This is a genomic window from Paenibacillus sp. LS1, from assembly GCF_026013365.1.
Taxonomy (GTDB): Bacteria; Bacillota; Bacilli; order Paenibacillales; family Paenibacillaceae; genus Paenibacillus.
The window spans coordinates 1-57,152 of sequence record NZ_JAPDOE010000015.1 but is presented as its reverse complement, the minus strand read 5'-3'; the positions used below and the strand labels follow the sequence as shown (position 1 = coordinate 57,152).

Here is a 57,152-nt window from a genome sequence, read left to right as displayed (position 1 = left end):
ACCGGTCATTGTACAGATCGGCGGAAAAAATTATGAAATCGTCCAGAACCACAAAGAGGGCTGGAACCCAGAGGTCTTCCGTGATCGTTACAGTGAAGTGCTGGAGCGTTATGATTATATTATCGGGGACTGGGGTTATAGCCAGTTAAGGTTAAAAGGTTTTTACCGCGATAACCATCCAAAAGCGACGAAGGATTCCACGATTGCCAGTATTGTGGATTATATCAATGAATATTGTAACTTTGGCTGTGCGTACTTTGTGCTTCAGAAGAGCAAGGATCAGCCTCAAGCCAAAGCAAAAAGCGGTTCCTGAGAAGGACCGCTTTTTTTTGTGTTCGTATTTTAGTCAAGAAATGCCGTGCGAACCCGGTTCCAGAATGGATAAGGACGGAAACGCGCGAAACTGACCTTGTGGCTGGATACCTGACAACGGACGGAGATCAGATCCTCCACCATCACGTTTACATGATCAATCGTCATCAATAACCGCTGATCCTTGCGCGAGAAAATATCACAATGATGATGCTTGGGCAAAATAACCGGTGAACCAAGTGTCCGATAGACCCGGTTATTAATCGATGCAATCTCCGCAATCTGAATTGCCTCGATGGTTGGATGCACCATAGCACCGCCGAGGGCTTTGTTGTATGCCGTGCTGCCTGATGGCGTGGATACACAGATGCCATCCCCACGGAACATTTCAAATGTCACATCGTTAATATCGACCTGAGCCACGACGGTACCGTCTACACCTTTTAACGTAAATTCATTAAGGGCGATGTAAGAGGAATTCCCCGACTTTTTACGAATCTCAAGCTCCAAGAGTGGATATTGTACAATACGTGGTTTGAGACGCTCCGGATCTCCCTTGCCACTCATCAGCCGAACTAATTCCCGTAATTCTTCCTTCTTCCAATCGGCGTAAAAGCCGAGATGGCCTGTATGAACCCCAACAAAAGCAATATCCGGAATGCGGTCGATGAAATTGTGAAATGCCTGTAGCATCGTACCATCGCCCCCGATGGAGATGACAATCTCCGGCGATTCTGCATCCAGCTTGAACCCTTCTTCCTTCGCCAGCGCATGAAACTGCTGACTGAGATCAATCGATAACTGGTCTCCGCGGTCTTGAACATAGTATCTCAAGATGAAAGCTCCTTTGTGGTCATTATACTACCGATGATAATCAATTCCGCGGAAGAACACAACGTTTGGAAGCATATTCAGTGAAATATAGATGAATAGTGGCCTTATTTTTTTGCATGTCTTGGCAGGAGTAGAGAACTTAATATTGCTAAGATGATCAACAACACGATGAGGCTTGCAAAAACAATCATTCCCGACAGGAAGATCAGTCCCCAGTCCGGTGTATACGTCGATAATGATGGGATGAAACCGGGATCCATGAGAACGGGGGAAGAAGAACGCCCCATCATGGGTGTCCACAACAGCAGGACTAATACAGGTGCGATTAACGCATGAATGGCTCTGGCAAATAGAAAGGGACCATATCTCATGGGTGTGTTGCTAAGGACACTCATAATCTGCGCATGGACGGATAATCCGCCCCAGGAGAGAACAAAGGCTGCTGCCGCTACCTTATAGACGAGAGGGATGGATGCCCCGGCACTCCCAGCCTCTTTGTTCCCCAGCGTTACTTCAAATAGTCCACCGACCAAGCTAGGAGATAAGGATGGAGGCAATCCGGTATGCCGTAGCAATTGCTCGGTAATCCCGTACAGTCCGCCAAGCCAACCGGTCTGCACAAGTAACTCCATCATGACCGAGAAGAATACAACCAGCCCCCCTACGATAATAATAAGGCGAAGGGATGAGGAGACTGCCTGGCGCAACAGTTCACCAAATGCCCGTCCGTCAGCCTTTCTTGCTTCATGCATCGCATAGATGGCACGGACCAGTCTGTTTCGATGTATCTTCTCTGCTGGAGATGGAGAAGAGATGTCTGTCTGTGAGCCTTTCGCTGTACCCCCGTGGAAACGCATGAGCACACCCACCAGAAAAGCAGCAGCGTAATGGCTCGCAACCAATATTGGCGCAATAGCGACATTGTGGAAGAAGCCAACCGATACCGCGCCAATCATGAAGATTGGATCGGATGATGTGGTGAAGGCAACGAGCCGTTCTCCTTCTTCCCGGGTAACCAGCTTTTGTTCCCATAACTGGGCGGTCAGTTTAGCCCCTGTAGGATAACCGGATGCACAGCTTACGGCAAATACGAAACCACCGCTTCCGGGAACACGAAACAATGGACGCATTAATGGATTCAGCAAGGTGCCCAAAAAATGAACAATGCCGAAGCCGAGCAGCAGCTCGGACAGCACCAAAAAAGGAAAAAGGGAGGGAAACAATACGTCCCACCAGATGGACAGTCCGCGTACACCTGCGTGCCAGGTTTCCGCTGGGAACAAGACCATTAACACACAAAGGAGCAGGAGAGCGAGTGTGACCAGGACATGGGTGAGTCGTTGTGGAGCAGCCATGAATTCCTCTCCTTTATTTTTTGGGATGGTCGGTGTGCAGTAGGCAGTGGCGCTTTTGCCATCAATATATGAAAAAAAGCGGACAAACAGTACAAAATTATACGTAGAAAGCGCTTGCAAAAGTGGCTGTGTTTTTAAGTGATGTGTGCTAAAATGAGAAAAACGCCTGAACGTCACCTAATTGTCTCCAAGGTGGAATTCAATTCGGATGGAGTGATGATCATGAGTCTTGTCACCGGAATCCTGGTCTGTGCTTTTGTATATGTGATACGTGCCTCGCTGGTACGCTCTGAGGAAGAGGACTGGCGGAGTTATTAATGGAATATCTAGTGCGCCAACCTTTGCGGTTGGCGCTTTTTTTGTCCTATGTTTTGAATAAGGTCCTATATACAGACGGCAGGTTATATGTCCTGTTGATTTCATGTTATATAGGACTTTTTGGTTTTTTTTGATAGAATGGAGATAAAGGCTTTTGTGGCCTGGATATTGTTACTGTTTTCACAATGTTCACGGAACGTGTAATATATGGCAAAATTCGACATCAGAAAGGGGAATCAGACGAATGAATCCCAGTTTGAGTATTTATGACAATCTTGGTGGTGAGAAAGGTGTTCGTGCATTGGTCGAGGCTTTCTATCCGATCGTTCAGCAGAATGAGCAGCTGGCTCCGCTTTTCCCGGAAGATATTCAGCCGGTCATCGACAAGCAGTATATGTTTTTGTCTCAGTTTTTTGGAGGACCAGGGCTGTTTTCCGAGGCGTTTGGCCATCCGATGATGCGTGCCCGTCATATGCATTTTGAAGTGACGGTTGAACGGGCTGAGGCCTGGCTTGCATGTATGAATCAAGCGTTAACACAGATTGGTGTGGAAGAGCCCTTACATTCGTTTATCCTGCAGCGTTTATCTGGGCCTGCGCACCATTTTGTAAATACACCGTAGTTCCGAATATGATTATAAGCGTACGGGAGAGGGATGGGGAACCGAGTGGAATTAGAGCCGCTGTATAAGGTGAAGGTAACGTGTCACTATTGTGAAACTGAGTATGACACCTCACGGGTAAGACCGAGCTTAAAAAGACCCTACCGGACGGATTCTGATTTTTGTGCTTACTACAAGCTGGAGAATCCGGACTTTTATGTGGTTCGCATCTGTCCGCAGTGTGGGTTTGCTTCCACGGAAAACGCAACGGAGCATTTGAATGATGCTCAGCGTAAGGCTTTCAAGGAACAGATCGGTAACCGCTGGGTAAAACGTGATTATAGCGGAGCACGGACACTGGAACAGGCGCTGGCTACGTACAAACTTGCTTTGCTGTGCGCCCAGGTTATTCAGGAGAAAGACCGTGTCGTCGCTGGCCTGCTGCATCATATAGCTTGGTTGTATCGTTATATGGAGGACCATGCACAGGAACATCGTTTTCTTGAATTTAGCCTTGAAGCCTATGTGAAGGTGTTCGAACGTGAAGGAACAGGCGGCAATGAAGCCAAACTGTTGTATTTGCTCGGGGAATTGAATCGCAGGGTAGGCCGGTTCAATGAAGCAGTGCAATGGTTCGGCAAGGTCATACATGACAAGCGAATCACAGATGCGGCTATGATTCGTGCTTCAAGAGAACAGTGGGCGGTGCTGCGCGAACAGATGATTTCAGGCAAGATGGAACTCCCAGAAGAGATGCTGGAAGCAGACAAAGAGGCCGCAAAGCGCAGCCCCCTCTAGGTCAACCTTGGATTTAAGACACGCCCTAGTTACGTACAGGACGGCTGGATAACAGATAGTCACTGTCATTGTCGATCACGGTCATGCTGGCATTGCAGCAGGGAAAGACCAGTAGTTTCTTTTTGCCTTCGCGAATGAGCACAAGCTCTTTTGGTTTGAGGGGGAGCAGCACATTACTTGCATGACAGTACGGACATTGCTGTACATAGATATCCCCCATCACAATATCGTAAGGCCAGCTGTTTTCAAACGGAATCATTCTTTTTCGCCTTCTGTTGCAGAAGGTTTGGAAGCTTCTTGTTTGGCGAGTTCCGCAATCTTCTGCATCAGGATATGTTGGGGCATGTGCATCAGGTGCTCCAAAGGCACGCCCAAGGATTCTGCTAATTTGACGGCTGTATCAGCCGATACTTGTAAAGGTTTCATACGTTTACCTCCTGAGAGTTGCTATAAGTATTTCTCTAGTATAGAGATATGGCTGACAGAAAACCAGTTTTTAATTCGATTCTAACGATCCAATTTATAGAGAGAGGTGCCTTATTAAATGAAAACGCCATTACACCCCGTATGGGATCTGGAGTCCATTTTTAGTGGAGGTTCTTCCTCCGAATCATTCGCTGCATATCTGATTGAACTGGAAGAGGATGTACGCAAACTGCAACATCTGTTGAACGAAACACCCGCACCGACTTCATTAGAAGAGACGGCTACATTTGATCCCATTTTGGAACTGTTGCAGAGCTGCTATATCCGCGTATCGGAAGGTTCTGCGTTTGTATCCTGCCTCTCATCACAAAACCAGAAGGACAAGAAGGCAACGCAGCTTCAGGGAGCCATCAGTTCCCTTGCTGCGTTGCTGAACGGCAGTAAGTCGAAGTTCGATAATACACTTAGTCAGACATCGGATTTGGTGTGGGACGCGTGGATTGCTCGGGAAGATATTCAGCCGCTGGCATTTGCATTGAACGAGAGTCGCACGCTGGCTCGTGAGAAGCTGTCGCCGGAACTGGAAGGCCTTGCTTTGGATTTGGGTGTGGATGGTTACCATGGTTGGGGCAAATTCTATAATACGATTGTCAGCAAGGTGAACATTCCTTTTGAGCAAGATGGAGAAACGGTAATGCTGTCCGCAGGACAGGCTGCCAACAAGCTGAGTGATAGTGATCGGAATGTACGCGAGACGGTATTCGCAAACTGGGAGCAGGCTTGGACCGATGTCGAAGATTTCTGTGCAGACACGCTGAACCACCTCGCAGGATTCCGTCTGAAGTTGTATGAGAAACGTGGCTGGGATGATATCCTCAAAGAACCTCTGGCCATCAACCGGATGTCACGTCAGACACTGGATACGATGTGGAATGTGATTAACGGGGCTAAACCTGCGCTTATTCAATACCTGGAGCGCAAGGCAGAACTGCTAGGGGTAGACAAGCTCAGCTGGAGCGACGTAGATGCACCTGTAGGCCAATCGAGTGGCAAGATCACTTACGATGAGGCAGCAATGACTATTGTTGAACAGTTTGCCAAGTTCAGTCCTAAACTTTCTTCGTTTGCAGAGAAGGCTTTTGAGAAACGCTGGATCGAAGCAGAAGACCGTCCTGGCAAGCGCCCAGGAGGATTCTGTACGTCTTTGCCACTTAGCAAAGCAACCCGGATTTTCATGACCTTCTCCGGGACGCCATCCAATGTGTCGACTCTTGCGCATGAACTTGGTCATGGATATCATCAACACATTATGGAAGAGTTGCCTGCATTGAATCAGCGCTATGCGATGAATGTGGCCGAGACAGCTTCCACGTTTGCTGAACTGATTGTAGCAGATGCCCTGGTACAGGCAGCAACAGATGAGCAAGAGAAGCTGGCGTTGTTGGAAGACAAGATACAGCGAAGTGTGGCATTCTTTATGAATATCCATGCCCGGTTCCTGTTTGAGAATCGTTTCTATGAGCAACGCAAAAAAGGCCTGGTCAATGCGGATGTGTTATCCAAATTGATGGTGGAGGCACAGCAGGAAGCATTCTGTGGTGTACTTGCAACAGATCATCCGCATTTCTGGGCCTCCAAACTGCATTTCTACCTGACAGGTGTGCCATTCTATAACTTCCCATATACGTTTGGGTACATGTTCAGTGCGGGAATCTATGCGAGAGCACAGCAAGAAGGTACAGCATTTGCAGATAAATATGATGACTTGTTGCGGGATACAGGACGTATGACGGTCGAAGAACTGGCCCAGAAACATTTGGGTACGGACCTGACACAACCGGATTTCTGGCAAAATGCTGCGGATTTGGTCATTGCCGATATTGAGCAGTTTTTGCAGATGACAGCAACCGAAAAATAGGTTGAAGATATATGAAATGGCTGCAATCGAGTGTTTAACAGACACTGGATTGCAGCTTTTTTTGTTCAGAATCCTCATTTTCAATTCTCGAATATTTTGTCGTAATTCAGTGAAAAAGCTCAGTTTAAGGAAGTGGGATGGCAATTAATTGTGCAAATTATAGTTAGAAATACCCAACTTTGCCGTTGTTTGTTGAATGAGCACATATGATGTCATATAATGAGTCGTAAGTCCTTGATGTATAGGACTATAAGCATATAAGGAGAGTGTTAATATGAAAATTGAAGAGCTTTCATTAGCGCGACAGTTGGATCTGGTGTTCAAAGAGCTTGATCATGAGTTGTCAGGGTTAGATTCAGGGGTAGTTTTTGTGCAAATACGAAACAACGTAATTGGGAAATTCGGTATTCGACATAATCCGATAACTGGACGGAATGGACAGATGGATGTGGAGGAGGGGGGACTAAACGAAACCCAGAGAACTTCTTTCCGAGCAATGGCACTGGAGACGTTGAAATTTAAACGGACTTGGACGCATGGTGAAATATCGTACGACTTCACAGTAAGACAAGGTATGATTTTGGTAGATGCAACAATGGAGTCTAATTACAATATGGCGAGCCTGATGATTCGTTACCCTAGAACCAATACATACAAGGATTCAGGTATGGAGTCGACCTCCTAATTAGTTGCATAAGAGAAAGCGGCACTTCCGAAGAAGGCCGCTTGTACTTTGGATTCTGCTCAAATCAAGCAAAAATTACGAGCTTACGAACGACCCGATAATTGCTGCTCAGCGATTTGCACCAGACGTTTTGTGATGTATCCACCCAGAGAACCTGTCTCACGGGAAGTATAGTTACCGTAGTAACCATCTTGTGGAATAGTTACACCCAGCTCTTGTGCAGCTTCAATTTTCAATTGTTGCAATGCTGCAGTTGCTTGGGGAACGACCAGGTTGTTGGAGCGGCTACCGCTACCTTGGTTTTGACTTCCGTACATATGTGTCACCTCCTTATGGGTTGGTGATGTTAGTATGGTTAGAGAATACGGAAATATACATGATATGGCGTAAGGGAAATTATGGATGATCAATAGTAGACATGTCACATCAAAAAGCCGACCCAATGCGGGTCGGCAAGTTGTATAAGGATATTAAAATATAGGGTGATATGCGCAAAAGCAACATAGAGGATGATGAGTTTACTTAGTCTGTAGGAGGTATAACCTCAATACGTGTAAATAGCTCAACAGGCTGTTCCGGTTCCAAGCGAATTAACCCCGTCTGCTCATCCGATAAAGCCAAATTAGGTGCATCCGGGAGCCAAGTGTACGGTTCAATGCACAAGAACTGATCAGATTCACCTTTGGTGAAGAGAACCCAATGTTTAAAAAATGCTTCATCTGCTGAATATTTCAATGTATATCCATCTTGTCTGCGTAAGTAAGCCGTGGCTGGTTCACCTTCGGTAGCTTTCAACAAGGTATCCCAGTTACGTCCCTGCATGTTGATGCCTTCGTTCAGAGCAGACCATTCACCTAGAGATTCTATTTCACCTGTAGGGAGTTGTTCTTCATTCTGTCCGTATAATCCGGAAACAGGCACTTGCAATGTCCAGTCGGCAGGTTTGCCGTCTAGCAAAAACCATGTATGATATCCCATCCCGAAAGGAGCAGGCGTTGAGCTCAGATTAGTGACTCGCAGACGCTGGCTAAATACAGCGTTTTGCAGACTGAACGTCATCTCAAGCTTCAAGGGAATCGGGAATTGAGCCATCCAGTGCTCTTCATTTTCAGTCAGTAATTCAGTCGTAATTGCACAGCCATCTTCATCTTCCTCAATGTCACTGACACACCAGGATTGGGTACGATGGAGGCCGTGAATATGGTTGTCATTCGCCGTGTTCTGATCGAACTGGTAACGTACACCTTCATATTCGAATTGTCCCCGATGAATGCGTCCTGGTGGAATTAGGAGAGGAACGCCGAAATGGTAAGGCTTCTGCAGATAAAAGGCAAGATCATCTTCATCCGGACGACGGACGACATCTCTGTCCTGCACTAAATCGCGAATAGAAATAATATTATTTCCAAGACGCGGCAGCAGGGTAATTTCCAATTCACGGCTATGTAGGATATACGTGTCGTAACCATTCCATTGGCCTTTGGTCACTTGTTTCATATCGATGCTCCTTTTCCCACTTGAAATCTGTCTGCAAGCAGTCGTGATGATGCTACTGCTACAGGCGTGTCATTGTGTACATGCCAGCTATTTCCTGCTCGACTTCGTGTGAAGTTAACAATAGGATAAGCAATTCCATCATAACAGATTTTAGTGTGTCGGGTAAAAAAGTTCATCTCATTTTGACATTCGCGCCTGTGCGCATTAAGATGGAACTCTGAAAGCATTTATTAGAATTGAATGAAATGAAATCGATGACAGGGACAAGTAGGCCAAGAGAATCCTCTTCAGAAAGCCGGTGGTTGATGCGAACCGGTGTGAGCTCTTTACCGAATGGACCCTTGAGTGTGGGTTTGAACAGGCAAAGCCGAAAGACGGGCTTGCCCCACTAGAGTCTGCCGTATAATCCACGTTACGGAACAATGAAGGCATTTCTTCAGCTTGACTTGAATTCAGGGTCATGGGCAATGGAAGAAAAGCGAATAAGGGTGGCACCACGGTCTCACGTCCCTTGCGGATGTGGGGCCTTTTTGCGTTCGCAGAGAATGGCGGTTTTTTTTATTTAAAATCAGGGAGGCGTTATGTGCAATGAAAACAGTACTTTCAGGTATTCAACCGAGCGGCAAGCTCACATTGGGCAACTATATTGGTGCAATCAAAAATTTTGTGAAACTCCAGCATGACTATCAGTGTCATTTCATGGTGGTTGATCTTCATGCGATCACCGTAGCTCAGGAGCCAGCCGCATTGCGTGAACAGTCGGAAGCTGTAGCTGCGCTGTTTATTGCAGCAGGTATTGACCCATCGAAATCTAACGTATTTCTGCAGTCCCATGTACCGCAGCACGCGGAATTGGGCTGGTTGATGACGACGCTGACCTCCATGGGTGAGCTTGAACGCATGACTCAGTTTAAGGATAAATCATCTGGTAAAGATTCTGTTGGTGCTGGATTGTTCGTGTATCCATCATTAATGGCGGCTGATATTTTGCTATACAATGCTGATCTTGTACCCGTGGGCGAGGATCAGAAGCAGCATCTGGAACTGACACGTGATCTGGCAGGACGCTTTAACCACCGTTATGGGGAGTACTTCACCATTCCAGATCCGTATATCCCACAGGTGGGTGCTCGGGTAATGTCACTTGACGATGCCTCTTCAAAGATGAGTAAAAGTAATCCCAATGCTGGCAGCTATATTGCCTTGTTGGATCCGCCGGATGTCATTCGTAAAAAAATCAGCCGGGCTACAACGGATTCAGGGCGTGAAGTCGTATATGATCCGGCAAACAAACCGGAAGTCAGCAACCTGATGAGCATCTACGCTGAATGTGCGGGTATGACGCTTAAGGAAGTAGCTGAGCGTTATGAAGGCAAGATGTACGGTCCGTTCAAAAAGGAACTGGCTGAAGTGGTTGTGTCTGTTATTGAACCATTACAACAACGGTATAATGAGATTCGTGAGTCTGGTGAATTAGCCGATGTGCTGGATACGTCAGCACGCCGTGCAGAAGAGGTTGCTGCTCAAACGCTGGATGCAGTGAAAGAGCGTATGGGGTTTGTTCCTAGACGTAAACTGTAGTGTTGAACAAGATTTTCATATGTAACGTAATGAATAGTTAATATGGATAAAGAGGAGTCCTATTGAAGGACTCCTCTTTATTTGTAAGTCCATTATTGAATGATAAAAGACCTGTTCAAGAAGTAGGCTCTGAAGCTGCCGAGCGAACTGCCTGACGTTCTTTTTTGGCACGAATCACAAATCCCCAACCGATGTTGGCAATGGACAGGACAAACAGTAGTGCGGCTAACCAACCGGAGTAGGAGATCGTAATTGCTGTAACCGCTAACAAGATAATCGAAGAGAATGCGAACCATAAGGATAAGCCTTTGCTCATTGGGAAAAACCTCCATCTACAAATTTAGTAAAATTCCGTATAACCTGAAGCGTACGAGCCATAATAATCTTGCAAGCTTGCAATTACATTACAGACACAGATTGAAGGGAGATTATAAATATGGCTCAAGGATCTCGTTCTAACAACTTGGTGGTACCTCAGGCAAATTCAGCACTGCAACAATTGAAAATCGAGGCTGCACAGGAACTGGGTGTAACAATCCCACAAGACGGTTACTATGGTAACTACACTTCCCGTGAAACAGGATCTTTGGGTGGATATATCACCAAACGTCTGGTACAAATCGCTGAGCAGTCTCTGGCTGGGTCTGGCAAATAATTTATCTTAACCAAACAGCAACAAAAACAGGATAAACAGAAAGCCCGGGGCGGAAACGCTCCGGGCTTTCTCGCGTATCAGTTCCTATGTCTGATTGTGCCTTGCCATGTTCACTTCGTCAAGGGCGTGCAGATAAAAGTTTTTTATCCATCTTCTCATCGCTTAACCAGCCTACATACGTATCGATCGTTTCAAAATTCCGATCCATTACGACTACAGCGACAAATGGATATTGTTTCCGGTGTCGATAACGTACATCAGCCCAGCGGACCTTGTAACCGGCAGGTAATTCTTCAACCTCTGCCACCGCATAGGAGGTGAAGTAGAGGAAGGCACTGACTTCCGGCGATTTGCGTGAAGCAGCAACGGCCGCATGGGTAGAAGATGAAGCTTGCAGACTCCATGCCAGATTAGAACCATCCATTTTACCAATCTCATAACTGCCATCTTCAACTCTTTTAACGACATGCCAGCGATTCCAGGATATCGTCGGAATGACGATATATTTTGCTTGCTCTGGGCTGTTGTCGAGACGTCTAACCTTTCTGACCGCTTGTGCACGGGCAATCGTCCGCCATATATAATATAGTCCTGTCAAGCTATATAACGTCACGAAGAGTGGTGCAGGGGCGATCAGGTCAAAGGCCCATAACAGGATAGCCACGACATGCGTGGAGAATAGAAACGGATCAAAAATATGAATGATGTTCCAGGCGATCCAGCGTTCTGTAAAAGGCCGGGCGGCTTGGGTACCATAGGTGTTGAACAGATCAGTGAATACGTGAACACCTACGGCTACAGCGGTCCAAGTGGCAACGTGTCCAAAAGGCACACCAGGGAATATCAGTGCAATGACGCCAGTGATGAGCAGAACCCATAACAGGAGAAATGGCAGAGAGTGTGACAAGCCCCGATGATTCCGAATGTAAAGCGAATTGCTTTTGAGACGTAACGCAGTATCGATGTCAGGGGCCTGGGAACCGGCGATCGTGCCAACCATTACCGCAGCTGCAAGCATAGGGTTGGACGCGACGACAGGATCGACATAAGCCAGACCGGCTAAACCAATCCCCATGACAAAATGTGTAGAGGTATCCATAAACGTCTCCTTTGTGTGGTGTATCGTTGTAAGGCATATTGCTTCTCTATCTAGGTGATACCCATATATAGTGTATAATATCCGCCTGTCAGGATGCAAAACACCCCAAATTTCGAAGGGGTGACAATAAATGTATTATAACCAATAAATGTACGCAGTTTGTCAAACTATTTCGGCATTTCCTATGATAAACTCTATATCGGATACAGAGAGAAAAATCGTCAGAGCACGTACGATACAAATGGAATGATATACAACGCTAAAAATTTATGGGCATTGTTCCTTTAAACCGTTACAATAATATAGAATCTCATAAAAAGTAGGTTTCTTTGAATACATATGTCACAGTAGATGGATAAAGCGAAACGAACGTGATTTTGAATCACATATGTATGCGTATTCATAAGAGAAGATACAGAAGGGACGAGGAAGATGCTGAAAAAGTACAAATGGACATGGATGCTGCTGGGGCTCGCACTGATTATGGCTGTGTATCTGATGTGGGGCACCGTATTTGCCAGCAAAGAAAAATTACCCGAGATTCGTGAAATCCAATCCTTTTCCATGGAAAATGTAGATGGCAGTACGGTATCCCTGGAGGATACTCAAGGGAAAGTCCGTTTGTTCTACTTTTATTTCACCAGTTGTCCGGATGTCTGCCCTATTACGACGTTTACGTTATCCCAGGTGCAGGATCTGTTGAAAGAGGACGATACCTTCGGTAAAGATGTCTCGTTTGTATCCATTTCATTCGACCCGAAAGTCGATACAAGAGAGAAGATCAAGACATTCGCGGACCGCTTCCATGCGGATTATTCCGGATGGTACTTCTTGCGAGGGGATATGGACAAAACCAAACAGTTCGCCAGGGATTCATTCCAAATCCTCATCGAAGGGGAGAATAAGGATGATTTTGCCCATATGAACATGATCGGGCTGGTGGATGAGAATAACCAGCTACGCAAGGTATATAATGCGTTTAATACAGAAGACGTTGTGCCTGCTGTGATTGCGGAGGATATTCGGAATCTGATCAAGGAATAATCATCTGATGCTTATATTGTAAAGGCTGCCTCCAGGTTGAATATCAACCCAATGGCAGCCTTTTGGTATTTCCTTTTAAAAGGAGGGATGTTCGGGGTATTGGATGTATGTCTCTAACCCGGCTTTCTCCAGCTGGGCAATGATATACTCATCAGGTGTTCCTTCCACTCCCGCATATCCTCTTCGTGTATACATCTGTACTGCATCCGGGAAAGCATCCCGAAGCACACCTCTAATTTTTTTGCCAGAACTGTCATTATCCATAAATAAAAAGACTTCATCATAACCGACTTGCTTGCGCAGGGTTTCCAGCTTGAGGGAATTAAGTGTTCCAAACGTACATAGAATGTTGATTTCGGGTCCAACCAGACGTTTCAGTTTGCTTCGATCATTCTTACCTTCCACAATGACATGAATAGGCATGATATTCACCTCTTGTTCGAGAGCTTATGTCGACATTCCCCGGGAAATGTTGCAGCGAAAATCGACTGTTTATATAAAATGGACTCCTTTTCTTTACACTGTTCACCACGCGGACAGGAGCACCTCTGATTTCTAAATTCTTTTTCACATACATCAGGAAGTAATTCGATCAGTAGTGGCCGTTACGGTTACGGATCGTTCCTTCGATCGCTGTTGTCTCCAAATTTCTGATTGAATTTTTATAGGTTGAAATATGAAGACAAAGGCGAACGCTATCGCTTCTTCAAAATCGATTCCGTCCCCTTCACTACTTCCAATGATCGTCCATACCTAATGATGATATTTAAGAAAAAGATGAAATCTTAAAGAAGGCGCTTATGATTCCTGAGCCGCTCCGTTCGTGTGTAAAACGTTAGTCCATTTTATATAGTTTAGCTGTAAATGGGGGAATGATGCAAAGCTAATGAAAATACTAGCCTAATTGATGCCATAACGGTAGGGAAGAAGAGCTTGATACTTGCTTAATTTAATATACTTTTCGGATCGGACAGGGAAGCTTCGCTTCTGGATGTGTAGTATGGAAGCAGTAGCATACCAATCATTAACAGAACAAAGGCAATGAAATAGGGTGATAACCCGACACGGAGTTGCCCGGCAGTGATGGGGCCGATGAAAGAACCGATGGAGGTGGCGATGGATTGCAGTGAGAAAATTCGGCCCAACTTGCTTCCTCCGCTCAGACGTATAAATAGGGTTGCCATAGCTGGAAAGATGATGCCTTTGGACATCCCGAGTACAAATAATACGGTGGACAACGGGATTTGTGGAATTGCGGCCATTACAAAAAAACACAAGGACATTAACAGCACGCCCGCAACCAGACGCAGCTTGGGGGAATACCGGTTGAGAAATAACATGCTCAGTGTGAAGAGTGCCCCAATACTGATAATAGAGAACAGCAGTCCAGTAGACATGATGGACGATTGTCCTCCGCCCCGCAAGGGTAATTCGAAGAAGAGAATCCCTTGAGCACAGGCAATCACCAGAGGCAGGGCAAAGTATCGCCAGGACACCGGTAGAAATGCACTTTGTGCATTTGCCGGTGAGACATCAGGTTTAGCAGGTTCAGTTACTCTCTCGTGCTGCTTGACGATACCACGAGGCATGGTCATGAATGCAATGACACCTGTGAGAATAAGCAGATAACCCAAGCCTGAGAATGTAGCGGAGAAGCCCATGGAACCTACAATGATCGCACCGGCTGCTGGCGATACAACAGAGGCGAGGGTATGCACTACGCCGTGACCCGACATATACTTCCCCTGTTTCACCGGATCGCTGGATAGCTGTGCCAGCAAGGCGAGGCATGCAGGAGACAGGAAGGCCAGTACAAAACCGCTGATGGAACGCAGCGCCAGCAGTTGCCATGGTGTCTGGACATAGGCTTGCAGGAGCAGGATGACTCCTGCCCCGAGCAGACTGAACACAATGTAGCGGCGACTGCCATGTTTATCAATTTGCGTTCCGGCAATCAGATTGCCAGGAAGATGTGTTAAGGAATAGATGCCCATCATCCAGCCGATGAAGGTAGGGGCAGCTCCAAGCGAGATGGCAAAAGGGGTCAGAATGGGATACTGGGCGTGCAAATCAAATACCGCAAGGAACAAAAACAGGTATAGCCAGATGGCCGTTTTCACATAAGCCCCTCCTTGTTAAGCGATGCGTGTTCAAACTACAGATCTAGAACGTGTTCCCCGTTCGTCAGCAGAACCTCATGGTACTACTTGTACGCCAGGCGGGACGAACTTAGACCCTTTATTTTTACGGGAGAGGGCTTAGCTGACAGCAGCTTCGGAAATCATGTATAATATTCGGGAAGTGTAACGAATGAATTCTAATACGGAAGGTGTAATCATGAACATAGAAGTAATCAAAGAGTTTGTGATGCAGAACTGGCTAGTGATCGTGGTTGCGTTGATTATTTTGTTCTTCGTTCTGAATGTGGTCAAAACCGTATTGAAATGGGCGATTGCCATCATCATTATTGCGGCTCTACTGATATACAGCGGCATCTCCATTGATCAGATCAAACAGACAGTGACAGACGTACAATCCAGTACGATGGACACATTGAAGAAAGAAGCGACCAGCATGATGCTTAAGGAAGCTTCCAAAGCGACATACGTTAAAGGACAGGATGGAGCATTCACCATCACAAGTCCCAATGTGGAGATTAAGGGTCGAACTCAATCGGATAAAGTGGATGTGACCTTCCGCGGAATTTCTCTTGGCGAATGGAAACTCGACAATGAAACGATACGTACGTTTGTCGAACAGGCACAGGAAAACAAAACAGCACCAGCATCGTAGTAAAGGGGGAATCAGTTCGTGCTGCAGAATTGGCTGGACAGCCTGAAGGAGTTTAATGGCATCACAATTATGCTGCTGCTGATTGTAGCTGCTTCATTGTTGCAGGGTTGGTCCAGAGGGGCTTCGCGTTCAGCAGGCAGACTCTTCGGGTTCCTGATGGATGGCATTATGGCGGTGATTGGTATTCTGTTGTCGATCGGTTTAACGATGTGGCTTGCGCCATATGTGCAGCAGTGGTTGTCTGCGTATGCTTCAGCCATGCCTAACCGTGAGTTAAATCGGTGGGAACAGATGTATTATACGTTGGTTACGGCGATTGCAGATTTTCCGCTGATGCGGTTCGCCGTATTATTTGTACTTAGCTACGGCCTCATCCGACTGATTCTTGGATTGCTGAGTTCATTCATTTTTAGCAGCAGGCAGGGTCTAGGCGAGGAAAGTGCTCCTAAAGGTATGTTTAGCAGGTTGACAGGTGCCTTGATTGGCACAATTATAGGCTCCGTCCGCGGAATGATTGTCATTGCGGTGCTATTCATGATTGTAAGTCTCTACCCTGGGAGTATGTTCAGCCGATATGTGGAGGCATCTCCCATCTATATGCAAGGGGCCAAGTCGGTTATCGAACCGTTGTCAGGCACGTTCATCAAGGACAAGCTTCCTGTATTTACGCAGGCTGTGCAGAAGGAACTGGGCGGCATTCTGCAACGCAAATATGAAGTCATTGACCATAATATTCCGACGGATATTGAATCTGCAGCGAGTGAGATTGTGAAAGGCCAATCGACAGATGAGGAAAAAGCAAGAGCGCTATACGACTGGGTAGGTTCACGGATTCACTATGACTATGGTAAAGTGGATGACTATGAGCAAAAGGGCATATGGCATGAACAGAATCCACAGAATACTTTTGATACACGAAAAGGCGTATGTATTGATTATGCCCGTCTATATGCTGTGATGGCCCGCTCACAAGGACTCGAAGTCAAAGTCGTTACAGGACTGGGGTATAACGGCCAGGGCGGATACGGTCCGCATGCGTGGAATGAAGTGTATTTGAGTGATTCCGAGAGCTGGGTTCCGCTTGATCCGACGTGGGCCATCAGTGGAGATTGGTTTAATCCTCCTAATTTTGCCGACACCCACTTAAAGGATCAATCAGCTTAACATTACAACGGACAAGGGTCCGTAATATGACGACGTTGCCAGGTTATCATGCCGGGAAGAACCAGTTTGAGCGGTATGCATCAAGTCATGAAAGAGGTAGGATGGATGAAAAAGCATTCCAATGAGAAGGACGAACTTACGGACAAACGGCGCTTTAGCTACCGAATGAACGTATTTTTCTTCGCTTCCTTTGTTATTTTTAGCGTTATTATTGTACGATTGGCGTTTTTGCAATTTGTCGAAGGGCCTGAACTCAGTCAGGAAGAAGCGAGTAACATTACCAAGGATGTACCGCTTCCTCCCGTGAGGGGAACGATCTATGACTCCACAGGTGAAGTAAAGTTGGCTTATTCCAAGCCCATTCAGTCTCTCTACCTGACACTTTATAAAAACTATGGGGATGTGGGCGGTCAGCCGAGTCCGAATATTGGGGAAGTGCAAGACATTGCAACCCGGTTGCATGATGTATTCGAACAGTACAAGCTGAAGGATTCAGAGCCACTTACGGTGGAGCAAATTCTCGAAGAGATGGACCTGAATTCACGCAAGGCGAACGGTTTTATGCCGCGTCTGATCAAGAGTGATCTGTCCGAGGAAGAGGTAGCTTACTTCCTACAGCATAAGGATGAGTTCAAAGGCATTCAGATCGTCGAGGAAAGTGTACGATTCTACGATCCGGATACGGTAGCGGTTCAGACCATCGGTTATCTGAAGAAGTTCAGAAGTTCGAAGGCCCTGGACAAATACAAAGAGGTGGACGAGGCCAATAAAACGCAAACCGATCCGGGCCTAGTATACACGGAAAATGAATTTGTAGGCTTTGATGGACTGGAGCTGCAATATCAGGATGCTCTCCGCGGCAAAAGTGGATATACATCCGTTGATGTTGATTTGCGTAACTTGCCTGAAGGTGTGGCTGGTACTACCCCACCGGAGAAAGGGTACGACCTGATTTCCAGCATTAACAAGAACGTTCAGGTGAAAACGGAACAGGCCATTCTGGATCAGTTGAGTTGGCTTCATCGGAATCCGGTTTCTGGTAAATTGCATCCGAATGCCAAGACCGGATTTGCAGTTGCGATGGAAGTGGACACGGGGAAAATCGTATCTGCCGCCAGTATGCCGGACTATGATACCAACCTCTGGAGAACAGGCAGTATCACGAATGATCAATACGATGATATTAAATATGTGTACCAAAATGGTACGATTCGTTCTTTCCCTCCGGATGACTCTAGAAAGCGAGCCGAATCGATCGTGCTACTCGGTTCCACGATCAAACCGCTTAGTGTGTTGATCGGTTTAAAAGAAGGTTTCTTCACAACAAATACCGTTTATTCGGATAGAGGTTCAACGACCTTTGGTGGAGACAACCGCAGAGTTCAGAACTCATCAGGCCATGTGTACGGTGCGATGCGTCCGCATGATGCGATTCGTCATTCCTCGAACGTATTCATGATTGATGAGATCGGGAAGAAGTTGTACTCGAAATACGGTGCGACCGGAATTGACAAATGGGATGAATACATGAAGCAGTTCGGCCTTGGAGTATCCACAGGGGTGGATCTGCCGAATGAATTCTTGGGCATACGGGATTACATGAACACCACGGAAAGCTCGCTGACGCGTCTTGTGTATGGTTCCTTTGGACAGCAGGGGAAATACACAACTATGCAGTTAGCACAGTACACGACGATGTTGGCAAACAAAGGAAAGCGAATGGAGCCACAACTGGTCAGAGAGTTCCGGGATTCGGAAGGCAACGTGGTCGAGAAAGTAAAACCGAAGGTACTCAGCACGGTGGAGTTTAACGATGCCTACTGGAATGAAGTACAACGAGGCATGGCAACCGAGGTATCCGCATTTAGCGGATTCCCTTATGACTTTGCCAGAAAAACAGGAACATCGACACAGGTTGTAGGTGGCAAACTGGTGGATAATGGGGTGTTTATCGCCTATGCACCACGTAATAATCCGAAGCTGGCTGTTGCTGTGGTTATCCCAGAAGGGGGCTTTGGTTCGAGTAGTGCGGCTCCGGTTGCACGTGCGATCTTCGATGCCTATGACGAGGAATTCGGTCTCGACGGTGTACCGAAAAAAGATAAAAATAAAGAATTAGAGTCGGAATCAGGCACACAGTGATGTGCGGCATTGATTACAGAGGGGACCCTTGGTGGGGTCCTCTTTTTTGTATTTACGCAGAGCTTGGATCGAGGGAGTGAACTAACTAATTAATTGCATTAATGTGTAACCAAATGAACTGTATCACGTTTATATAAGGGAAGGGTAAACGCTTTCGACAGAGCGGGATAACATTGATATGTCAGTGTTTACATTTAAATCGGTAGATTGGTTCGTGTAACGGTTCTGTTTACGAAAATGTAACCAAAAATTGAAAGACGTGACAGCTAGCCTTTGGTAGACTTGTATGAGAAAGGATTAAATAGGGGAATGAGTACATCCACATTATGGATAAGATATTTTATTTTTATAGAGGAACGGGAGAGGCTTAAACCATGTTTAACCGATTGAGGAAGAAACCCATAACTGAGGAAGATACACCCGTCAACAAGCCGTCGACCGCAAGGCTGAATTTGTTTTTTTTCGCGGCATTTGTCATATTCAGTATCCTCATTTTCAGATTGGCCTTTGTGCAATTTGTGGAGGGTCCTGAACTAACGTATATGGAAACGAGTCGTAATACCAAAGACATTCCACTCGCACCTGTTCGCGGTCCCATCTATGATGCGACAGGGGAAGTCGCGCTCGCCTATTCCGAACCTGTGCAGTCCCTCTATGTGCTGTTATATGAAGATTATCGGAATGATGAACGTAGACAGGAAGCAGAGGAACTGGCTCATGATCTGGCGGCTGTGTTTAAACAGTTTAATCCAGGGGACAAAGAGCAGCCCGATGCGGAAGAGATCATTAAACGCTTGGATCTGGATTACCAGAAAACGTTTGGATATGTGCCGAGACTGGTGAAGTCGGATCTATCGACCAAAGAAATTGCCTTTTTTATGGAGAAAAAAGCGGATTATCCGGGCGTTATGGTGCTGGAAGAAAACATAAGAAAATATGACCCGGATGGTGTAGCAGTTCAGATTGTTGGTTATACAAGAGAGTTCAAACGGGCACCAGATTCTATTGCCAAATATAAGGCCATCCGCGAGGGGGCAAGTACCCAGCGTGATCCTGGTCTTGTATACCACGAGGAAGAGAAGGTTGGTTTTGATGGATTGGAGCTGCAATATCAGGAAGAACTCCGTGGACGAAGCGGCTATCAGTCCATTGATATTGACGCACGTAATCTGCCGGATGGAACGATGTTACAAACTCCGCCAGAGAAAGGCTACAGTCTGGTTTCCACCATTAACAAGGAAATTCAGATGGCCGCACAAGAGGCGATAACGGACGAACTGCGCAGACTCCCTAAGGCAATTACCGGATATGCAGTAGCCATGGAAGTGGATACGGGAAATGTGGTAGCTATGGCGAGTATGCCGGATTATGATCCAAACGATTGGGATTATGACAAAATCAAATATGTATTCCGGAACGGAACCACCGAGTCGTTCCCACCGAATGATGCCAAGCCTAGTCGGGCCGAATCCGTTGTACTCCTTGGATCGGTCATCAAACCGCTAAGTGTGCTTATTGGATTGAAAGAGGGGTTATTTACAGCCGGACAGACCTATCATGATCAGGGATATGCGGTTTTGGGGAAAGACGGACGACAAGTGAAAAACTCGCATTCTGCTTATAATGGTTCTATTACGGCGAGAAGAGCGATTGAGAAATCCTCGAATGCCTTCATGATCGACATGGTGGGTAAACGTTTGTTAAGCAAGTATGGCTCAGAGAAAGGCATCGATGTCTGGCACAAATACATGCAGGATTTCGGTTTGGGTGTCTCTACGGGAGTAGATTTACCTAACGAGTTCTTGGGTCGGCTGGAATACAAAGAAGATCATGAATCAGCTCTAACGCGTTTGGCATTTGCCTCATTTGGACAGCAAGCCAAGTACACGACCATGCAACTCGCACAATACACCACGATGCTTGCCAATAAGGGCAAACGGATGGAACCACACTTAGTGAAAGAAATCCGTGACGCGGATGGCAATGTGGTGAAGGAAATCAAACCTAAAGTGCTCAATGAAGTTGACTTTGCCGATGCGCACTGGAATGAAGTTCATAAAGGGATGGTTACCAAAGTAAGCTCATTTGACGGGTTCCCATATGATTATGCACGGAAAACAGGAACATCAGAGCAGGGGACCGGACCGAACAAAAAAGAGAATGGTGTATTTATTGCCTTTGCACCACGAGATAATCCGAAGCTTGCTGTCGCTGTTGTTGTACCGGAAGGTGGGTTCGGGTCAGTCAGTGCTTCACCAATTGCACGGAAAATTTTCGATGCATACGATGAAGTGTACGGTCTCGATGGAACGCCGAAAGGCAAGAAAGATCAGAAGCAAGACCAAGAGTAAGTAATACAGAATATTGAATTGCACTGATATGCAGTGAATGAATAAGATTTGATTTGCAGAGGCAGGGGAGTTTCCCTTGCCTCTTTTGGATGATGCTTGCTTGAAGGCATGAATGGTTAGTTCGATATAGAACATATATCTATCTTGATGTGTCATCCTTCTGATTACGGGTTATTTTGTTGCATACAGATGATCTGTGGTAAAATGTCGTTAGCTGTGACGTCCGGAGCGTCCGTTTTGTGGATGCCGGGCGATCTTGTTGTGAAAGAATGTTTGATATTAGATAAAGAGAACCTTTAAGTTGAGCTGGAGAACCATTGTGGAACGGAGAGGGCAGAAAGGACCTAGAGAAGGGAAATTTGTTTATGAATTTCCTTCTTGATGTTAGGTGTTATGAGCTCTAAATACAAAGGTGATGTAGTGAAGGGGGCGGAATCGATCTGAAGAAGCGATAGCGTTCGCCTTTGTCTCCGAATTTCTAACCTTTAAGAAGAGAGAATCTAGAAAATTCGGAGACAACAGCGATCGGAAGACGATCCGTACACGTAACAGTTACCTCGTATAATCTCAGTACACTAAAGAAAAAGGTAATTCTAAAACAAAGATACTACGACTCGAAAGGTTTTCTGCCCACGTAGTACCTGAATGGATATCCATGAGTTCAATTTGGAGAGAGACAACCTAGGAGGAAACTACTGTATGAGTGAACTGAAATACAAATTGCTGGCACTAGATATGGATGGAACATTGCTTAACGATAATCATGAAATTACACAGGAGACTGCCAAGTGGATACAGATTGCCATTCGTCGGGGGGTGCATGTGTGCCTTTCCACGGGAAGAGCCGTATTCCACGCGATGCCTTATGCGGTCCAACTCGGACTGGAGACACCGATGGTTACCGTTAACGGTAGTGAGGTCTGGAAAGCACCGCATGATCTGCATATGCGTCATCTGATGGACCCGGCATTAATTCGCAAAATGCAGGAAATTGGTGAGAAATATAACAGCTGGTACTGGGCATACTCCGTGGAAGAGCTGTTCAACCGTGATCGCTGGACAGACAATATTGAAGGTCTGGAATGGTTAAAATTCGGCTTCAATACCGAAGTGGATGAAGTTCGTCACCAGATCATGATGGAACTGCAACAAATGGGCGGTCTGCAAATGACGAATTCTTCACCTGTTAATATTGAGATCAACCCTGCTGGCGTATCCAAAGCAAGTGGTGTAGCCGAAGTCTGCAAGCTGCTGGGTATCGAGATGTCCGAAGTTGTTGCTGTCGGAGACAGTCTGAATGATCTGGCTGTCATTGAGGCCGTGGGTCTTGGTGTAGCGATGGGCAATGCGCAAGAGCAGGTGAAGGAAGCGGCTGATCTGATCGTAGCGAGTAACAATGACGACGGTATCGTCGAAGTGATCCGTGAACATATTTTGAAGGGGGAGTAACCTTTGCTCGCAACCATTGCCTGGATTTTAATTGTGCTGCTGTTTGCAGTGGGGATGGCTGGAACGGTATATCCCATACTGCCTGGTGCTGTAGCGATTTTCTTCGCGTTTCTGGTCTACGGCTGGTTCTTCAGCTTTGATCCGTTCGGCGTGTGGTTCTGGATCATCCAGATTTTGATTGTTGTCGTGTTGTTCGTGGCTGATTATGTTGTCAGCGCTTGGGGCGTGAAGAAGTTCGGTGGCTCCAAGTTATCGACAACGCTGAGTACCATTGGTGTTATCATTGGGCCATTTGTCATTCCGGCATTCGGACTGGTGCTAGGACCATTTATCGGTGCTTTTATCGGAGAACTGATCGGAGGGTCTTCACCTTCCAAAGCGTCCAAAGTTGGTTTTGGTTCCGTGGTGGGACTATTTACGAGCACTGTGATGAAAATTATTTTGCAAATCGTCATGATTGTTCTCTTTATTATCTGGGTGGTAAGATTCGCCTAAACGTTCGGGATTAGCTTCAACGGGATGTACGTCCGGTGTGGAGGAAAGAAGGGGAATTGGTTTGTCTAAGAAAGAAACATTCATTAGGGGTACGCTCATTCTGGCGGCAGCTGCGCTGATCGCAAGAGTACTCGGATTGGTTCAACGGGTGCCGCTGGAGCATATCCTCGGCGATATCGGTAACGCATCGTTTACGATCTCCAATACGGTATATTTAATGCTGTTAACTGTAGCAACGGCGGGCATACCGAGTACTCTGAGTAAAATGGTATCGGAACGCTATGCGCTCGGACGCGCAGGTGAAGCTCAACAGATCTACCGTGCAGCCCTGATCTTTGCGGCTGTGGCCGGGGTAGTCATGTCTGCTTTGTTATGGTTCGCGGCACCTTATTATGCTACGTATGTGTCCAAAGTACCGGAGTCAGTCAGCGCCATTCGCGCCTTGGCCCCAGCCTTGCTGCTCTTCCCGGCTATTGCGATGATGCGTGGATATTTCCAAGGACGCGGCAACATGACAGCAGGCGGTATTTCACAGATTGTGGAACAGTTTGCTCGTGTAGGTACAGCCATTATCGTGGCTTATGTCATGCTGCAATGGAATTATGATGACCAAACGATTGCTGCAGGTGCCTCATTTGGTGGGGTATTAGGAAGTGTTGGTGCCTTCGGTGTCATGCTATACTTCACCTTGAAACTGCGTCGTAGCGACCGTGCGGCGCAATTGAATTACGAGCGTGCAGAGCAATTGCCGATGCGAGGCATCTACAGTGATATCTTTAAGCTCTCTATTCCAATTGTGCTTTCTTCACTTGCGGTCCCAGCCATTAACTTTATCGATTCATCCCTTGTGGTTCCACTGCTTAGTGGCCAGATCGGACTCGAAGAGGCCACAGGCGTCCTTGCGATCCTCGGTGCCAAGGCCCAAAGTATTGCGGGGATTCCTCCAATTCTGGCTATCGCTTTGAGTCAGTCGTTGGTGCCTGTCATTTCGGCAGCATTTGCCCGCAAAGATGAAGCCCATCTGAAGAATCAGGTTACACTTGCGTTGCGCATTTCGATTCTGACAGGTATGCCGATTGTCATTGCACTTTGTGCGGCAGCGTATTCGGTTAACGGGTTGTTGTTTACCAATCTGGATGGAACGCCGATCATTGCTTTGCTGACATTCGGTACCATTTTCCAGATTACGATGATGACCACCAACTCCATTTTGCTTGGGGTGGGTAAACCGCGGATTACGATGGTGAGTGTGGCAGCAGGTGTTGTGATCAAGTTGGTCGCAAGTTTGATTCTGGCGCCTATCTTCGGTATTTACGGCATCATTATTGCAACAGCTCTCTGCTTCTTGGTGATCACGTACCTGAATCTGCGGGTCCTTCGCAAAATCGTTGATTTCTCTATCATGGGAGATCGCTGGAAAGGGTTTATCATTACAGTGCTCCTTGCAGCAGGTGTAGGATTTGCAGCGAACTGGATTGGCAATATGATCTTTGGACTGTTCCTGCCAGCACGCGTATCCTTCTTGCTTACCTGCCTTGTGGTTGGTGTGCTTGTCGTGGTGGTGTATCTGGTTCTCATGGTTGTGCTGCGTGTACTGCGCAAGGACGAGCTGGGCAGTTACCCCCGTATTCTGCAAAAAATTCTCCGTCCACTCATGCGTCTCCAACGTGGAGGCGTGCAAAGAGGATAACCTGGAAGGATATAATCATTTAAGCATCAATATTGTGCAAAATATGATACAAGCTCTGTCTGCTGTAAAAGGAGACAGGGCTTTTTGTATAATTTAAGACCAGCTGAGCGACTGAGTTAAACATTAGGCAAATTATTAGGTAAGTAAGCCTCTGCTAGCGGTGCATCGGGTTATCTACATCATGCGGCTCTGCCTGCTCCATATGATCTTCAGCATTAGTGTGTGATGGCCTTGGCATCATGAGCCAGTGCTGTTTTTAGCATGCCATACCGGTGTTCGTGACTCATCTCAAACAGCCATGGGCGGCGCGGTACCGTCAGATAACCAAGACAATCTCGTGTCTGAAGCCAGTCCTGTCTGGTGATCGGTTCATAAGGCGTGTCTGCCCATACGTCGAGTAGTTCTGGACTATATAGTCGTTGCCCTTCGGGTAGCCATTCTTCATTTAGTAGCTCCTGAGCATAAAGTGTATGATCACCCGCCTCGTCTTCATGATGGGTAAACAGGCCAGGCCAATATTCGGCACGTGAGCCACGATGGGGAACCGAACGTGCGAATTCCAACACTTGTGTGTGTACTTGCTCTACACCAAACAACAGGGCATACAGGCCCTTGCCAAACAGAATTCGCTCATCCAGCTTGCCAAAATGTTCAATGACCCGTCCTGCGAGCCCAGCTTCTTTTCCAAGAGGAAAGACGATATGATTTAGACCCGACAGATTATGCAGATGGAATGCGGGTTTGGAAAGTACTTTTTTTTGAAAATAAGGATGCTGCATCACTCGGCTCTCGATATAGTTCTGCTCATTAATAATTAATGCCACACTTAGCAGTGAACTGCACCGTTCCAGCCAAAAGCGTTCCCAGAACGGCGTCATGAACGCCGATACGTGAAAGTGCGACAAGAGATGGAAACAGCTGCGCCCGATCCGGCGACTGTTCATATACAGCAAAAGCTGGGGATACGCATCCTGGAAAATGAGTGCATTACATCGCTCCAGCAATCGATACATATGCTCACGATCGCTTGGATTCTGTAAATTATGCATCAGGTCACTCTGAAGATCTGTCATGTGATATCCGCCGTTGCGAGAGACCATATGAGCCAGTAGGGCCCAATGCAGTTCAGGATATTGCTCGTAACATTCCAGATAGGCTGCCGTGCGAGTTATGTTACTCCGATTATGCTCCTGGGTCAGCGTCTTAATCTCTTCCAGAATAATGCAATCTTCTTCACAGACGAGCGCACTTTGGACCTGATCAGTACGTGCAAAAGACTTGCCGCTGACAGGTAACAAACGCTCCACCTCGGATTGCAGGGCGATAGCTGTATCAGTATCCCACTCGATGTCACGCAATGGATGCCGAAGCTGTGCCGAAGCTTGCCATGCAGCCTGTTTGCCACGCCAGATTTCCCGGGCAGCTCCCGGAATGGAACGGACAATCTGCAGGAGGGACCCGTGATGTTGTTCGCTGGAAGAATCGGTTCTGGTGGAAGTCATGTTGTGACATCCTTTCATGATATTCTGGGTTTAATTTCACAGACCATATGGTTTATTCTAAGTATGCGCTGATTATTTGACTTCCACTCGCCAATTTGCTTCACTTAGATTAAGACAAGGTACAGAAAGGAAGATGAATCCAATGGAATCAATTACATCCAAACCGGCTTTTGATGTAGCCATTCAATCCCCACGTTTAACGATTGCCGTATTCAAGGCTGACTGGTGTGGAGACTGCAAATACATCGATCCGTTTATGCCTGAGGTTGAAGAGAAATATGCACGTGAACTGACTTTGATTGAGGTTGACGTAGACCAGGTTGGAACGGTCAGTGAAGAGCAGAATATTCTTGGCATTCCGAGCTTTGTGGCGTATACAGATGGCCGCGAACTTGTACGTTACGTGAACAAGCTGCGCAAGTCGAGAGAAGAGATCGAGCAGTTCCTGGATCGCGCAGTTGAGGTGTACAACACGATCCATAAATGATGTTATAAAAGGGTATACTGAAAAGAACGCCATTTCTCTTGAAATAGGGAAATGGCGTTTGTGTGTTCAACGCTCTGTGTAAGAAACGTTTCATGTACATATCCCCAATGACCTTCGGGTCATTATTTCACCAGACGTTAACATTTTGTCACAAAGCGCGACGTCAATGAACATTTTATCCGGTATAATGAGTTTAGTTGTGAAATAAGTGTCAAAGTACCGAAACAAGCGGAGAATATTCTTCGCCATCTTAAACCAACAGCGGGTGAGAAAAAATTGAAGCACTTAACTTTGTTTAAATGGTTAACCGTATTAACCTGTCTTGTCATGTTTCTGGCCACTTTTGGTGGAGGCATCGTAACCAAAACGGAATCGGGCCTTGGCTGCGGAACGGAATGGCCTTTATGTAACGGAAAACTCGTTCCGGCACATACTGTGGCTTCACTTATTGAATATTCCCACCGCGCTGTAAGCGCACTGGCTGGACTGTTGTCCATTGCCTCATTTGTTGCTTTTCTGCGGTTCGGCAAGTCACGCCGTGACCTGCAATTGTTTTCTTTCTTAACCTTGGTATTTGTGATCGTCCAGGGAATCATGGGGGCTTTTGCCGTCGTCTTCTCCCAATCTTCAGCAGTCATGGCATTGCATTTCGGCTTTGCATTGATCGCTTTTGCCAGTTCCCTCATGATGGCGCTGGGCATAAGGCAGGAGGCAAAAGATGGTGGATTGGAGCGTCTGAATAAATACCCTCGGGTCACTAAAAAATTCAGGAATCTGGTCTGGTTCTCCACGGTTTATACGTATCTCGTTGTATACACAGGTGCATTTGTGAGCCACACAGATTCTGCAGGCGGATGTTCCGGATTCCCGCTCTGTAACGGTCAGATTATTCCTGAGCTTTCGGGTGGGGTAGCGGTTGCGTTTGCTCACCGTGCTGCGGCTGCTTCGCTCGTAATTGTTATCGCAATCCTGGGTCACTTTGCTTACCGTAATCATCCGGATAACAAGGAAATGCGTACCCTTGGCGTGGTCTCCGTTGTTCTGATTCTGATGCAAGTGGTTATCGGTATTTTCATGATGGTGACGATGAACCGTCCAGAAGTATACATGTTCGTAGCCCTTGCTCATATGCTGGATATCGCCATATTGTTCGGGGTTTTAACGTATATGAGTTTCCTGGTGTACAAGCTGCATCGCCCGGCAAATCGTTTCTAAATTGCGTTTATGTTGGAAAGTCTCTTGGGCTAAATTTGAAAGTCCACCATCCAGTGATGTACATCATTGGACAGGTGGACTTTGTTTGATGTCGGGGGGATCAGGGCAACCTATGGCAAGCAGCAATTACACGTATACTCGGAATGGTTTATGTATGATGGTGATGAATGGTGATGAATCTTTCTTGATGTGGAAAAGGGGAGGTTAGTTATGCTGCGAACGTTACTCGGGGAAAAGCCGCGTATAAACGAAGGGTTATTGAAGGAAGCAATGGAGTCCATGGCGCATACGCTGGAGCTGTTTCAGCGACAAATGCATGTGGACCATGATCCCACGCATGACTATCGGAAACTGTATGTGTGGACCCAGGGACTCATCTCCTCGCTGGATGAACTGGAGCAAAGCTGTTTCGCTGCTGCTCATTTTCGCAAAAAGGTCGTTGCAGGCTCTACGGACGATATGACGCAGGCAGAGAAAGCCGAATATGCCCGATATGTTTATTTCTATAAAGATGGCTTCATCCGTTGTTTTGCCATTCTGGATAAAGTCGGCACCGTATTGAATGAAATATTCGAGCTGAATACCTCAAATACAAAAGCACATTTTTCTTATTTTACCGTGTTAAGGCAGTTCGATTATTCGACGCAGCATCATGACCTTGCCTTGCGATTGATTCAGATCAAGGACTCTTATCGTGAACCGATGAGCAAGCTTCGCAAACGACGTAATATGGAAATTCACTACATGAACTCTGAAATGCATGATGATTTGTGGCAGTTACACCAGACGTTGCAAGGGAAAGTGAAATTGGAGGATCTGGATCAGCATGTTCATGAGATGCGTCAGGGCGTGGACATGGTGTGTGAAACGTTAAGTACTGCATATGGTTACATTAATCAGATATGGCTTAAGAAAGTTAAGAAACGTTAACGCAGTAAAATAAATGAAATAATTCCCTTTGACAAATCGGAATACTTGGATTATACTGAGTTTCAGATCGAATGGTACATGAATATCTTTATCTTCAGAAGTTTCTGAACTATCGAACAGTATATAACATGAACTACATGAACTTATAGAATCTTACAATCTCATATTTCTTATCGAGAGCGGCGGAGGGACAGGCCCGATGAAGCCCGGCAACCGATTTGTAATAAATGACACATGTGTCATTCGTTATAGATGTTAGGTGCTAATTCCTACAAAATGGTGCAAGACACGATTTTGGCAGATGAGAAGGTAAATTCACGTGAAGAGCCGTCTTTGTATCTGCAAAGGGGCTCTTCTTTTTTTGTACGTAAAGGGGAGTTTTCCTGTCTTTCGGGTAAAGATACATGTAGGTGGTAGGAAGGGGCAAGTTCTATTGATTGAATTAAAGGGTTTAACTAAGACGTATGGTAAAGGGGCAAAAGCCACAACAGCGTTGTCCAATTTGGATTTGAGCATCCGCAAGGGTGAGATATATGGCGTCATTGGCCATTCCGGAGCGGGTAAAAGTACACTGATTCGCTGTATTAATTTGTTGGAACGTCCAACGGAGGGTGAGGTATGGGTTGACGGGATCAACCTGACTGACCTGAGTAAAACTGAATTGCAGCAACAGAGACGCAAGATCGGCATGATTTTTCAACATTTTAATCTGCTATCCTCGGCAACGGTATATGACAATGTGGCTTTTCCACTAAAGCTTGTAAATACACCCAAGGAAGCCATTGACCGCAAAGTGAAGGAAATGCTCACTCTGGTTGGCCTGGAGCACCATAGCAGTAAGTATCCGGCTCAATTATCTGGTGGACAGAAACAACGTGTTGGGATTGCAAGAGCGCTTGCGAGTGATCCGAATGTACTTCTCTGTGATGAGGCTACTTCGGCACTTGATCCGCAGACGACCAATTCAATCCTGAAGTTATTGCTCGACATTAATGAAAAGTACAACCTCACGATTGTCCTGATTACACATGAGATGCACGTTATCCAGAATATCTGTGACAAGGTTGCTGTCATTCATCAAGGTGGCATTGTGGAACAGGGGCCTGTAACAGAAGTATTCCTGAAGCCGCATCACGCCATTACGCGGGACTTCACGATGCGTGACCAGGAAGCTGGACTTGCTCTGGAAGAGACCGCTCTGGCGAATGCAAGCGTTGAATTGCAGGCAGGTGCTGCTTCCAAACTTGTGAAGATATCCTTTCTGGGTAATAAAACATATGAAGCGATTTTGTCCAGAACGGTACGTAAGACAGGTGTGGATTTTGCCATCCTGCAAGGTACGATCTCTACGATCAAACAGGTTCCTTATGGGCAGTTGACCGTTCGATTCGAGGGTGAGTCAGATGCGATTGAACGGACCATATCCGAATTGACCGCAGAGGGACTTGATGTGGAGGTGCTACGTTAGATGGATTTTTCAACCGTACGTTGGGAAGAGGTTGGTAAAGCTTCCATAGAGACACTGCAAATTTTGGGTGTATCAGGCTTGTTTACCGTTATCTTAGGTTTACCGCTCGGAGTTCTGCTGTTCATGACAGCCCGTTCTGCTTCGATTAAGTCACGGGCAGTGTACACGATACTATCCCTGATTGTTAATATTTTGCGCTCAGTCCCATTCATCATATTGATTGTTGCTCTTATTCCATTCACTCGTATACTCGTCGGTACAGCTACGGGGGTACTCGGCGTTATACCTCCTTTGGTGATTTCAGCAGCTCCTTATTTCGCCCGTTTGGTGGAGAACACGCTGCGTGAAGTCGATCGGGGTGTCATTGAGGCGGCACAGGCGATGGGCGCATCGACCGGACAGATTGTAAGACGGGTTTTACTGCCTGAAGCACTACCTGGTCTGCTTGCCGGGATTACGATCACTATTGTTACGCTTGTCTCCTATACGGCGATGGCAGGCATGGTTGGTGGTGGAGGTTTGGGAACACTGGCAATTAACTATGGATACTTCCGTTATCAAAATGAAATCATGATCATCTCCGTAGTGTCGATGATCATTCTAGTGCAAATTCTCCAGATGGCTGGAGATCGCTTGGTTACATTTTTCACCAGGAAATAACACATAGATAACATGATGGATGTGCAATAATGCGGATGCCACATGAAAAAAATGATTAGAGAAGGGGTTTTACACATGAAAAAATGGTCTATTGCTCTACTTAGTCTTATGTTGATTGCGGTTCTCGCAGCTTGCGGAAATAACAAGGACGCCGATAGCGGCGCAGACAATTCAGCAGGTGCACCACGTACAGTTGAATTGAAAGTTGGAGCTTCACCTACACCACACGCAGAGATTCTGGAAAGCATCAAGCCTGAACTGGAAGCACAAGGGATTCGTTTGCAAGTCGTTACGTTCAATGACTATGTTCAACCCAACCAGCAACTTGCTGACAAAAAATTGGATGCAAACTTCTTTCAACATCAACCTTATCTGGACACAGAGAATAAAGAACGTGGATTCAATCTCGTTTCTGTAACACCTGTTCATGTTGAACCTTTTGGCGGATACTCCAAGAAGATTAAGTCTTTGGATGAATTGGCAGACGGTGCAAAAGTAGCGATTCCGAATGACCCATCCAATGGTGGACGTGCACTGTTGTTGCTCGCGAAGGAAGGCATCATTACGCTGAAAGACAACACAAATATCACATCTACGATTCAAGATATCACAGCAAATCCGAAGAACCTGGATATCATTGAGCTGGATGCAGCCATGATGCCTCGTCAATTGGATGAAGCGGATCTGGTATTCATCAACGCTAACTATGCGCTCGAAGCGAACCTGAATCCAGCGAATGATGCTTTGCTGATCGAAGATCTGCAAGGTAACCCATACGCGAACATCCTCGTTTCCCGTGAGGACAACAAGGATGCAGATGCAATTCAAAAACTGGCTGCTGCTTTGCACTCCGAAGAAGTGAAAACATTCATCAAAGAACGTTATAAAGGTGCAGTTGAACCTGCAACTGAATAATTCACGATATGTATGATGTGATGTAAAGTTTGTAAGAAATAAGCCGTATGTCTCTCCAGAAGAGATATACGGCTTATTTTATGTTTCCTAGTCTGTACTGACGTGGGAATCAACAAGGGTCAGGGCTTATCTTGTTTATCCACGTTGGATGGATGCCCAGTTTGGCGGTAATAGGATAATTCATTCTGATCAGCATACTGCTGCTCATCTGCTTCTTGCAGGTACGTCCTCTCGGAGGGAGAGAGTGTTTCTTCTTCTCCGTGTGAGCTTTTGATCTTGTATTTGATCCACCCGATTAGCCCAAGAACGACAACCAGGATCAAGGCCCATCCTTTTTTGAGCAAAAGAAGAGCACTGAATTTGTGGGAAGCTGTGTATCCGATCCCGCCCATCAGAAGACTGTTGAGCCCTATGGTGGATGTTTTGTCAGTCGAAGCATTGTACTCCTCGTAGGTATATCCTGCATTAATGCTAAGTTGATTAAGAACCGTTTCCTCGAATGCCTGGCGGCTCTGTTGAAAGGTGCTCGTATCTGTAACCAGAATGGCTGTGATGTACCCTTCGCGTGTCAGGAGCTTTACATTGTAATTGACCATGGCTTGCTGATCAGCATTCTTGAAACCAAGGGAGTAGACCAACTGATGCTTGGTCTTATCATATGCCGGTTCGATTTCCCATCCTGTTATGTACGTTCTATATTCAGGATCAAGCTCTCTGTTGTCTTCTTCTGTGCCTCGGATATAACTGCTTAACAGTTCTTCAGCACTCAGATTTTGATCGTCATCATGAATATGACCTGTCTTCACGTACTCGAACACGACATACCACGAGCCGAATTCGCTATTGCTGGTTAGGCTTCCGATTTCATTCCCGTTAGGCTTTCCACCACTGTTAAGTATCGAACGTTGGGTATTGGCCTTATCCAGATAGGAATGGCTCTCAGGGACTTCCAGGGTGGCCTTACCGTCCAGAGAGACAGGTGCTGGTCCAGTAATCCAATCGTACTCATCAGGTGCCTGGTCAGTCTCATTTGCCGCTGATACCTGTAGGGCACTAGAGATTGTGAATAAACTCACCATCAAAAGTGTAAGAAACGATATCCATCTTTTGTTCTTCATGTTCATGTTGAGGTCCTTTCGGGTTATATCCTCGACAGTATCACAGGTGTCTGATTTCGATCAAGATATATTTGGAATTATAGGTGGATACTTCCTTAGAGATAACTGAGTTGTAGGAGGAGGATAAATCTTTTATACTGGATAGTGACTGCTCTTTGAAGAGGGGGATGAACGTGAAGGGAAAGGTTGCCCTCATAACGGGAAGTGCCAAAGGTCTTGGTAAAATGACGGCCCTCAGTCTGGCAGATCAGGGGTGTCATATTGCCCTCAACTATGTACACAGCAGAACAGAAGCTGAGGCTTTAAGGACTCAGATTACAGCCAAGGGTGTGCGGTGCATTGCCATCCAGGCGGATATATCCAAGGTGGAAGATATTGCTTCATTGGTTGAACAGGTGGAAGACAAGCTGGGCAGTATTGATATTTTGGTGAATAACGCGGGGCCATTTGTCCGTGAACGACGATTATTTGCGGATTATTCTGAAGCTGAGGTCCAAATGCTTGTGCAGGGAAATCTGTTGGGACCGATGTTACTGGATCAGCGTGTATTGCCAGAGATGAGACGCAAGCAATGGGGACGCATTATCCATTTTGGCTTCAGTCATGCTGGAGAAGCGAGATCTTGGCCTCATCGCGCGGTATATGCGGCTGCCAAGGTGGGTCTGGTATCTTTTACGAAGACACTCGCGGTTGAAGAAGCTCCTTATGGCATTACGGTTAACATGGTATGTCCCGGAGATATTCGCGGTGCCAACAAAGAAAAAACGATTGATGAAATGGCAGGTATCACCGACGAGGAAACGCCAAGAGGGCGTCCTGGCAGCGGTGAAGATATTGCACGAGTGATTACGTATCTATGTCTTGATCATTCTGATTTTATAACAGGAAACATTATGGATGTATCCGGAGGACTTGATCCGATTCGTCCAACCATACAGCGCGAGGATACTTAAAAGGTGAATTGAAGGACTGTACGTGGAAAACTGGTCAAGGTGACAGTGAGAAATGGACTCTCTCCATATGCACACAAAAAAAGAGCCCTCCGCTTCATGCGAAGCGAAAGGCTCTTGAGGTTTATTTCGTGAAGGATTGATTAGAATACTTGTACGACTTCTTGTACACCCTCAACTTCTTCGAGAAGGGCGCGTTCAATCCCGGCTTTTAAGGTAATGGTGGAGCTTGGGCAACTGCCGCAGGCACCGACCAGTTTCAGCTTAATGATGCCGTCCTCCACGTCGACCAGTTCCACGTCACCGCCATCGCGCTGCAGGAACGGACGAAGTTTATCAAGCACATCAGATACCTCATCATACATGGTGCTTTGTGCGTTTTCGCTCATATTGTTCAACTCCTTTCCTTCCTATATTATATTACAAATGACCATAAATTAAAATGGTCAAACAAAGCAGGTGAACTTAAATGAGACCGATTATTGAATTTTGTGCCAATAATATGCATTTTGGCACAGATGAAGTCATGGATCAACTGGAAGAAAATCCAGACTATGACGTGATTGAATACGGCTGCCTCACCAACTGCGGCCAATGTTCTATGACTCCATTTGCACTGGTGAATGGTGAAGTTGTCATCACGGACAAAGTGGAAGATCTATATAACGCCATTCTGGCCAAAGTTGCCGAAGCCGATGTCTGGGACGAGCTAGATCTCGACTAACCGAGATGGCGCTTGGACATCCAGAGCACACCACTTTTCAAAATACGAGGTACACGTCCCATCATGGACGTTTTGCCCATCAGCCCAAACCCAGACTTCTTGCCGAGTGCACCGAGTGTGCCACGAAGCTTGAGTGGATGTGGATTGGGCTTTTCGCCTTTCCAGAGGGCATGCTGAATATGGGCGATCTGCTCACCCTGCACTTCCGCAGCTTGACCGCTAGGTGCATAAGGGACACTCGCACAGTCACCAACGACATATACATCGGTATATTCCGGGATTTGGTAGTATTCATTCAGAACGACACGACCTTGAGGGTCTTTGGTCACGTCCAGATCCTGTACCACTTTTACGGGCTGAATGCCTGCAGTCCACACGACTGCATCGGTTAGAATCTGTTCATCCCGGTTAAAGATCGCATTCGGTTCAACGCGTGAAATGGCGATATGTCCGCGGGTCTCTACCTGATGTTCGTTGAACCATTCATGCACATATACGGACAGACGTTGCGGGAAAGCAGATAATACACGCTCGCCACGATCCAGAATACTGATGTTCAAATCCGGTCTGCTCTCACGTAGTTCAGCTGCCATCTCGACACCACTTAATCCGCCGCCAACGATATGCACATTACCGTAGGCTTTGATCTCATTAAGACGCAGGTAGGTCTCGCGTGTTTTGCTGAAGCTCTGGATGGTACAGCTGTAATCTTCAGCGCCTGGTGTGTTGTGGAAACGGTCTGTACAACCAAGTCCGATGACAAGCTTGTCATAGACGAGCGGGTCTTGGCCTTCAAATTCAATCTGACGCTGTTCCAAGTCGATCGAAGTAACTTCTCCATAACGGTAAGTGACTTTATCGCTCACTGGAAATTGGATACGCAGGTCATAATCGGATACGGTTCCTGCTGCGAGTGCGTAATATTCTGTCTTTAATCCCTGAAAGGGGCTGCGGTCCACCAAAATAATTTGTGTATCGGATGGAATTTTACCTTCCAGAAGTTCCTTGATGATGGTGAGGCCGCCATAGCCGCCTCCAAGAATGACGAAATTTTTCATGACTCGGCTTCCTTTCTGCATCAGTCCCACTGAAATGGGGCTGTAACCTGTGGAGCAGCTATGCAATAACATAGCTGCTCCTTTTGTTTGGATTTGAATAATTGAAAAATAGACATTGAAAATTGAAGATATAAATCAGCAGTTTGCACCACTCGAATTCAAACGTCTCCCCCTATAATGAAAGCAGCGTCATGGAGTGATGCTAGTGCAATATTTTTTTTATATGGTGTAAATACTATTCGTACACTTGAATCTCGTTGTAGAACGTATCACGTTCTACCGGAATGCGTCCTGCACCTTTAATTAGCCAAATAAGCTCTTTACGGGTGAGGCCTTCAGGCGTTAGTGCACCTGCTGCATGACTAATCCGTTCGCGAACAATCGTGCCATGTGCATCCGAAGCACCGAATCCAAGGGCGACTTGAGCCAACTGAGGACCGATGTTGATGAAGTAGGCTTTGATATGATCGATGTTATCCAGCATCAAACGGCTGATCGCAATTGTTTTGAGATCCTCATAAGCCGAGTTACGACGCATAATGCTCGCGTTTTTACTTTTTGGTTGCATGGAAAGCGGGATAAAGACCATGAATCCGTTGGTCTCGTCTTGCAATTCACGAATCTGCGCCATATGGTTAACGCGGTCCTCATAGGATTCGATTGATCCATACAACATCGTAGTATGTGTACGCATGCCCAGGTTATGAGCTGTGCGGTGCACCTCAAGATAACGATCCACGTTCGCTTTGTCCACACGCATTTTTTTGCGATATTCATCCGACAGAATCTCAGCGCCGCCGCCAGTCAATGTTTTAAGACCTGCTTTTTGCAGCTCCTGTAGAACTTCCTTAATACTGAGCCCGCTGATACGAGTGAAGAAATCGATCTCGGCTGCCGTGTAGGCTTTCAGCGTAACATCCGGATATTTCTCGTTTAAAGCACGCAGGGAATCGACATAATACTGAAAAGGAACATGGTTATTATGTCCGCCTACAATATGGAACTCTCGTACGCCCGGATGAATATGCTGTTCCACATAATCGATCATTTCCTGACCGGACAACGTGTAAGAACCATCTTCACCCTGGTCTTTGCGGAAATTACAAAAAGCGCAGCGAGCTTCGCATACGTTTGTAAAATAAAGACTCATGTTTTCAATGAAATACACTTTCTTACCATTCTTCCGCAGGTTGGCCTCATTGGCCAACTGGCCCAAAGTCAGCAGATCATCTGTTTCATACAGATATACGCCGTCTTCTACGCTCAGCCTTACGCCGTTCTGCACTTTCTCAACGATTTCAGCCATTCTTTTGTCTGTGAACGGTGTTACCAATGTAGACATACTGTTTCCTCCTGTTCTTAACCGGATTTGAGTTGTGTGTAGGATCTGCATACAGAACTACATAGCAAAGATGCGGTCAACTGCCGCTTTCTTAATGGACTAACTCTTATTTACCCGGTGCAGCGTGTGCTGCATATGAAAGCTAAATTTTTTCAAAAAATGGAGTCTGTTGACTCATATATGCATTGGGGACTGCGTTGCAGTCTCGAAATGTGAAAAAAATTACAACTCCAATTATGACCATCGTCTGAATAAGTCATGACAAAATATCGACATTTCAGTGCGACCACCTATTCATTATAAACCTCGTGTCGCGGGGGTTCAATACACTGGGAAGAAAAAGGAGTTCAGGGGGAACGCGGAAAGAGGCAAACATGACTTGAGACCCTTGACGGGGTGGAGTATAATTTAAAGAAGAGTTAATGAAAGGTAGTTCAAAAAGTCCGCTTTTGATTACGAAGGATGCCTAGCGGCATCTCAGCGTCGAAGATGGGATTCAGCCGAAATAAGCTGGAGGCTTACGAAGTATGTTTCCTTTGGAAACATTGTAGTTGCTCACGTAGTTTTGCCTACGCTCCGCTACTCCATTTCTATCTTCATCCCATCTTCTTGGTACTGAAAAGCGCCCTTTTTGAACATGATTTTATATGAAAAAGGAGAGTGACCTGGCATGATTAACATCAGCGAAACGGCTGCTGACAGATTGAAAGAGATGCTTGCACAGCAAGAGACACCTGGTATGTTTCTGCGTCTTGGCGTAGCACCGGGCGGTTGTACCGGATTTTCGTACGCCATGGGCTTTGACGATAAAGAGTCCGATGAGGACCTGTATATGGATATTCAGAGTATGAAGGTTGTAGTCGAGAAGGAAAACCTGAAATACCTTGATGGTCTCGAAATTGATTTTGAAGAGTCCGGTATGTCGGGTGGGTTCACGATTCATAATCCGAACGCGGTAGCGACCTGCGGGTGTGGATCTTCTTTCCGTACGAAGGAAGAAGCGGGCGTACCAGATAAAGATTGTTAAGAGACTGAGTTGTATAGCGGTTTCTGATGATGATCTAAAATAAAGCAGTTGCAGTCCCTTTAATAGATAGCCTCTGAATTGTATCCGTTTTGCACGGGCATGATATCAGGGGCTTTTTTGTGTTTATGTTTGTTGCATGGTTGACAACATATGTTGTAACTATTATAGTTACATTATGAAGTTTGAACAGAACATAACATAACATAACTAAAGGAGAGATTATAATGAACATTGCAATTATTGGTGCTACAGGTAAAGCAGGAAGTTTGATTCTGAAAGAAGCGGCAGACAGAGGTCATGAAGTGACGGCGATCGTTCGTAACGCATCCAAATTGGAAGATAAGTCCCTTAACGTATTGGAAAAAGAAGTTTTTGATCTCACCGCAGAAGATATCAAAGGTTTTGACGTTATCGTAAACTCGTTCGGTGCAGCTCCAGGGCAAGAACATCTTCATGTTGAAGCTGGACAAGCTTTGATCAACATCCTGAAAGATGCGCCAAACACTCGCTTGATCGTCGTGGGTGGAGCAGGTAGCCTGTTCACAGACGAGTCCAAGACATTGCGTGTCTTTGAATCTCCAGGGTTCCCTGATGCATACAAAGCAACTGCAACGAACCAAGGCCAAAACTTGCAGGATTTGCAAGCATCTTCAGGTATTCAATGGACATTCCTGAGCCCGGCTGGATTCTTTAATCCAGAAGGTGTGCGTACAGGCAAATATCAAGCAGGCAACGACGTTATTCTCGTGAATAGCGAAGGCAACAGCTACATCAGCTATGCAGACTATGCGATTGCTTTGGTTGATGAGATCGAGAATCCACAACACCAAAACGAGCGCTTTACCGTTGTTGGCGAAGTGAAGTAACACTTTGAAATTATAATATGGAACATACAAACGGACGCTGATTCTCGACAGATCGGCGTCCGTTTTTTTGTTATTGAATACATAATGATAGCCCAAATAGAAAGTCGCTAAATGAACAAAAGCATTCATTCACCTAACGGCCAGAGAAAATCAGATATATTTTAGTGGAAGCTGAGAAGAGTTGGAATACGGAAGTTGACTCTCAACTCATTATAGCAACGAATTACACTTGGGGGTTTGATTTCAAGGAAGGCAACAAATACTTAATATACTTTAGCGAAGCGGATGGTGAGTTAAGCAGTAGTCCGTGCAGTTCGACCATCGAAATGAATCATTTGAACCAGGCAACTGAGCTATTCGGGGAAGGATTTCCACCAAAACAACAAGTAAACGTAGAACACAAAATGTGGTTTATGTTTGAGCAGGATATTGATTTTTATATCGTAGGTGTAGTCGTATTTGCGGCGATCTTTGTCTTCTTTATGAGAGTAAGAAAGAAAAAGCGCAAAGTATAATCTCGCTGCGCTAACGTGAAGTTTTTGCTCAAAGAAAAAGTCAGTTGAACGAGAGGCTGACTTCCTGCATGACCTATTACCCCTTTACTTAAATGAGGATCGAGGCGTATAATCCGTTGAGACATCACAGGGGTAAGAGGGGAAAAAGTTATGAACAGTGGATTAATCAACGCGATCATTGCGTATATCATGTGGGGGGTTCTCCCGCTGTATTGGAAGTTGTTTGAAAATGTACCGGCAGGCGAGATTCTGTCGCATCGGGTAGTCTGGTCGTTCGTCTTCATGGGTATTCTCGTAGCCGTCCAGCGCCGTTGGAGTGACATGAAGCGTATTCTGACCAGTCGTTCGACCTTGCTGTCCCTTACCGCGAGTGGGCTGCTAATCGCTATTAATTGGCTGATCTTCATCTGGGCAGTTAACAATGGTCATGTCGTTGAGACAAGTCTGGGCTATTATTTGAACCCGTTGCTAAATGTGCTGCTCGCGGTTGTATTCCTTCATGAAAAGCCAAACCGTGGCCAATGGCTCGCGATCGCCATTGCTGGTGTCGCGGTGCTTATCATCGCCATCGACTACGGACGTTTCCCATGGGTTGCGATCTCGCTGGCCGTGTCATTTGGCTTGTACGGTCTTGCGAAGAAGAAGATTAAGCAAGACGCTTCTGTGGGCTTATTTTCGGAGACAGCTGTAGTTCTGCCCATCGCACTCGGCTACTGGATCTACTTGGCCATCGTGGGAAAAGCAACAGCATGGACGCTGCCTGCGCCCATGTTTTTTGAATTGCTTCTAGCCGGCGTAGTGACGGCGCTGCCGCTGCTTTTCTTTGCACGGGCGGCTGCCCGGATGTCGTTGTCCACGCTCGGCTTCGTGCAATATATCGGACCGACGATCATGCTGATCCTGAGCGTGTTCGTGTTCAAGGAAACGGTCTCGCCAGTTCTGCTCGTTGGTTTTGCCCTCATCTGGACAGCGCTTATCGTATACGCTGCCGCATCGATACGTGCTACGAGACTTGCTAAGGTAAGCTGAACAGAGGTATCTTAATCGTTATAAATGCCCTTTCTGCCAATGAGGTGGAGAGGGCAATTTTTGGTTTGTTGGGGAGCAATAGGTCGATAAAAACTAAAAAGGAAGGCTGATCAACGTTATGGTAAAATACAGGAGTAGTAATCAAAAATAGTAACCAAAAAGAGTAATAGAAAAACGAGGAGGCAATAGATATATGATGGTTAATAACCGTTACCGCAAACGTGAAGCATTCTTTGTAAAGAATGCTGTAGTTCAAACACTATTTCAGTTTGCAGTTTCAGCAATAATCGGTAGTGTATATGGGTTCATGATGGTCAACGAGACGATAGGTGGATATATTAATAAACTATTACCGAGCACGGATGGTCCGGATCCTCATTTATATCTGCCCGTTGTGATAACGGTGTTCATCTACTCTTGTTTAATTCAGAAGAGACAACGGATTTTACTTGAAAAAATCTCATTTAGTTGTCTCCATATTTTGGTTGCCCTGCTAGGCTGTATTTCTTCAGTTGTTGTGTTATTGGTGATTTAAACCAAATCCCTACTATCTACACCTTCAGCCCCATCAACTGCATCAATGACACCGACAGCGAGTGTTGTTACTGCAGCAGCAGCTAAAAGATTCTTGGCGCCAAGCTTGACTCTGTCCTTATCTTCCTCTTTCATGCCCACAACAACATCTTTACCGCTGTTATATACATACTTGGCTGATATCGCTACACCTTTTGCAGTATTGGTTACGGCACCTCCAATATCGGCAAGCCCCGCGTCAATAGCGGTATCATCTTTTCGAATTGCACCACTCGCCAGATCATATGTCCCGCTAACCAGTTGTCCAACGGTTTTGCCTGTATTAATCGTGGCTTTCTCTACGCCGTTCCCGATTTCTTTGATAAAGGGACTTCCCGCAAGTTCACCCACAACCCGCACACTGCCGCCCAATACTTTCCCCGTGACTTCTCCAGCCAATTGACCCATCCCTTTTAAAAAACTCATCCATTTTCCCCCGCTCTTGAAATAAGCTAACTGATGTTCTGCATGATTTATTTTATTATATTCATATGTAAGTGAAAAAACCATTCTGCATTCAGCCTGCTAAACATTCCGAATTTAATAGCACGGAGTGCCTCATAGAGCAGCAAGCGTAGTGGAGGTGGTGGAAATCGATTCTGGAGAAGCAAAGGTTTCGTCTGAAAGCTTTCTGCAAGAGAGATACATCGGAAGCATAAGCTATCTCGGGATCTTCCCTGCCTCCGGAACGCAGACCACGCCGCGTCCCCAACGCAATCCAACGTAAAAAAGGCGCTACTCCCACCGGGAATAGCGCCTCAAGCTCTTGTTTTACCTTACTACTTAATCCATTTGACTACACACGGTTTTAGAAGTGCCTCATAGAGCAGCAACGTAGTGGAGGGGGCGGAATCGATTCTGAAGAAGCGAAGCGTTCGCCTGAAAGCTTTCTGCAAGAAAGCTACATCGGAAGCATAGGTTATCCCCGTATTTTCCCCTTAACAGGGGAAAATACGGGGATAACAGCGATCATAAGAACGATCCGCCACCGGAACGCCCACCACGCTGCCCCCCAAAGCCCACATTTCTAACCTCTCCGTGTTCTAGTCAATAAATCCTTCCATGACTACCGTCGGCATCATATTCGATTGCCAAGCGCCCTTACCATATCCACTGTTATAACCTGGTGTAGCCTGAGGCTCCCAGTAGAATACACCTTTACCTTTGCCATTCGGCAAATTGCGGATTTGGTTTTTCATCGCCGCGACAAAACTTTTACCAGCCGCTGCCTGATTATTGTCCATGCCGATTTCGGAGATGATGATCTCTTTGCCATAACGGTTGATCAGATCCTTGGCATTGTTTACCGTATTTGTCACGGCTGTGTTCCAGCCGGAAGCCGAAGGGTAGAGGGACATGGCAATCATGTCAAAGTTAGCTCCATTATTGATCAGACCGCCAATATTCCATACATAGAGGGCGTTATCATCTCCACCTGCCAGATGCACAATGGTTTTGGTGCCGCTGCTCAGGGATTTCACTGCGTTATGGCCTGTATTCACCAGCCACGCATAGTTTTTCATGTTGGTGGATGCTTTACCATCTTCCCATAACATGCCGTTGCTTGTTTCATTACCGATCTGTACCCAGTCCGGGGTAACGCCTTTGCTTTGCATCGCTGTCATAACTTCACGAGTGTGGTTCCATACCGCATCCATGAGTTGTTGGAACGTGTAATTTTTCCAAGCAGCAGGTTTGGTTTGTTGACCAGGATCTGCCCAGGAGTCGCTGTAGTGCAGGGTGAGCATCACGCTCATGCCGGCATTTTTGGCACGTTGTGCGAGTGTAGCCGCACGATCCTTATTCATGTAACCGTTACCATAATCATTCGAAGGATTAACGAACACTCGAATACGAACGGAGTTGATTTGATAGTCGTTTTTCAAAATATCAATGATGTCACGCTGTACCCCGTTTTTATCTTTCCATTTGTAGCCTTGGGCTTCCATTCCGGGAACCCAGCTGATGTCGGCTCCTTTGGCGAAACTTGGTGCTGCGCTGGCATGCTGACCTGCGGGCAACATGATGGAGGTGAATAACAAAACAAAAGCCAACATGATGGATGTCTTGAAACCCCTTACATTTTTGAACATTACAAGATGCCTCCTCGGATTTGGGTTGAGTTGCATCCTAATTATAGCCATCCAAGTTTACTCGACTAAAGGGTCCATTTCCAATATTTTGGGTGTTTTCTCAACCTCTCTAGGAAAAAAGACAAAACAAAAAGCCGTCCGAAGACGGCTTTTCTACCCGTGGCGCTTTTTGAAACATTGATCCGTATCCCGCGCCTCCACCGGACTCATTTTATTTTGAGCTAGTGGATCGGGTAAGGGACACGTTCAACATGTGATTAGAAATGTTGACGCACCTCCTTTCCTTGTGGCAAGAGTATACAACACCTTGTTTGGGAAAGCTAGTCTTTTTTACGTATTTACGCAAAATTATTTTTCGGTCTGGAACATCGTGATATCTCGTGCATAGTGACTCTTCGTTCCGTCATTGTTGCGAATGCGCACGCTATCTTCACTGATCCGCTCGACAATGCCGCTACCTACTTCACAGTAGACGCCAGCCGGGTCTTCCTGCCATGCGCTCACTACACATTGAGAGAGTGCAGCCGTGAAAAACTCTATATTTTTTTGTAACGTTCTAGGTTTGTTGGATTTCATTATATACTCCTTTAAATACTGATATTTGGAAATGATAACAAGAAACCGGACCAAATCACACTGTACTTCACTTTACTCTGTCTATTGACCTTTGTAAAGGGATGGAAAAAGTTGCGCCCATGAGGTATCATTTACATAAATTTTACGTAGCGTTTACACTGCGCTGACGCTTGATGTTGATTACGAATAGTACAATTATAGTAGAACTTCTAACCAAGAATAGATATGCAACACATTCGGAGGCCATACATGCATAGAGACGTCAAAACAGGTAACTACGTTAATCGCGATTTAAGTTGGGTTGAGTTTAATCGGCGCGTACTTCAGGAGGCCCAGGATCCAACGACGCCCCTGCTGGAACGCATGAGATTTCTCGGGATTGTCGCCAGTAATCTGGACGAGTTCGTCAGTGTAAGGGTGGCAGAGACAAAAGAGAAGATCAAGGCCGGATTTACGCAAAAGGATTTTACAGGGTATACCCCTTCGGGATTATACCGCAGATTGATCAAACGAACCGGGACCATGGTCGCCGAACAGTATAAAACGTATCGTGAACTTATTCGTCTACTCGCCAAGAAAGGCGTAAACATTCAGGAATATACAGATCTTAATGTGACACAGCAGCGCGCAATGGACCAGTACTTTCATGAAATTATTTTTCCGGTACTCACACCGATGGCGATTGACCAGAGTCGTCCGTTCCCACTGGTACACAACAAGTCTGTCTATCTGTCCGTGATGTTACAGAAGGAAGGGGAGCAAGAGGGCGAGCCGTTTATGGCTATTGTTCAGGTGCCTTCCAATCTTCCGCGGGTAGTTCAGGCTCCCATTCGGGCGAATAGCAAAAAGAAAACATTCATCCTGATTGAAGATCTTATCAAACATCATATCCATACGCTCTTCAGCGGATATATCTCACTTGCTGCACAGGAATTCAGAGTGACCCGTAATGCGGATCTGTTTATTAATGAAGAAGAAGCGGAAGATCTGCTGGAGGCTATTGAAAAAGAATTGCGGCGCAGACGCCGAGGGGCTCCTGTACGACTGGAAGTCTGCAAGGATTTTCGTCCGGACGCTTTGCTTGAATTGCAGGATGAATTCGATATTCAGGACCCGGTGTACGAAATTGATGGACCACTGGATCTGAGTTTTCTGGCTGGATTCGTAGATAGTCTGGACGGTTTCTCACATCTGAAATACAGTCCGGTGAAGCCTGTCTATCCACTGGAGTTCCTGCCCAGAGAAAGTCATTTCGAGCTGTTGCGCAAACGAGATGTGCTGGTGCATCATCCATACGAATCATTTGAACCGGTCACCGATTTTATATTGGAGGCTTCGGAAGATCCAAGAGTTCTGGCCATCAAGATGACCTTATATCGGGTCAATGGCGATTCACGCCTTATTCCAGCACTTGCACTTGCTGCTGAGAGTGGTAAGCAGGTCACGGTTGTGGTGGAATTGAAAGCCCGGTTCGATGAAGAGCGCAACATTGCTTGGGCACGTAAGCTGGAGAAGGCCGGTTGTCACGTGGTTTATGGACTGGTTGGACTGAAAACCCATGCCAAAATCATTCTTGTCGTACGCAGGGAACAGCAGGGTTTGAGACGTTATGTTCATGTAGGAACCGGTAACTATAATGAGAGTACAGCCAAAGTGTATACGGACGTGGGACTGTTCACCTCCAATCCGATTATTGGGGAAGATGCATCCGAATTGTTCAATGAGATTACCGGATATTCCGGTCCGAAGGCATTACAGGCGTTCCACGTTGCTCCGGATGGGATGAAGGACGAACTATTTTCACTGATTCGTAGAGAAACGGAGCATGCCCTGAAAGGCAAACCTGCCAGAATCATCGCCAAGATCAACTCCTTATCCCATCAGGACATGATTGATGAATTGTATGAGGCTTCTCAAGCCGGAGTACAGATCGATCTGATCGTGCGCGGCGTATGCTGCCTGCGTCCGGGGGTAGAGGGGCTTAGTGAGAACATTCGTGTCATTAGCATTGTGGACCGCTTCCTGGAGCATTCAAGGTTGTTTTATTTTGAAAATAGCGGTAACCCCGATGTATTCATCTCCAGTGCAGACTGGATGACACGTAACCTGAATCGAAGAATTGAACTGATGTGTCCTGTATTCGATCCAGAGCTGAAGAAGATGCTGGTGGATATCCTTAATCTGTCCCTTATGGATAATGTCAAAGCGAGACAACTTATGCCTGGTGGCAATTATGTATTTGTAGAAAATGAAAAGCCCCCGCTGAGAAGTCAGACGGAGGCCATGGGAATTATCCCTTGGAAGCCTGCTGAATGGAGTGCGTTAACGTAACTCCCCAGGCTTCCTGTAAGTCCTTGACGGCCTCTTCCAGGCCATCAAGTTCCAGTAACGGCTCGGCTGTACAGGTGAATTGCACCTGCAGCGAGTCGTTTTCTTTTGTTGCTTCGATCGCAGCGATGCTCTCGGATCGATTGATGGCTTCGGCTACGCGCAGCAGAGAGCCTATACGATGAGCATGCCGCTCATCCGAGTTTTTCAGAATGTCCCGGTGCTTATTCAGCAGTTGGGGCGTTCTTTTTTTAGGATGATAATCGGCAGCACTGGCACTGAGAATGGTCTCCCGGTGAGAAAGTCCATAGATGCTCGCATTCATGATCCAATAGGCCGAGTGCTGTGTATAACGGAAATAGTTAATCTGCTTACCAGCCATATGCAGCATGGAAGAAGCATACAGAATTCGGGCATCTGCTTGATCAGGCGCAGTACCTTGCAGTGCAGTATACAGGGTAACTGCATCCTGATGAATCCGTTGGAGACGTTTCTCTGGAATAGGCGGACCAAAATGGATAAAGTTACGGATACTGTCCTTCAGCGCGTCCGGAACGACCGGTTGACCTTCAGCCATGTAATCTCGCAACAACCCGTCCCGTAAACCCGCACCACTAACCACATACCGATCACCCTGTATTAATCTGAAAACAGTTCGCAGGATCAATACGCCGGGCACAATGATGTCTGCGCGATCTTTGGCGAGCCCAGGTACCTTTTTGCGCTGTGCCGAGGTGAGATGAGGCAAGGAGCGTGCGATGTTCTCCATCGCTTCCTCACCGATCTCATAATGATGGGTGACAGGCAGCGAATACTGGGTACGCTTCTGTTCCACTTTGGCGAGTGTACGCATCGTGCCTCCAAGTCCGATAAGTGGTAGGCCGGGGTGCTCAGCAATCCAATCCTGTCCACGGAGAGCTTGAATGACTTCGTTACACAGTGCATTCGCGTTTTCCACGGTCCACTGGTCTTCGCCCCCATAACGGGCATGCGAATTCACTGCACCGATGGGGAGGGAAATGCTATGTAACCTTTTCCGATCCCGAAAGACCGTAATCTCCGTGCTACCGCCTCCAATATCCACGACATAACCGTCTGCCAGTTCAATAGATTGAGTGACACCAAGGAAACCATAATAGGCCTCCCGATCTCCGGATACACATTCGATGGTAAGTCCCGTCTCGCTCTCCAGCCATTCGATAATCTCCAGGACATTGCTTGCATTACGAATAGCTGCCGTAGCTGCTGCGCGAATCAGTTTGGTTTGATAGGCTTCACAGGTCGCTTTGAATTGACGCAAGATGGTGATGGCTTTATTCAGAGAGTGACGCAGAATGGTTCCATCCGACTCAACAACGCTGCTCAGACGAGCGGCGTATTTGTCTTCATGAATGATGCGATAGGCTTTGTCCTGGTCAAGTTCATATATAACTAGACGAATGGAGTTCGAGCCGATATCAATAATTCCTAAGGTTTCATTAGTACGTGTCATAAGCATCTCCTTCTACAGAGGTTCAACTACCCGAAGTGAAGCAGGGCAGCCATGGCTTCCGGTGAACCCGGAGGTGTGGCAGAGAAGGGCGTAGTTAACATAACAACAATGATAAAGACGATGAAACAGGCAAATATAAGACAACTCACGGCAAAGCCGCGATTGCGCTTTTGAATAAACAGTCGGATACCTGTGACAAAGAGAAGTACCGTGACGGCTACCAGAACGATCGACATTGCAAAATAGGCTACGCCATATAGTGATTTGAAAAATGCTTCCATTTCTTCTGAACGCTCCTTAGATCCTCATATTTAAGCCCTTCCAGCCATTCCTTAGTAGCATACGACAGATTGACTTGTTTGAAAAGCAAACCGGGCGCTTGTTCCTTTTTCCGCCATCACCTTGGGACATGTTCCATGGAAAAGGGGCCTTTGCCTTGGACAGACATCCAAGAAAGCACGGCTCCTGTTGAGTATGTATAAGGAAGGACTATTGTTCTAGGGAAGGAGATCAACCCATGTCGAGACAGCTTGCAAGCAAATGGCGGAAGACAGCGGCACTGCTGAAGTACCCGGTAGCTGCTGTCCATATTCCACAGACCAAGGCATTCAACTCGGGGAATCTGCTGCACATGCTCAGTCGTTATGGAATGGTGTATGTCAAACCTATTGTCGGTGGCGGAGGGTATGGTGTCATCCGGGTATCGGCGAGCGGAGGGGCTTATCGATACACGCATATGAAAACGACCCGTTCTTTCGCCAGTTTCAGTCAGATGTATCGCTCTCTGGTACGTGTAAAGGCAAGACGCAGGTATTTGATCCAGCAGGGCATCCATCTGGCAACGATTCAAGGAAGACCTGTTGATTATAGAGTCAAAGTCGTCAAGACCGAACGAGGCTGGGTATTCCGTTCCTTGGTAGGACGACTCGCTCGCCCGGGACTCTGTGTGACGAATCTGAGCAAGGGTGGCACCATGTTGTCGGGACGGAGAGCCCTTGGTTTATCCCTGCCACATATATCCGGTCGGCACAAACGCAGAGAGATGCGCTCACTTACACTGACATGCACACATATCATGGAAAGTCAGTTCCCAGGTGTGGGTCAGCTTGGTTTTGATTATGGACTGGATTATTCAGGCAAGATATGGATTCTGGAAGTGAATACCAGACCACAATAAAAAAATGGATGGAAAAGCTTAAAAAAATCCAAGAAAAACCGATAATATATAGAAGAAAACGGTATGAAAAACGTTTGAAATTTTACATTACAGGGTAATTTACTCGCAACAAGTCTTGAAACTATGAATTTATTCCAAAAAAAATACGCTGATAAACGTTCTGTTGAAAGTACATCTTTCCTGTGCATAAATATTGTCCACACTATACACGTTGATTACTCAACATTTTTACCAATTATCAACAAACTATGCACAGGATTTCCACATATCATTGTGGATAACAAGAACGCTTGTTCTCTATATGAATCTCTGATATGATAGTTTTGAGGAAAAAAAAGGAAAGGTTGTGGCGGGAAATGGCTATGTTATCCGATGAGATGTTGTTGGATTCCTACCATAAAGCGATTGAGTTGAATCTCGAACGAGATTTCATCGCACTGCTGTTGGCAGAAATCCATAAGCGCAAACTGGGTACCGACGTATCTGCCATTCTTCACTAGAGATCCTCATTGCAGGCAATGTTACAGGTTTCCGGACAAGTCCCATAGTGAGACAGGCCATGGCGTGCTCGTCTGACAATGGTGACAGTACATCACATGATTGCAAACGTTTTCGGCTTCGTCTGCCGTGTCAGAGGAAGTTTGGAATGCGTAGGGGCTGTATGGTCCGGTGTAGTCGTCCAATTTGCCGCATTCTAACAGTCCCTGAAGGCAGTGGGGGCAAGCCTGCTCCGGTACAACCAGACCGTTACACAGCGGGCATATATAAGACAAGGGTATCCCTCCTGATATGGATTCACTCAGGAGTAAGATACCCTTTTTTGTATCAAATATGTTATTTCAAGTAAACTAGCGTTTCATGTTGCTGCTGTGTCCCGGAGACAACTTAGCATCTGGATCAAAGTATACCTTTGCATTGTTGACTGCTGTTGGGGCTTCACCAAATCCGACAGCGATCAGTTTCAGTTTGCCTGGGTACGTTGTGATATCCCCGGCAGCGAAGATCCCTGGAATGGACGTTTCCATGCGGGAATCAACAACGATGGAGTTGCTTTCAATTTCGATTCCCCACTCGGCAATCGGTCCGAGAGAAGAGACAAATCCGAAGTTAACAATCACGTCATCTACTTCGATTTCCTGTGTTTCTTTGGTTTTTACATGGGAAAGGGTTACCTTGGTAATGGTGTCATCCCCATGCAGTTCTGTGATTTCGGTCGGTGTAACGACATTCACCTTGGAATTCATCAGGTTTTCGACACTGTGCTCATGTGCACGGAACTTGTCCCGGCGATGGATCAGCGTTACTTGCTCAGCGATGGGCTCCAGCATGAGTGCCCAGTCTACAGCGGAGTCACCACCGCCACTGATCAGTACCTTTTTGCCAGCGAAGGCATTCAGATCACTGATGAAGTAGTGCAGGTTACTCTTCTCGAACTTGGCAGCACCTTCAAGCTCCAGGCGACGTGGTTCGAATGCACCTACACCAGCTGTAATAATGACGGCTTTGGCATGATATTCATTCTCATCCGTCTTCACTACGAAATGTTGTTCATCCTTTTTCTCCACCGATACAACTTTTTCTTCAAGGCGGATGTTCGGGTTAAAATGACTCATTTGCTCAACCAGGTTATTCACCAGTTCCTGAGCCGTTACTTTCGGGAATCCGGCTACATCATAGATGTATTTCTCCGGGTAAAGAGCAGCAAGCTGTCCGCCAAGCTGTGGCATGCTTTCAACCAGTGTAACGGATGCCTGACGCATCCCACCATAAAATGCGGCGAACAGACCCGCAGGGCCTCCACCGATAATAAGCAAATCAGTCATATCATGACTGGAATTCTGTGCAGTCAAGAATCAACAACACCTTTCATATTTTAATAGGTAGTTAACAGGAAGAATGTGCAGGCTACATATCGTAACCGGCGATGGTGCTGAACTGTCTTTCCTATTATAAACGGTGTATTCAGGGTTGCAAAGTTAGCTGCATCACGAATCTGAGAATAATTGATGAAGATCAGATGAGAATAGGATGAAATTGGAAATGAAAGGTTATGAAAAATAACAAAAAAAACCTTGATCTTTACCAGAAATACAGATATCCTTGACCTGTACTATGTGTTTTTTTGTCTAATTTAGAGTCAATATGTAATGTGAAGACAACTCCCGTGTTTTGTGGAAACTTGTGGTTAATTTCACAACTTGAAACGATAACTTGCGTGCAAACGAATCAATTTTGATGCAAACGTTTAAATAAATTCGCGAAGTTAACATTTGTTGTCATAATGGGCAAGACTTCATCAATATTTGTAAGTAAGTGTATTTTGCATCTCACCCAGGATTGGGCTGGTGCAAGTGAAACCGGAAGGGGTATAGACATGAGCAGTATTCCCAAAATCGTCATCCTCGGCGCGGGCTATGGCGGGATTCTGACAGCCCAGCGGCTGCAGAAGGAATTGAACTATAACGAGGCCGATGTCACATTGGTGAATCGGCATGATTATCATTATATTACTACACATCTACATATGCCGGCAGCCGGCACGGATACCATTGAGCATGCAAGAGTCCCTATTTCGAAGCTGATTGATGAGTTCAAGATTGATCTGGTCAAGTCTTCCGTGAAGGAGATTCGTCTGCAGGATCGGAAGATTATTTTGGAGGACGGCACGTTATCCTACGATTATCTGATTATTGGACTAGGCGGAGAACCTGAGACCTTTGGTATTCCGGGTATGCTCGATCACGCGATGACGATCCGCAGCATTAACTCGGTCAGACTGATTCGAGAACACATCGAATATCAATTTGCGATGTACAAAAACGACAACAAACGAAATCGTATTCGGTTTGTCGTAGGTGGAGCCGGTTTCAGTGGCGTTGAATTCGTAGCTGAGCTTGCAGATCGCATTCCACAGCTGTGCAAGGAGTTCGACGTGAATCCGAAACATGTGCATATCTACAATGTAGAGGCAGCGCCTTCGGCTTTGCCTGGATTTGATCCGGAACTGGTAGAGCATGCGATGAACGTGCTGAAGAAGAAAGGTGTTACCTTCAAAATTGGTGTTCCAATTAAGCAATGTCTCCCAGACGGGGTTATTGTGGGTGAGGGTGAAAAACTCGATGCGGCTACAGTCGTATGGACCGGCGGTATTCGCGGTAACTCACTGCTTGAACAGGCAGGTCTTGAAGTCATGCGGGGACGAGTGAAAGTAGACGACTACCTGCGTGCTCCAGGGCATGAGCATGTCTATGTCATCGGTGACAATTCACTTGTTTTCAACGCGGAAGGACGGCCTTATCCGCCAACAGCCCAGATTGCGATGCAACAAGGTGTGAACTGTGCGAAGAACGTCGTGGCATCCATTCGTAAGAAACAGCCACAACCTTTTGTATTTACGAGCAAAGGCACAGTTGCTTCATTGGGTAAAGGTGAAGCGATTGCCGTTGTAGGCGGCAAGAAATACAAGGGCTGGAAAGCAGCTCAGTTGAAGAAGCTGGTTGATCTGCGTTATCTGTTCATCATTGGTGGTATTCCGTTAGTCCTGAAGAAAGGGCGGTTTTTTGGATGAGACATTGCAGTGTTCAGGTCCGGGGATTATTAACGCGTGAAGAACTGGATCGATACAACGCCCTGATGCAGGTCGGTGGTTATCTGGAGGAACAGGATCAGTATGATCTGGCCTATATCGTGCAGAAAGAAGTGGATATTCTCATTTTGCCCGCGATTGAGCGGCTGAAAGAGAAAGGTCGTGACCGTGACCGGGCCACAGCCGAGTTCCTCGAATCGCTGAAAGCGGTTGATGAGGAGGACGAGGATTAGAGGCATAACCTTCCAATCGCTGTTATCTCCAGATTTTTTTGATTCCCTTTTGTTAAAGGGAAAATCCGGTGATAGCGGATGCTTCCGATGTAGCTTTCTTTCAGAAAGCTTTTAGGCGAAGTGGATGCTTTCGAAGTAGCTTTCTTGCAGAAAGCTTGTAGCTTCGCTTTTTCAGGTTTTTTCTGTCCTTTCCGTTTTTGTGTAAATAAATAGTTCAAACTATATAGATCTAAATCAAGCTTGAGGTAGTAGAATATTGATACATAATAAAGCACCGCTGACAGTATCCTTTACAGGAGATGTCGCGGTGCTTTATTATGTGCTGCATTATGTTTACAGTTTAAGCATGTCTTCCAAAGTTCCTTCGTTCAACAGACTTCCCACATAGAACGAACCGAATTCGCCATAACGGGCGCTGACTTCATCAAAACGCATCTCATAGACGAGTTTCTTGAACTGAAGTGCATCATCCGCAAATAGCGTAACGCCCCATTCCCAATCGTCGAAACCGACAGAGCCGGTAATGATCTGTTTCACTTTACCCGCATAGCTGCGACCAATCATGCCGTGACTGCGCATCATGGTACGACGCTCGTCCATGGACAGCATGTACCAGTTGTCATTCAGCTCACGCTTTTTGTTCATCGGATAGAAGCAGATGTATTGTCGTTGCGGCAGGACAGGCTTCAAACGGGCGATAATATCCGGATTCTGCATCGGGTCTTCGCCTTCTTTGCCAAGGTAGTTGCTCAATTCCACTACACTGACGTAGGAATACGATTTGGTTGTGTATTGGGCAAACATCGTTTTGTTAAACGCGTTCTCCACAGCCTTCAGATCTTCCAGCGTTTCACGCAGGTGCATCATGACGAGGTCTGCTTTTTGACCTACAACCGTGTACACGACTGTACTTCCTTTGGATGAATCCTCGACTTCTTTCCATTCTTTCCAGAAGGCTTGAAGCTCGTCCAGTGCTACAGCACGTTCTTCATCATCTGCTGCTTTCCAGGCGGCCCAGTTAATCGAGCGAAAATCATGCAGGGCATACCAGCCCTCCAGTGTTGATGCGGCTTCGTTCATTGGTTTTGTTCCTCCTGCAAGGTATATTTCCAAATCCCTATAAGAGGTTGTTCAAAAAGTCCGCTTTTGATTACGAATCATGCCTGGTGGCATCATCAGCATCGAATATGGCATTCAGCCGAAATGTCCGCTGCTCACGTAGCTATATCTACGCTCCGCTGCTCCATTTCTAACTTCATTCCATCTTCTCGGTACTGAAAACCAGTCTTTTTGAACACGCACTATAAGGGGCGGGTGAGTGCTTTATCGTTTACATTGTATCCCAACATGAAGCAGAAGGGCAAATGGACAGAGCGTGAATATAGGGAAATTTGTCCAGAAAGTTCGTTGCTTCGCCACATTTTTTGCGGTACACTAACTACTATCCAGAAGTGAAACCCGAATGTGTGAAAGAAGAGGTGAACGTCGGCCGATGCAATTTATACCTGTGCTGGTATTAATGGTATTATTTTTCGTTATGATGTTTGGTATCGGTTTCATTCTGAACATGCTGATGAAGACCACCTGGTTTCCTTCCTATTTGTTCATCATTGTAATTCTGCCTATCGTCGTGTACTCTCTATGGGATCATTCGTCATCTCTGGTGTCACATCTGGGTTCTTTCCAGCTTGTAGACTATATGACGGGTATCGCTGGATTGGCTGGTGCGGTAATCAGTGGCTGGACGATCCAAAAGTTGCGTTTGGGTGGGTACAGAATGTTTTAGTTTGCTGGAAAGAGGTAACACCTGCATGACTGGTGATCGCGTGAAAGTCTTGCCCTTGTCGTAAACGCTTACGAGTACAAAGGGAAGGCTTTTTTTGCTGTTCATTTATATAAGATGGATTATTGTAGAGTTGTACTTCATATATATCTGGAGAACATTCTCTTCAGATCTTCACTTGTATTCTGCTGCTAGAGCTCTTATAGTATTCTAGCGACTCTCGACATGTTTTTTTCGAAAGTTGCTTAATTCGGCGAAAACGTGAATGATGTCGACCTAGGACGAAACGGAGCGAGAACAGGCTATCTTTTTACCTGTTTTTGAGCATTTGAGGATCAGACATTTATGATAGAATAGATAAACATACTTTTGGGGAGAAGGAGATCAGGCTATGCGCATGAAGAATCTGCACCATTATACTGAACATCATCGCTACTGCGTATACAGGGAGTTTGGACTTAGCGCCCTGGATGACCGTATGCTTACAGGAGCATATCAGCCCATGGTAGGTGCTTTTGCGGTTGGCTTGTATCGGCTGTTGTTTCAGCATCTTCCCGGTGAACAGGTCGGTTATTCGCCGCTTGAACAGCAACGAAGGCTGTTCATGACACTTGGACTTGAGCCAAGTGAGAAAGGGCGTAAATATTTGCTAGAGCAGACATCCAAGCTTGAGGCAGTGGGGCTGCTTCAGACTTCAAGGCTATATATTCCGGAAAATGATGATTACATCTACGAATATGAGCTGCAACCGCCGCTCTCTCCGGCAGAATTTTTCCGGACACAGCATTTGACACTGCTGCTTCGTGACAAGATAGGCAAATTTGCCGTGCTTTCCCTGCGATCCGGTTTCTCGGCAGTGGAAAATGGGGACGCGCCTTATCCAGCAGCCAATAAAGAGAATATTTCCGTTCCCTTTTACGATATATTTGAATTGAATACACATGTTATCGATTACGAGTTGGAGCAAGCATTGTCGGAAGTATCAACTACGGCCCAGCGGACAGGCACGAATGATGCAGCGGAAGAAAACAGTTTGAACTACGCCGACATTATTTTGCGTTTTCCGCGAGAGTCGGTCAATCGCCGTCATGTAGAGCAGCTTCGGTTCGATCATGAACAACTGGGCATTGTAAATTATGTCGTGAACAAGTTTAATCTCAGTGTGCAGGATGTATGCCGTCTGCTGGATGAAGATGATATCTTCAGTCCACAGGGCCAGCTGATTCTGGATGATCTCCAACATAAGGCGAGTATGCAGTTCAGACAGACGAAGAAGCGTCATGAGCAACAGACTGTACAGGCAGCCAAGGTCGTTGCACTGAGACAGCATATGGAGGAGCCTGAACGGAAAGAGGACTCTGGTGAACCACCTGTTGAGCATGGGGTACAGATGGAATACTACGTCGAAGTGCCTCCGCAATTTATGACCAAGTGTGATATTCATCAATATAATATGATGTTGCGCAATGAGCCATATACCCGCCTGCTGCAGACATTCTTCCCAGGTGCAGTACCGGACAATCTGATCGATATATTTGAGAAAATTGATCTGAGCTACAAGTTGCCTGGTGAAGTCATCAATGTATTGATCCATTATTTGATGGCATTGCTTGTATCCGGCGGAGAGCAGCGGATTAATCGTAACTTCGTTGAGGCGATCGCCTCCAACATGCTGCTTAAACAGGTAAACTCATATGAGAAAGCTGTTCAATATATTCGTGATCAGGCCAAGGTCAAAGGCAAACAGGCTGCTGGTGCAGCTGGAACCCGTACCCGTACATACGGCAAAGGAACCAAAGCCAAGCCCGAAATTCCGATTGTACAAGACATAAGTACCGATGGAGACGCCGTATCCGAGGAAGAGTTCGAAGAGATGATGCGATTCGCCCAGCAGATGCAGGCGAGTAAGCAAAAAGGAACTTCTTAATTTATATAATAGCCAAAAGGCGAGTCTCCTGATGAATGGAGACTCGCCTTTTGGCTATATAAGTTGAACTAAACATTTACATAATAACGGAGAGGACAGAAATAACCTGAAGAAGCGAAGCTAAAAGCTTTCTGAAAGAAAGCTGCATCAGAAGCATCTGCTTCGTCTTTATCTCATCTCGGGACTTCCCCTTTTCATAAAGGAATCATAGAAATCTGGGCTAACAGTGATCTTGGTCTAAGGAACCGAGCACACGCTATTCGCTCCAATTTGCACAGTGTTCAGGTGTAACGAATCGAAGAGGCGTTATTTCGTCAATTTGGTCGATTTTTAAGTTCTGTCACTGTTTTATTGCGAAATAACGCCACTGG

General features: G+C 46.2%; 59 protein-coding genes, 1 riboswitch and 1 other annotated feature (1 of these 61 running past the window's edge). Of the genes, 36 read left to right on the top strand and 23 right to left on the bottom strand.

The window, feature by feature from the left end; all coding sequences use genetic code 11:
* A protein-coding gene (locus OM416_RS28655; RefSeq protein ID WP_235599591.1) for a YutD family protein crosses the window boundary here: on the top strand, window positions 1–313 show its 3' portion. Its footprint begins 107 nt before the window's first position; only the last 313 of its 420 coding nucleotides appear in the window; its start codon lies beyond the left edge, outside the window; its stop codon occupies window positions 311–313.
* 29 nt (window positions 314–342) lie between these two features.
* Here the strand turns inward: OM416_RS28655 and OM416_RS28650 are convergent, their stop codons facing one another.
* Window positions 343–1,146: an NAD kinase gene (locus tag OM416_RS28650; RefSeq protein WP_036673293.1), complete on the bottom strand. Its 804-nt coding sequence runs from the start codon at window positions 1,144–1,146 to the stop codon at window positions 343–345.
* 104 nt (window positions 1,147–1,250) lie between these two features.
* Entirely contained in the window at window positions 1,251–2,501 is a 1,251-nt protein-coding gene (gene ylbJ, locus OM416_RS28645; protein ID WP_264935200.1) for a sporulation integral membrane protein YlbJ, read from the bottom strand.
* Between the two features lie 153 nt (window positions 2,502–2,654).
* On the opposite strand from ylbJ, the gene OM416_RS28640 reads away from it, so the two are divergent.
* The 3 genes from OM416_RS28640 (at window position 2,655) to OM416_RS28630 (ending at window position 4,218) form a co-directional block, all read left to right on the top strand.
* A complete protein-coding gene (locus tag OM416_RS28640) occupies window positions 2,655–2,819 on the top strand; it encodes a hypothetical protein (protein ID WP_155984997.1) in 165 nt (54 codons plus the stop codon).
* Window positions 2,820–3,063: 244 nt separating this feature from the next.
* Window positions 3,064–3,441 carry a globin gene (locus tag OM416_RS28635; protein WP_145151723.1) on the top strand — a complete coding sequence of 126 codons (378 nt, stop codon included), beginning with the start codon at window positions 3,064–3,066 and terminating at the stop codon, window positions 3,439–3,441.
* Between the two features lie 45 nt (window positions 3,442–3,486).
* Window positions 3,487–4,218 (top strand): DUF2225 domain-containing protein, encoded by a 732-nt coding sequence (locus OM416_RS28630; RefSeq protein WP_264935195.1) that lies wholly within the window; start codon window positions 3,487–3,489, stop codon window positions 4,216–4,218.
* A 25-nt stretch (window positions 4,219–4,243) separates the two neighbouring features.
* Here OM416_RS28630 and OM416_RS28625 read toward each other — a convergent pair whose 3' ends face one another.
* Both OM416_RS28625 and OM416_RS28620 read right to left on the bottom strand, forming a co-directional pair.
* Window positions 4,244–4,477, bottom strand: a complete 234-nt coding sequence (locus OM416_RS28625) for a hypothetical protein (RefSeq protein WP_062837999.1) — start codon at window positions 4,475–4,477, stop codon at window positions 4,244–4,246.
* A complete protein-coding gene (locus OM416_RS28620) occupies window positions 4,474–4,644 on the bottom strand; it encodes a YycC family protein (RefSeq protein ID WP_076333195.1) in 171 nt (56 codons plus the stop codon). The genes OM416_RS28625 and OM416_RS28620 overlap by 4 nt, the downstream gene beginning before the upstream one ends.
* A gap of 118 nt (window positions 4,645–4,762) precedes the next feature.
* Between OM416_RS28620 and OM416_RS28615 the strand changes: the two genes are divergently transcribed.
* Both OM416_RS28615 and OM416_RS28610 read left to right on the top strand, forming a co-directional pair.
* Entirely contained in the window at window positions 4,763–6,562 is a 1,800-nt protein-coding gene (locus OM416_RS28615) for a M3 family oligoendopeptidase (protein WP_264935191.1), read from the top strand.
* 274 nt (window positions 6,563–6,836) lie between these two features.
* On the top strand, window positions 6,837–7,247 hold the full coding sequence (locus OM416_RS28610; RefSeq protein WP_264935189.1) for an O-methyltransferase: 411 nt from the start codon (window positions 6,837–6,839) through the stop codon (window positions 7,245–7,247).
* Between the two features lie 83 nt (window positions 7,248–7,330).
* Here the strand turns inward: OM416_RS28610 and OM416_RS28605 are convergent, their stop codons facing one another.
* Window positions 7,331–7,564 carry an alpha/beta-type small acid-soluble spore protein gene (locus OM416_RS28605; RefSeq protein ID WP_047841310.1) on the bottom strand — a complete coding sequence of 78 codons (234 nt, stop codon included), beginning with the start codon at window positions 7,562–7,564 and terminating at the stop codon, window positions 7,331–7,333.
* A 205-nt stretch (window positions 7,565–7,769) separates the two neighbouring features.
* Complete coding sequence (locus OM416_RS28600; RefSeq protein WP_264935187.1) at window positions 7,770–8,744, bottom strand: aldose 1-epimerase; 975 nt, start codon at window positions 8,742–8,744, stop codon at window positions 7,770–7,772.
* Window positions 8,745–8,989: 245 nt separating this feature from the next.
* Window positions 8,990–9,259, top strand: a binding site (T-box leader).
* A gap of 73 nt (window positions 9,260–9,332) precedes the next feature.
* On the opposite strand from OM416_RS28600, the gene trpS reads away from it, so the two are divergent.
* Window positions 9,333–10,325, top strand: a complete 993-nt coding sequence (gene trpS, locus OM416_RS28595; RefSeq protein ID WP_076333192.1) for a tryptophan--tRNA ligase — start codon at window positions 9,333–9,335, stop codon at window positions 10,323–10,325.
* A 115-nt stretch (window positions 10,326–10,440) separates the two neighbouring features.
* Here the strand turns inward: trpS and OM416_RS28590 are convergent, their stop codons facing one another.
* The gene (locus tag OM416_RS28590; RefSeq protein WP_264935185.1) at window positions 10,441–10,641 is read right to left on the bottom strand and encodes a hypothetical protein; all 201 of its coding nucleotides are present in this window, start codon (window positions 10,639–10,641) and stop codon (window positions 10,441–10,443) included.
* 120 nt (window positions 10,642–10,761) lie between these two features.
* Here OM416_RS28590 and OM416_RS28585 point away from each other — a divergent pair, with 120 nt between their 5' ends.
* Window positions 10,762–10,980: an alpha/beta-type small acid-soluble spore protein gene (locus tag OM416_RS28585; RefSeq protein ID WP_017692386.1), complete on the top strand. Its 219-nt coding sequence runs from the start codon at window positions 10,762–10,764 to the stop codon at window positions 10,978–10,980.
* 118 nt (window positions 10,981–11,098) lie between these two features.
* Here OM416_RS28585 and OM416_RS28580 read toward each other — a convergent pair whose 3' ends face one another.
* Complete coding sequence (locus OM416_RS28580; RefSeq protein ID WP_264935178.1) at window positions 11,099–12,079, bottom strand: metal-dependent hydrolase; 981 nt, start codon at window positions 12,077–12,079, stop codon at window positions 11,099–11,101.
* A 432-nt stretch (window positions 12,080–12,511) separates the two neighbouring features.
* On the opposite strand from OM416_RS28580, the gene OM416_RS28575 reads away from it, so the two are divergent.
* Window positions 12,512–13,123: an SCO family protein gene (locus OM416_RS28575; protein WP_076319831.1), complete on the top strand. Its 612-nt coding sequence runs from the start codon at window positions 12,512–12,514 to the stop codon at window positions 13,121–13,123.
* Window positions 13,124–13,198: 75 nt separating this feature from the next.
* Here the strand turns inward: OM416_RS28575 and OM416_RS28570 are convergent, their stop codons facing one another.
* Together OM416_RS28570 and OM416_RS28565 are read right to left on the bottom strand one after the other, a co-directional pair.
* On the bottom strand, window positions 13,199–13,546 hold the full coding sequence (locus tag OM416_RS28570; RefSeq protein WP_062837991.1) for a toprim domain-containing protein: 348 nt from the start codon (window positions 13,544–13,546) through the stop codon (window positions 13,199–13,201).
* Between the two features lie 521 nt (window positions 13,547–14,067).
* Window positions 14,068–15,243, bottom strand: a complete 1,176-nt coding sequence (locus tag OM416_RS28565; RefSeq protein WP_264935173.1) for an MFS transporter — start codon at window positions 15,241–15,243, stop codon at window positions 14,068–14,070.
* 190 nt (window positions 15,244–15,433) lie between these two features.
* On the opposite strand from OM416_RS28565, the gene OM416_RS28560 reads away from it, so the two are divergent.
* The 7 genes from OM416_RS28560 (at window position 15,434) to OM416_RS28530 (ending at window position 25,207) form a co-directional block, all read left to right on the top strand.
* Window positions 15,434–15,916, top strand: a complete 483-nt coding sequence (locus OM416_RS28560) for an ATPase (RefSeq protein ID WP_175623787.1) — start codon at window positions 15,434–15,436, stop codon at window positions 15,914–15,916.
* A 69-nt stretch (window positions 15,917–15,985) separates the two neighbouring features.
* On the top strand, window positions 15,986–17,080 hold the full coding sequence (locus OM416_RS28555) for a transglutaminase domain-containing protein (RefSeq protein WP_413775838.1): 1,095 nt from the start codon (window positions 15,986–15,988) through the stop codon (window positions 17,078–17,080).
* Between the two features lie 105 nt (window positions 17,081–17,185).
* A complete protein-coding gene (locus OM416_RS28550; RefSeq protein ID WP_264935168.1) occupies window positions 17,186–19,222 on the top strand; it encodes a peptidoglycan D,D-transpeptidase FtsI family protein in 2,037 nt (678 codons plus the stop codon).
* Window positions 19,223–19,596: 374 nt separating this feature from the next.
* Window positions 19,597–21,573 carry a peptidoglycan D,D-transpeptidase FtsI family protein gene (locus OM416_RS28545; protein WP_264935166.1) on the top strand — a complete coding sequence of 659 codons (1,977 nt, stop codon included), beginning with the start codon at window positions 19,597–19,599 and terminating at the stop codon, window positions 21,571–21,573.
* A 699-nt stretch (window positions 21,574–22,272) separates the two neighbouring features.
* On the top strand, window positions 22,273–23,022 hold the full coding sequence (locus tag OM416_RS28540; protein ID WP_076333185.1) for a Cof-type HAD-IIB family hydrolase: 750 nt from the start codon (window positions 22,273–22,275) through the stop codon (window positions 23,020–23,022).
* A gap of 54 nt (window positions 23,023–23,076) precedes the next feature.
* The gene (locus OM416_RS28535; protein ID WP_047841365.1) at window positions 23,077–23,517 is read left to right on the top strand and encodes a DUF456 domain-containing protein; all 441 of its coding nucleotides are present in this window, start codon (window positions 23,077–23,079) and stop codon (window positions 23,515–23,517) included.
* Window positions 23,518–23,578: 61 nt separating this feature from the next.
* Window positions 23,579–25,207, top strand: coding sequence for a polysaccharide biosynthesis protein (locus OM416_RS28530; protein WP_264935163.1), 1,629 nt, complete (start codon window positions 23,579–23,581; stop codon window positions 25,205–25,207).
* A gap of 215 nt (window positions 25,208–25,422) precedes the next feature.
* On the opposite strand, the gene OM416_RS28525 is transcribed toward OM416_RS28530, so the two are convergent.
* Window positions 25,423–26,709 (bottom strand): DUF2515 domain-containing protein, encoded by a 1,287-nt coding sequence (locus OM416_RS28525; protein ID WP_264935161.1) that lies wholly within the window; start codon window positions 26,707–26,709, stop codon window positions 25,423–25,425.
* 142 nt (window positions 26,710–26,851) lie between these two features.
* On the opposite strand from OM416_RS28525, the gene OM416_RS28520 reads away from it, so the two are divergent.
* From OM416_RS28520 to OM416_RS28495, 6 genes are all read left to right on the top strand, one after another.
* A complete protein-coding gene (locus tag OM416_RS28520) occupies window positions 26,852–27,196 on the top strand; it encodes a thioredoxin family protein (protein ID WP_062837984.1) in 345 nt (114 codons plus the stop codon).
* Between the two features lie 276 nt (window positions 27,197–27,472).
* Window positions 27,473–28,411 carry a COX15/CtaA family protein gene (locus tag OM416_RS28515; protein WP_264935159.1) on the top strand — a complete coding sequence of 313 codons (939 nt, stop codon included), beginning with the start codon at window positions 27,473–27,475 and terminating at the stop codon, window positions 28,409–28,411.
* A 210-nt stretch (window positions 28,412–28,621) separates the two neighbouring features.
* Window positions 28,622–29,341, top strand: coding sequence for a Cthe_2314 family HEPN domain-containing protein (locus OM416_RS28510; RefSeq protein ID WP_264935157.1), 720 nt, complete (start codon window positions 28,622–28,624; stop codon window positions 29,339–29,341).
* Between the two features lie 167 nt (window positions 29,342–29,508).
* Window positions 29,509–29,649, top strand: a riboswitch (SAM riboswitch).
* A 125-nt stretch (window positions 29,650–29,774) separates the two neighbouring features.
* A complete protein-coding gene (locus OM416_RS28505; RefSeq protein WP_264935155.1) occupies window positions 29,775–30,809 on the top strand; it encodes a methionine ABC transporter ATP-binding protein in 1,035 nt (344 codons plus the stop codon).
* A complete protein-coding gene (locus OM416_RS28500) occupies window positions 30,810–31,469 on the top strand; it encodes a methionine ABC transporter permease (RefSeq protein ID WP_145151695.1) in 660 nt (219 codons plus the stop codon). It abuts the gene before it with no gap.
* A 75-nt stretch (window positions 31,470–31,544) separates the two neighbouring features.
* Window positions 31,545–32,384 carry a MetQ/NlpA family ABC transporter substrate-binding protein gene (locus OM416_RS28495; protein ID WP_264935151.1) on the top strand — a complete coding sequence of 280 codons (840 nt, stop codon included), beginning with the start codon at window positions 31,545–31,547 and terminating at the stop codon, window positions 32,382–32,384.
* A 119-nt stretch (window positions 32,385–32,503) separates the two neighbouring features.
* On the opposite strand, the gene OM416_RS28490 is transcribed toward OM416_RS28495, so the two are convergent.
* On the bottom strand, window positions 32,504–33,502 hold the full coding sequence (locus OM416_RS28490) for a DUF2167 domain-containing protein (protein WP_264935149.1): 999 nt from the start codon (window positions 33,500–33,502) through the stop codon (window positions 32,504–32,506).
* A 173-nt stretch (window positions 33,503–33,675) separates the two neighbouring features.
* On the opposite strand from OM416_RS28490, the gene OM416_RS28485 reads away from it, so the two are divergent.
* Window positions 33,676–34,455, top strand: a complete 780-nt coding sequence (locus OM416_RS28485; protein WP_264935147.1) for an SDR family oxidoreductase — start codon at window positions 33,676–33,678, stop codon at window positions 34,453–34,455.
* Window positions 34,456–34,595: 140 nt separating this feature from the next.
* On the opposite strand, the gene OM416_RS28480 is transcribed toward OM416_RS28485, so the two are convergent.
* The gene (locus OM416_RS28480; protein ID WP_053783253.1) at window positions 34,596–34,841 is read right to left on the bottom strand and encodes a NifU family protein; all 246 of its coding nucleotides are present in this window, start codon (window positions 34,839–34,841) and stop codon (window positions 34,596–34,598) included.
* A gap of 80 nt (window positions 34,842–34,921) precedes the next feature.
* Between OM416_RS28480 and OM416_RS28475 the strand changes: the two genes are divergently transcribed.
* Window positions 34,922–35,176 carry a YuzB family protein gene (locus OM416_RS28475; RefSeq protein ID WP_074096376.1) on the top strand — a complete coding sequence of 85 codons (255 nt, stop codon included), beginning with the start codon at window positions 34,922–34,924 and terminating at the stop codon, window positions 35,174–35,176.
* Here OM416_RS28475 and OM416_RS28470 read toward each other — a convergent pair.
* Both OM416_RS28470 and mqnE read right to left on the bottom strand, forming a co-directional pair.
* Window positions 35,173–36,234 (bottom strand): NAD(P)/FAD-dependent oxidoreductase, encoded by a 1,062-nt coding sequence (locus tag OM416_RS28470; RefSeq protein WP_264935140.1) that lies wholly within the window; start codon window positions 36,232–36,234, stop codon window positions 35,173–35,175. The genes OM416_RS28475 and OM416_RS28470 overlap by 4 nt on opposite strands.
* 235 nt (window positions 36,235–36,469) lie before the next feature.
* The gene (gene mqnE, locus OM416_RS28465) at window positions 36,470–37,576 is read right to left on the bottom strand and encodes an aminofutalosine synthase MqnE (RefSeq protein ID WP_169480628.1); all 1,107 of its coding nucleotides are present in this window, start codon (window positions 37,574–37,576) and stop codon (window positions 36,470–36,472) included.
* A gap of 670 nt (window positions 37,577–38,246) precedes the next feature.
* Between mqnE and OM416_RS28460 the strand changes: the two genes are divergently transcribed.
* The 5 genes from OM416_RS28460 (at window position 38,247) to OM416_RS28440 (ending at window position 41,548) form a co-directional block, all read left to right on the top strand.
* Window positions 38,247–38,603: a HesB/IscA family protein gene (locus OM416_RS28460; protein WP_264935137.1), complete on the top strand. Its 357-nt coding sequence runs from the start codon at window positions 38,247–38,249 to the stop codon at window positions 38,601–38,603.
* 224 nt (window positions 38,604–38,827) lie between these two features.
* The gene (locus tag OM416_RS28455) at window positions 38,828–39,469 is read left to right on the top strand and encodes an NAD(P)-dependent oxidoreductase (protein WP_264935135.1); all 642 of its coding nucleotides are present in this window, start codon (window positions 38,828–38,830) and stop codon (window positions 39,467–39,469) included.
* Window positions 39,470–39,633: 164 nt separating this feature from the next.
* A complete protein-coding gene (locus OM416_RS28450) occupies window positions 39,634–39,984 on the top strand; it encodes a hypothetical protein (protein WP_264935133.1) in 351 nt (116 codons plus the stop codon).
* Window positions 39,985–40,134: 150 nt separating this feature from the next.
* Complete coding sequence (rarD, locus tag OM416_RS28445) at window positions 40,135–41,013, top strand: EamA family transporter RarD (protein ID WP_264935131.1); 879 nt, start codon at window positions 40,135–40,137, stop codon at window positions 41,011–41,013.
* Window positions 41,014–41,206: 193 nt separating this feature from the next.
* Window positions 41,207–41,548: a hypothetical protein gene (locus tag OM416_RS28440; protein WP_264935129.1), complete on the top strand. Its 342-nt coding sequence runs from the start codon at window positions 41,207–41,209 to the stop codon at window positions 41,546–41,548.
* Here OM416_RS28440 and OM416_RS28435 read toward each other — a convergent pair.
* The 3 genes from OM416_RS28435 to OM416_RS28425 all read right to left on the bottom strand — a co-directional run bounded on the left by OM416_RS28435 (window position 41,545) and on the right by OM416_RS28425 (window position 44,255).
* The gene (locus OM416_RS28435; protein ID WP_264935127.1) at window positions 41,545–42,012 is read right to left on the bottom strand and encodes a hypothetical protein; all 468 of its coding nucleotides are present in this window, start codon (window positions 42,010–42,012) and stop codon (window positions 41,545–41,547) included. The two genes, OM416_RS28440 and OM416_RS28435, sit on opposite strands and share 4 nt — an antisense overlap.
* A 617-nt stretch (window positions 42,013–42,629) precedes the next feature.
* On the bottom strand, window positions 42,630–43,643 hold the full coding sequence (locus tag OM416_RS28430; RefSeq protein WP_264935300.1) for an arabinogalactan endo-beta-1,4-galactanase: 1,014 nt from the start codon (window positions 43,641–43,643) through the stop codon (window positions 42,630–42,632).
* Window positions 43,644–44,027: 384 nt separating this feature from the next.
* A complete protein-coding gene (locus OM416_RS28425; RefSeq protein ID WP_062837943.1) occupies window positions 44,028–44,255 on the bottom strand; it encodes a hypothetical protein in 228 nt (75 codons plus the stop codon).
* A gap of 249 nt (window positions 44,256–44,504) precedes the next feature.
* Here OM416_RS28425 and ppk1 point away from each other — a divergent pair, with 249 nt between their 5' ends.
* On the top strand, window positions 44,505–46,586 hold the full coding sequence (gene ppk1, locus OM416_RS28420) for a polyphosphate kinase 1 (protein ID WP_264935124.1): 2,082 nt from the start codon (window positions 44,505–44,507) through the stop codon (window positions 46,584–46,586).
* On the opposite strand, the gene OM416_RS28415 is transcribed toward ppk1, so the two are convergent.
* Both OM416_RS28415 and OM416_RS28410 read right to left on the bottom strand, forming a co-directional pair.
* The gene (locus OM416_RS28415) at window positions 46,546–48,075 is read right to left on the bottom strand and encodes a Ppx/GppA phosphatase family protein (RefSeq protein WP_264935122.1); all 1,530 of its coding nucleotides are present in this window, start codon (window positions 48,073–48,075) and stop codon (window positions 46,546–46,548) included. The genes ppk1 and OM416_RS28415 overlap by 41 nt on opposite strands.
* Before the next feature lie 26 nt (window positions 48,076–48,101).
* A complete protein-coding gene (locus OM416_RS28410) occupies window positions 48,102–48,356 on the bottom strand; it encodes a hypothetical protein (protein WP_062837940.1) in 255 nt (84 codons plus the stop codon).
* Window positions 48,357–48,592: 236 nt separating this feature from the next.
* Between OM416_RS28410 and OM416_RS28405 the strand changes: the two genes are divergently transcribed.
* Window positions 48,593–49,252: a YheC/YheD family protein gene (locus OM416_RS28405; RefSeq protein ID WP_062837939.1), complete on the top strand. Its 660-nt coding sequence runs from the start codon at window positions 48,593–48,595 to the stop codon at window positions 49,250–49,252.
* Window positions 49,253–49,608: 356 nt separating this feature from the next.
* The gene (locus tag OM416_RS28400; protein ID WP_017692430.1) at window positions 49,609–49,752 is read left to right on the top strand and encodes a sporulation histidine kinase inhibitor Sda; all 144 of its coding nucleotides are present in this window, start codon (window positions 49,609–49,611) and stop codon (window positions 49,750–49,752) included.
* A 21-nt stretch (window positions 49,753–49,773) separates the two neighbouring features.
* Here OM416_RS28400 and OM416_RS28395 read toward each other — a convergent pair whose 3' ends face one another.
* Both OM416_RS28395 and OM416_RS28390 read right to left on the bottom strand, forming a co-directional pair.
* Window positions 49,774–50,025, bottom strand: coding sequence for a hypothetical protein (locus tag OM416_RS28395; RefSeq protein ID WP_076333170.1), 252 nt, complete (start codon window positions 50,023–50,025; stop codon window positions 49,774–49,776).
* 75 nt (window positions 50,026–50,100) lie between these two features.
* On the bottom strand, window positions 50,101–51,075 hold the full coding sequence (locus OM416_RS28390) for an NAD(P)/FAD-dependent oxidoreductase (protein ID WP_264935297.1): 975 nt from the start codon (window positions 51,073–51,075) through the stop codon (window positions 50,101–50,103).
* Between the two features lie 551 nt (window positions 51,076–51,626).
* Here OM416_RS28390 and OM416_RS28385 point away from each other — a divergent pair.
* Both OM416_RS28385 and OM416_RS28380 read left to right on the top strand, forming a co-directional pair.
* Complete coding sequence (locus OM416_RS28385; RefSeq protein ID WP_036605766.1) at window positions 51,627–52,820, top strand: NAD(P)/FAD-dependent oxidoreductase; 1,194 nt, start codon at window positions 51,627–51,629, stop codon at window positions 52,818–52,820.
* Window positions 52,817–53,071, top strand: a complete 255-nt coding sequence (locus OM416_RS28380) for a hypothetical protein (RefSeq protein ID WP_036673350.1) — start codon at window positions 52,817–52,819, stop codon at window positions 53,069–53,071. Before OM416_RS28385 ends, OM416_RS28380 begins: the two co-directional genes overlap by 4 nt.
* A 333-nt stretch (window positions 53,072–53,404) precedes the next feature.
* On the opposite strand, the gene hemQ is transcribed toward OM416_RS28380, so the two are convergent.
* Complete coding sequence (hemQ, locus tag OM416_RS28375) at window positions 53,405–54,151, bottom strand: hydrogen peroxide-dependent heme synthase (protein WP_264935113.1); 747 nt, start codon at window positions 54,149–54,151, stop codon at window positions 53,405–53,407.
* 412 nt (window positions 54,152–54,563) lie between these two features.
* On the opposite strand from hemQ, the gene OM416_RS28370 reads away from it, so the two are divergent.
* A complete protein-coding gene (locus OM416_RS28370; protein WP_264935111.1) occupies window positions 54,564–54,857 on the top strand; it encodes a YuiB family protein in 294 nt (97 codons plus the stop codon).
* A gap of 388 nt (window positions 54,858–55,245) precedes the next feature.
* Window positions 55,246–56,781, top strand: coding sequence for a helicase DnaB (locus tag OM416_RS28365; protein WP_036605770.1), 1,536 nt, complete (start codon window positions 55,246–55,248; stop codon window positions 56,779–56,781).
* The last annotated feature ends 371 nt before the right edge of the window (window positions 56,782–57,152 follow it).

Excerpts from the sequence above, each read along its gene's own strand:
- OM416_RS28380 (WP_036673350.1), top strand. The coding sequence starts at position 52,817 with ATGAGACATTGCAGTGTTCAGGTCCGGGGATTATTAACGCGTGAAGAA.
- OM416_RS28585 (WP_017692386.1), top strand. The coding sequence starts at position 10,762 with ATGGCTCAAGGATCTCGTTCTAACAACTTGGTGGTACCTCAGGCAAAT.
- OM416_RS28545 (WP_264935166.1), top strand. The coding sequence starts at position 19,597 with ATGTTTAACCGATTGAGGAAGAAACCCATAACTGAGGAAGATACACCC.
- OM416_RS28615 (WP_264935191.1), top strand. The coding sequence starts at position 4,763 with ATGAAAACGCCATTACACCCCGTATGGGATCTGGAGTCCATTTTTAGT.
- OM416_RS28470 (WP_264935140.1), bottom strand. The coding sequence starts at position 36,234 with ATGAAAAATTTCGTCATTCTTGGAGGCGGCTATGGCGGCCTCACCATC.
- OM416_RS28460 (WP_264935137.1), top strand. The coding sequence starts at position 38,247 with ATGATTAACATCAGCGAAACGGCTGCTGACAGATTGAAAGAGATGCTT.
- trpS (WP_076333192.1), top strand. The coding sequence starts at position 9,333 with ATGAAAACAGTACTTTCAGGTATTCAACCGAGCGGCAAGCTCACATTG.
- OM416_RS28390 (WP_264935297.1), bottom strand. The coding sequence starts at position 51,075 with ATGACTGATTTGCTTATTATCGGTGGAGGCCCTGCGGGTCTGTTCGCC.
- OM416_RS28440 (WP_264935129.1), top strand. The coding sequence starts at position 41,207 with ATGATGGTTAATAACCGTTACCGCAAACGTGAAGCATTCTTTGTAAAG.
- OM416_RS28575 (WP_076319831.1), top strand. The coding sequence starts at position 12,512 with ATGCTGAAAAAGTACAAATGGACATGGATGCTGCTGGGGCTCGCACTG.
- OM416_RS28490 (WP_264935149.1), bottom strand. The coding sequence starts at position 33,502 with ATGAAGAACAAAAGATGGATATCGTTTCTTACACTTTTGATGGTGAGT.
- OM416_RS28415 (WP_264935122.1), bottom strand. The coding sequence starts at position 48,075 with ATGACACGTACTAATGAAACCTTAGGAATTATTGATATCGGCTCGAAC.
- OM416_RS28570 (WP_062837991.1), bottom strand. The coding sequence starts at position 13,546 with ATGCCTATTCATGTCATTGTGGAAGGTAAGAATGATCGAAGCAAACTG.
- OM416_RS28370 (WP_264935111.1), top strand. The coding sequence starts at position 54,564 with ATGCAATTTATACCTGTGCTGGTATTAATGGTATTATTTTTCGTTATG.
- ylbJ (WP_264935200.1), bottom strand. The coding sequence starts at position 2,501 with ATGGCTGCTCCACAACGACTCACCCATGTCCTGGTCACACTCGCTCTC.
- OM416_RS28540 (WP_076333185.1), top strand. The coding sequence starts at position 22,273 with ATGAGTGAACTGAAATACAAATTGCTGGCACTAGATATGGATGGAACA.
- OM416_RS28635 (WP_145151723.1), top strand. The coding sequence starts at position 3,064 with ATGAATCCCAGTTTGAGTATTTATGACAATCTTGGTGGTGAGAAAGGT.
- OM416_RS28430 (WP_264935300.1), bottom strand. The coding sequence starts at position 43,643 with ATGTTGGCTTTTGTTTTGTTATTCACCTCCATCATGTTGCCCGCAGGT.
- OM416_RS28495 (WP_264935151.1), top strand. The coding sequence starts at position 31,545 with ATGAAAAAATGGTCTATTGCTCTACTTAGTCTTATGTTGATTGCGGTT.
- OM416_RS28475 (WP_074096376.1), top strand. The coding sequence starts at position 34,922 with ATGAGACCGATTATTGAATTTTGTGCCAATAATATGCATTTTGGCACA.
- OM416_RS28455 (WP_264935135.1), top strand. The coding sequence starts at position 38,828 with ATGAACATTGCAATTATTGGTGCTACAGGTAAAGCAGGAAGTTTGATT.
- OM416_RS28625 (WP_062837999.1), bottom strand. The coding sequence starts at position 4,477 with ATGATTCCGTTTGAAAACAGCTGGCCTTACGATATTGTGATGGGGGAT.
- OM416_RS28410 (WP_062837940.1), bottom strand. The coding sequence starts at position 48,356 with ATGGAAGCATTTTTCAAATCACTATATGGCGTAGCCTATTTTGCAATG.
- OM416_RS28425 (WP_062837943.1), bottom strand. The coding sequence starts at position 44,255 with ATGAAATCCAACAAACCTAGAACGTTACAAAAAAATATAGAGTTTTTC.
- OM416_RS28500 (WP_145151695.1), top strand. The coding sequence starts at position 30,810 with ATGGATTTTTCAACCGTACGTTGGGAAGAGGTTGGTAAAGCTTCCATA.
- OM416_RS28435 (WP_264935127.1), bottom strand. The coding sequence starts at position 42,012 with ATGAGTTTTTTAAAAGGGATGGGTCAATTGGCTGGAGAAGTCACGGGG.
- OM416_RS28480 (WP_053783253.1), bottom strand. The coding sequence starts at position 34,841 with ATGAGCGAAAACGCACAAAGCACCATGTATGATGAGGTATCTGATGTG.
- OM416_RS28365 (WP_036605770.1), top strand. The coding sequence starts at position 55,246 with ATGCGCATGAAGAATCTGCACCATTATACTGAACATCATCGCTACTGC.
- OM416_RS28620 (WP_076333195.1), bottom strand. The coding sequence starts at position 4,644 with ATGAAACCTTTACAAGTATCGGCTGATACAGCCGTCAAATTAGCAGAA.
- OM416_RS28640 (WP_155984997.1), top strand. The coding sequence starts at position 2,655 with ATGAGAAAAACGCCTGAACGTCACCTAATTGTCTCCAAGGTGGAATTC.
- OM416_RS28525 (WP_264935161.1), bottom strand. The coding sequence starts at position 26,709 with ATGACTTCCACCAGAACCGATTCTTCCAGCGAACAACATCACGGGTCC.
- OM416_RS28590 (WP_264935185.1), bottom strand. The coding sequence starts at position 10,641 with ATGAGCAAAGGCTTATCCTTATGGTTCGCATTCTCTTCGATTATCTTG.
- OM416_RS28600 (WP_264935187.1), bottom strand. The coding sequence starts at position 8,744 with ATGAAACAAGTGACCAAAGGCCAATGGAATGGTTACGACACGTATATC.
- ppk1 (WP_264935124.1), top strand. The coding sequence starts at position 44,505 with ATGCATAGAGACGTCAAAACAGGTAACTACGTTAATCGCGATTTAAGT.
- OM416_RS28510 (WP_264935157.1), top strand. The coding sequence starts at position 28,622 with ATGCTGCGAACGTTACTCGGGGAAAAGCCGCGTATAAACGAAGGGTTA.
- OM416_RS28405 (WP_062837939.1), top strand. The coding sequence starts at position 48,593 with ATGTCGAGACAGCTTGCAAGCAAATGGCGGAAGACAGCGGCACTGCTG.
- OM416_RS28535 (WP_047841365.1), top strand. The coding sequence starts at position 23,077 with ATGGCTGGAACGGTATATCCCATACTGCCTGGTGCTGTAGCGATTTTC.
- OM416_RS28605 (WP_047841310.1), bottom strand. The coding sequence starts at position 7,564 with ATGTACGGAAGTCAAAACCAAGGTAGCGGTAGCCGCTCCAACAACCTG.
- OM416_RS28400 (WP_017692430.1), top strand. The coding sequence starts at position 49,609 with ATGGCTATGTTATCCGATGAGATGTTGTTGGATTCCTACCATAAAGCG.
- OM416_RS28385 (WP_036605766.1), top strand. The coding sequence starts at position 51,627 with ATGAGCAGTATTCCCAAAATCGTCATCCTCGGCGCGGGCTATGGCGGG.
- rarD (WP_264935131.1), top strand. The coding sequence starts at position 40,135 with ATGAACAGTGGATTAATCAACGCGATCATTGCGTATATCATGTGGGGG.
- mqnE (WP_169480628.1), bottom strand. The coding sequence starts at position 37,576 with ATGTCTACATTGGTAACACCGTTCACAGACAAAAGAATGGCTGAAATC.
- OM416_RS28520 (WP_062837984.1), top strand. The coding sequence starts at position 26,852 with ATGGAATCAATTACATCCAAACCGGCTTTTGATGTAGCCATTCAATCC.
- OM416_RS28550 (WP_264935168.1), top strand. The coding sequence starts at position 17,186 with ATGAAAAAGCATTCCAATGAGAAGGACGAACTTACGGACAAACGGCGC.
- hemQ (WP_264935113.1), bottom strand. The coding sequence starts at position 54,151 with ATGAACGAAGCCGCATCAACACTGGAGGGCTGGTATGCCCTGCATGAT.
- OM416_RS28555 (WP_413775838.1), top strand. The coding sequence starts at position 15,986 with ATGCTGCTGCTGATTGTAGCTGCTTCATTGTTGCAGGGTTGGTCCAGA.
- OM416_RS28560 (WP_175623787.1), top strand. The coding sequence starts at position 15,434 with ATGAATTCTAATACGGAAGGTGTAATCATGAACATAGAAGTAATCAAA.
- OM416_RS28610 (WP_264935189.1), top strand. The coding sequence starts at position 6,837 with ATGAAAATTGAAGAGCTTTCATTAGCGCGACAGTTGGATCTGGTGTTC.
- OM416_RS28580 (WP_264935178.1), bottom strand. The coding sequence starts at position 12,079 with ATGGATACCTCTACACATTTTGTCATGGGGATTGGTTTAGCCGGTCTG.